At 56.3% G+C, this 56,033-nt stretch carries 59 protein-coding genes (2 of these 59 only partly in view); 47 read left to right on the forward strand and 12 right to left on the reverse strand.

Annotated features, from left to right (window positions below; genetic code table 11):
* Positions 1 to 555 carry the 5' portion of a gamma-glutamyl-gamma-aminobutyrate hydrolase family protein gene (locus ATG98_RS13430; protein ID WP_098423431.1) on the reverse strand. Its footprint begins 177 nt before the window's first position, so the window shows 555 of its 732 coding nt (coding positions 1-555); it begins with the start codon at positions 553 to 555; its stop codon lies beyond the left edge, outside the window.
* Positions 548 to 1,549, reverse strand: a complete 1,002-nt coding sequence (locus ATG98_RS13435) for an amidoligase family protein (protein WP_098423432.1) — start codon at positions 1,547 to 1,549, stop codon at positions 548 to 550. The genes ATG98_RS13430 and ATG98_RS13435 overlap by 8 nt, the downstream gene beginning before the upstream one ends.
* A gap of 202 nt (positions 1,550 to 1,751) precedes the next feature.
* Here ATG98_RS13435 and lexA point away from each other — a divergent pair, with 202 nt between their 5' ends.
* Both lexA and ATG98_RS13445 read left to right on the forward strand, forming a co-directional pair.
* The gene (gene lexA / locus ATG98_RS13440; protein WP_007348730.1) at positions 1,752 to 2,360 is read left to right on the forward strand and encodes a transcriptional repressor LexA; all 609 of its coding nucleotides are present in this window, start codon (positions 1,752 to 1,754) and stop codon (positions 2,358 to 2,360) included.
* Between the two features lie 42 nt (positions 2,361 to 2,402).
* Positions 2,403 to 2,867, forward strand: coding sequence for a cell division inhibitor SulA (locus ATG98_RS13445; protein ID WP_098423433.1), 465 nt, complete (start codon positions 2,403 to 2,405; stop codon positions 2,865 to 2,867).
* A gap of 54 nt (positions 2,868 to 2,921) precedes the next feature.
* Here the strand turns inward: ATG98_RS13445 and ATG98_RS13450 are convergent, their stop codons facing one another.
* Positions 2,922 to 3,194, reverse strand: a complete 273-nt coding sequence (locus ATG98_RS13450; protein WP_098421556.1) for a hypothetical protein — start codon at positions 3,192 to 3,194, stop codon at positions 2,922 to 2,924.
* 48 nt (positions 3,195 to 3,242) lie between these two features.
* The gene (locus ATG98_RS13455; protein ID WP_098421557.1) at positions 3,243 to 3,719 is read right to left on the reverse strand and encodes a DUF6586 family protein; all 477 of its coding nucleotides are present in this window, start codon (positions 3,717 to 3,719) and stop codon (positions 3,243 to 3,245) included.
* Between the two features lie 289 nt (positions 3,720 to 4,008).
* Between ATG98_RS13455 and ATG98_RS13460 the strand changes: the two genes are divergently transcribed.
* The 22 genes from ATG98_RS13460 (at position 4,009) to ATG98_RS13565 (ending at position 26,018) form a co-directional block, all read left to right on the forward strand.
* Complete coding sequence (locus ATG98_RS13460; protein WP_098421558.1) at positions 4,009 to 4,335, forward strand: SOS cell division inhibitor; 327 nt, start codon at positions 4,009 to 4,011, stop codon at positions 4,333 to 4,335.
* Positions 4,336 to 4,489: 154 nt separating this feature from the next.
* A complete protein-coding gene (locus ATG98_RS13465) occupies positions 4,490 to 5,941 on the forward strand; it encodes a sigma-54 dependent transcriptional regulator (protein ID WP_098423434.1) in 1,452 nt (483 codons plus the stop codon).
* 267 nt (positions 5,942 to 6,208) lie between these two features.
* Positions 6,209 to 7,438: a sensor histidine kinase gene (locus ATG98_RS13470; RefSeq protein WP_098421560.1), complete on the forward strand. Its 1,230-nt coding sequence runs from the start codon at positions 6,209 to 6,211 to the stop codon at positions 7,436 to 7,438.
* A gap of 70 nt (positions 7,439 to 7,508) precedes the next feature.
* A complete protein-coding gene (locus ATG98_RS13475; RefSeq protein WP_098421561.1) occupies positions 7,509 to 8,999 on the forward strand; it encodes a sigma-54-dependent transcriptional regulator in 1,491 nt (496 codons plus the stop codon).
* Positions 9,000 to 9,192: 193 nt separating this feature from the next.
* Positions 9,193 to 9,561, forward strand: a complete 369-nt coding sequence (fliE, locus tag ATG98_RS13480) for a flagellar hook-basal body complex protein FliE (RefSeq protein WP_098421562.1) — start codon at positions 9,193 to 9,195, stop codon at positions 9,559 to 9,561.
* A gap of 85 nt (positions 9,562 to 9,646) precedes the next feature.
* Positions 9,647 to 11,356, forward strand: coding sequence for a flagellar basal-body MS-ring/collar protein FliF (gene fliF / locus ATG98_RS13485; protein WP_098421563.1), 1,710 nt, complete (start codon positions 9,647 to 9,649; stop codon positions 11,354 to 11,356).
* Entirely contained in the window at positions 11,349 to 12,392 is a 1,044-nt protein-coding gene (gene fliG / locus ATG98_RS13490) for a flagellar motor switch protein FliG (RefSeq protein ID WP_098424448.1), read from the forward strand. The genes fliF and fliG overlap by 8 nt, the downstream gene beginning before the upstream one ends.
* Complete coding sequence (locus tag ATG98_RS13495) at positions 12,392 to 13,168, forward strand: flagellar assembly protein FliH (protein ID WP_098423435.1); 777 nt, start codon at positions 12,392 to 12,394, stop codon at positions 13,166 to 13,168. The genes fliG and ATG98_RS13495 overlap by 1 nt, the downstream gene beginning before the upstream one ends.
* A complete protein-coding gene (fliI, locus tag ATG98_RS13500) occupies positions 13,149 to 14,588 on the forward strand; it encodes a flagellar protein export ATPase FliI (RefSeq protein ID WP_098421565.1) in 1,440 nt (479 codons plus the stop codon). Before ATG98_RS13495 ends, fliI begins: the two co-directional genes overlap by 20 nt.
* Positions 14,588 to 15,031, forward strand: a complete 444-nt coding sequence (gene fliJ, locus ATG98_RS13505; protein WP_098421566.1) for a flagellar export protein FliJ — start codon at positions 14,588 to 14,590, stop codon at positions 15,029 to 15,031. The genes fliI and fliJ overlap by 1 nt, the downstream gene beginning before the upstream one ends.
* 189 nt (positions 15,032 to 15,220) lie before the next feature.
* Positions 15,221 to 16,471, forward strand: coding sequence for a flagellar hook-length control protein FliK (locus ATG98_RS13510; protein ID WP_098421567.1), 1,251 nt, complete (start codon positions 15,221 to 15,223; stop codon positions 16,469 to 16,471).
* 81 nt (positions 16,472 to 16,552) lie between these two features.
* Positions 16,553 to 17,062, forward strand: coding sequence for a flagellar basal body-associated FliL family protein (locus ATG98_RS13515; RefSeq protein WP_098423436.1), 510 nt, complete (start codon positions 16,553 to 16,555; stop codon positions 17,060 to 17,062).
* Between the two features lie 117 nt (positions 17,063 to 17,179).
* A complete protein-coding gene (gene fliM, locus ATG98_RS13520) occupies positions 17,180 to 18,175 on the forward strand; it encodes a flagellar motor switch protein FliM (RefSeq protein WP_098423437.1) in 996 nt (331 codons plus the stop codon).
* A complete protein-coding gene (gene fliN / locus ATG98_RS13525) occupies positions 18,175 to 18,693 on the forward strand; it encodes a flagellar motor switch protein FliN (RefSeq protein ID WP_098421570.1) in 519 nt (172 codons plus the stop codon). Before fliM ends, fliN begins: the two co-directional genes overlap by 1 nt.
* Before the next feature lies 1 nt (position 18,694).
* Entirely contained in the window at positions 18,695 to 19,201 is a 507-nt protein-coding gene (gene fliO, locus ATG98_RS13530) for a flagellar biosynthetic protein FliO (protein WP_098421571.1), read from the forward strand.
* Complete coding sequence (gene fliP, locus ATG98_RS13535) at positions 19,185 to 19,964, forward strand: flagellar type III secretion system pore protein FliP (protein ID WP_098423438.1); 780 nt, start codon at positions 19,185 to 19,187, stop codon at positions 19,962 to 19,964. Before fliO ends, fliP begins: the two co-directional genes overlap by 17 nt.
* 45 nt (positions 19,965 to 20,009) lie before the next feature.
* Complete coding sequence (gene fliQ, locus ATG98_RS13540) at positions 20,010 to 20,279, forward strand: flagellar biosynthesis protein FliQ (protein WP_098423439.1); 270 nt, start codon at positions 20,010 to 20,012, stop codon at positions 20,277 to 20,279.
* 3 nt (positions 20,280 to 20,282) lie between these two features.
* Positions 20,283 to 21,062 carry a flagellar biosynthetic protein FliR gene (fliR, locus tag ATG98_RS13545; protein ID WP_098421574.1) on the forward strand — a complete coding sequence of 260 codons (780 nt, stop codon included), beginning with the start codon at positions 20,283 to 20,285 and terminating at the stop codon, positions 21,060 to 21,062.
* Positions 21,063 to 21,101: 39 nt separating this feature from the next.
* Positions 21,102 to 22,235, forward strand: coding sequence for a flagellar biosynthesis protein FlhB (gene flhB / locus ATG98_RS13550; protein ID WP_098423440.1), 1,134 nt, complete (start codon positions 21,102 to 21,104; stop codon positions 22,233 to 22,235).
* A gap of 20 nt (positions 22,236 to 22,255) precedes the next feature.
* Positions 22,256 to 23,041 (forward strand): enoyl-CoA hydratase/isomerase family protein, encoded by a 786-nt coding sequence (locus ATG98_RS13555; RefSeq protein ID WP_098423441.1) that lies wholly within the window; start codon positions 22,256 to 22,258, stop codon positions 23,039 to 23,041.
* 2 nt (positions 23,042 to 23,043) lie between these two features.
* Positions 23,044 to 25,188, forward strand: a complete 2,145-nt coding sequence (locus ATG98_RS13560; RefSeq protein ID WP_098423442.1) for an acetate--CoA ligase family protein — start codon at positions 23,044 to 23,046, stop codon at positions 25,186 to 25,188.
* Entirely contained in the window at positions 25,185 to 26,018 is an 834-nt protein-coding gene (locus tag ATG98_RS13565) for an enoyl-CoA hydratase-related protein (protein WP_179888148.1), read from the forward strand. The genes ATG98_RS13560 and ATG98_RS13565 overlap by 4 nt, the downstream gene beginning before the upstream one ends.
* Before the next feature lie 195 nt (positions 26,019 to 26,213).
* On the opposite strand, the gene ATG98_RS13570 is transcribed toward ATG98_RS13565, so the two are convergent.
* The 5 genes from ATG98_RS13570 to upp all read right to left on the reverse strand — a co-directional run bounded on the left by ATG98_RS13570 (position 26,214) and on the right by upp (position 31,271).
* The gene (locus tag ATG98_RS13570; protein ID WP_098423443.1) at positions 26,214 to 26,852 is read right to left on the reverse strand and encodes an SCO family protein; all 639 of its coding nucleotides are present in this window, start codon (positions 26,850 to 26,852) and stop codon (positions 26,214 to 26,216) included.
* 33 nt (positions 26,853 to 26,885) lie between these two features.
* Positions 26,886 to 27,827, reverse strand: a complete 942-nt coding sequence (locus ATG98_RS13575) for a hypothetical protein (RefSeq protein ID WP_228706139.1) — start codon at positions 27,825 to 27,827, stop codon at positions 26,886 to 26,888.
* Between the two features lie 28 nt (positions 27,828 to 27,855).
* Positions 27,856 to 29,028: a copper-containing nitrite reductase gene (gene nirK, locus ATG98_RS13580; RefSeq protein WP_098423445.1), complete on the reverse strand. Its 1,173-nt coding sequence runs from the start codon at positions 29,026 to 29,028 to the stop codon at positions 27,856 to 27,858.
* A 300-nt stretch (positions 29,029 to 29,328) separates the two neighbouring features.
* The gene (locus tag ATG98_RS13585) at positions 29,329 to 30,630 is read right to left on the reverse strand and encodes a uracil-xanthine permease family protein (protein WP_098423447.1); all 1,302 of its coding nucleotides are present in this window, start codon (positions 30,628 to 30,630) and stop codon (positions 29,329 to 29,331) included.
* A 2-nt stretch (positions 30,631 to 30,632) separates the two neighbouring features.
* Positions 30,633 to 31,271 (reverse strand): uracil phosphoribosyltransferase, encoded by a 639-nt coding sequence (gene upp / locus ATG98_RS13590; protein WP_098423449.1) that lies wholly within the window; start codon positions 31,269 to 31,271, stop codon positions 30,633 to 30,635.
* Between the two features lie 238 nt (positions 31,272 to 31,509).
* Here upp and flhA point away from each other — a divergent pair, with 238 nt between their 5' ends.
* The 14 genes from flhA (at position 31,510) to ATG98_RS13660 (ending at position 45,554) form a co-directional block, all read left to right on the forward strand.
* Positions 31,510 to 33,678 (forward strand): flagellar biosynthesis protein FlhA, encoded by a 2,169-nt coding sequence (gene flhA / locus ATG98_RS13595; protein WP_098423451.1) that lies wholly within the window; start codon positions 31,510 to 31,512, stop codon positions 33,676 to 33,678.
* Between the two features lie 57 nt (positions 33,679 to 33,735).
* The gene (gene flhF, locus ATG98_RS13600; protein ID WP_098421584.1) at positions 33,736 to 35,097 is read left to right on the forward strand and encodes a flagellar biosynthesis protein FlhF; all 1,362 of its coding nucleotides are present in this window, start codon (positions 33,736 to 33,738) and stop codon (positions 35,095 to 35,097) included.
* A 101-nt stretch (positions 35,098 to 35,198) separates the two neighbouring features.
* On the forward strand, positions 35,199 to 36,011 hold the full coding sequence (locus ATG98_RS13605) for a MinD/ParA family protein (protein WP_098421858.1): 813 nt from the start codon (positions 35,199 to 35,201) through the stop codon (positions 36,009 to 36,011).
* Between the two features lie 27 nt (positions 36,012 to 36,038).
* Positions 36,039 to 36,779, forward strand: coding sequence for an RNA polymerase sigma factor FliA (locus ATG98_RS13610; protein WP_098423453.1), 741 nt, complete (start codon positions 36,039 to 36,041; stop codon positions 36,777 to 36,779).
* Positions 36,780 to 36,856: 77 nt separating this feature from the next.
* Positions 36,857 to 37,240: a chemotaxis response regulator CheY gene (gene cheY, locus ATG98_RS13615; protein WP_098423455.1), complete on the forward strand. Its 384-nt coding sequence runs from the start codon at positions 36,857 to 36,859 to the stop codon at positions 37,238 to 37,240.
* Positions 37,241 to 37,260: 20 nt separating this feature from the next.
* Complete coding sequence (locus ATG98_RS13620; RefSeq protein WP_098423457.1) at positions 37,261 to 38,046, forward strand: protein phosphatase CheZ; 786 nt, start codon at positions 37,261 to 37,263, stop codon at positions 38,044 to 38,046.
* 16 nt (positions 38,047 to 38,062) lie between these two features.
* Positions 38,063 to 40,108: a chemotaxis protein CheA gene (locus ATG98_RS13625; protein ID WP_098423459.1), complete on the forward strand. Its 2,046-nt coding sequence runs from the start codon at positions 38,063 to 38,065 to the stop codon at positions 40,106 to 40,108.
* Between the two features lie 84 nt (positions 40,109 to 40,192).
* Positions 40,193 to 41,329, forward strand: coding sequence for a protein-glutamate methylesterase/protein-glutamine glutaminase (locus tag ATG98_RS13630; RefSeq protein ID WP_098423461.1), 1,137 nt, complete (start codon positions 40,193 to 40,195; stop codon positions 41,327 to 41,329).
* Entirely contained in the window at positions 41,329 to 42,072 is a 744-nt protein-coding gene (locus ATG98_RS13635) for a flagellar motor protein (RefSeq protein ID WP_098423463.1), read from the forward strand. The genes ATG98_RS13630 and ATG98_RS13635 overlap by 1 nt, the downstream gene beginning before the upstream one ends.
* Before the next feature lie 16 nt (positions 42,073 to 42,088).
* Positions 42,089 to 42,874 (forward strand): flagellar motor protein MotD, encoded by a 786-nt coding sequence (gene motD, locus ATG98_RS13640; RefSeq protein ID WP_098423465.1) that lies wholly within the window; start codon positions 42,089 to 42,091, stop codon positions 42,872 to 42,874.
* 125 nt (positions 42,875 to 42,999) lie between these two features.
* Complete coding sequence (locus ATG98_RS13645) at positions 43,000 to 43,797, forward strand: ParA family protein (RefSeq protein ID WP_098417738.1); 798 nt, start codon at positions 43,000 to 43,002, stop codon at positions 43,795 to 43,797.
* The gene (locus ATG98_RS13650; RefSeq protein WP_098417739.1) at positions 43,790 to 44,458 is read left to right on the forward strand and encodes a chemotaxis protein CheW; all 669 of its coding nucleotides are present in this window, start codon (positions 43,790 to 43,792) and stop codon (positions 44,456 to 44,458) included. The genes ATG98_RS13645 and ATG98_RS13650 overlap by 8 nt, the downstream gene beginning before the upstream one ends.
* A gap of 141 nt (positions 44,459 to 44,599) precedes the next feature.
* Positions 44,600 to 45,088, forward strand: a complete 489-nt coding sequence (locus tag ATG98_RS13655) for a chemotaxis protein CheW (RefSeq protein ID WP_098417740.1) — start codon at positions 44,600 to 44,602, stop codon at positions 45,086 to 45,088.
* Positions 45,089 to 45,149: 61 nt separating this feature from the next.
* Complete coding sequence (locus tag ATG98_RS13660) at positions 45,150 to 45,554, forward strand: DUF2802 domain-containing protein (RefSeq protein WP_098417741.1); 405 nt, start codon at positions 45,150 to 45,152, stop codon at positions 45,552 to 45,554.
* 16 nt (positions 45,555 to 45,570) lie between these two features.
* On the opposite strand, the gene ATG98_RS13665 is transcribed toward ATG98_RS13660, so the two are convergent.
* Positions 45,571 to 45,861: an EscU/YscU/HrcU family type III secretion system export apparatus switch protein gene (locus ATG98_RS13665; protein WP_098417742.1), complete on the reverse strand. Its 291-nt coding sequence runs from the start codon at positions 45,859 to 45,861 to the stop codon at positions 45,571 to 45,573.
* Positions 45,858 to 47,231, reverse strand: coding sequence for a flagellar hook-length control protein FliK (locus ATG98_RS13670; protein WP_228706140.1), 1,374 nt, complete (start codon positions 47,229 to 47,231; stop codon positions 45,858 to 45,860). Before ATG98_RS13670 ends, ATG98_RS13665 begins: the two co-directional genes overlap by 4 nt.
* 119 nt (positions 47,232 to 47,350) lie before the next feature.
* Between ATG98_RS13670 and ccmA the strand changes: the two genes are divergently transcribed.
* The 9 genes from ccmA (at position 47,351) to ccmI (ending at position 54,747) form a co-directional block, all read left to right on the forward strand.
* Positions 47,351 to 47,992, forward strand: a complete 642-nt coding sequence (gene ccmA, locus ATG98_RS13675) for a cytochrome c biogenesis heme-transporting ATPase CcmA (RefSeq protein WP_098417743.1) — start codon at positions 47,351 to 47,353, stop codon at positions 47,990 to 47,992.
* Positions 47,982 to 48,689, forward strand: a complete 708-nt coding sequence (ccmB, locus tag ATG98_RS13680) for a heme exporter protein CcmB (RefSeq protein WP_018402936.1) — start codon at positions 47,982 to 47,984, stop codon at positions 48,687 to 48,689. The genes ccmA and ccmB overlap by 11 nt, the downstream gene beginning before the upstream one ends.
* Positions 48,690 to 48,724: 35 nt before the next feature.
* Entirely contained in the window at positions 48,725 to 49,474 is a 750-nt protein-coding gene (locus tag ATG98_RS13685) for a heme ABC transporter permease (RefSeq protein ID WP_098417744.1), read from the forward strand.
* Positions 49,474 to 49,722, forward strand: a complete 249-nt coding sequence (ccmD, locus tag ATG98_RS13690; RefSeq protein ID WP_098417745.1) for a heme exporter protein CcmD — start codon at positions 49,474 to 49,476, stop codon at positions 49,720 to 49,722. Before ATG98_RS13685 ends, ccmD begins: the two co-directional genes overlap by 1 nt.
* A 14-nt stretch (positions 49,723 to 49,736) precedes the next feature.
* The gene (ccmE, locus tag ATG98_RS13695; RefSeq protein ID WP_098417746.1) at positions 49,737 to 50,207 is read left to right on the forward strand and encodes a cytochrome c maturation protein CcmE; all 471 of its coding nucleotides are present in this window, start codon (positions 49,737 to 49,739) and stop codon (positions 50,205 to 50,207) included.
* Between the two features lie 79 nt (positions 50,208 to 50,286).
* The gene (locus ATG98_RS13700; protein WP_098423467.1) at positions 50,287 to 52,323 is read left to right on the forward strand and encodes a heme lyase CcmF/NrfE family subunit; all 2,037 of its coding nucleotides are present in this window, start codon (positions 50,287 to 50,289) and stop codon (positions 52,321 to 52,323) included.
* Entirely contained in the window at positions 52,323 to 52,859 is a 537-nt protein-coding gene (locus tag ATG98_RS13705; RefSeq protein WP_098417748.1) for a DsbE family thiol:disulfide interchange protein, read from the forward strand. Before ATG98_RS13700 ends, ATG98_RS13705 begins: the two co-directional genes overlap by 1 nt.
* The gene (locus ATG98_RS13710) at positions 52,859 to 53,371 is read left to right on the forward strand and encodes a cytochrome c-type biogenesis protein (protein ID WP_098423469.1); all 513 of its coding nucleotides are present in this window, start codon (positions 52,859 to 52,861) and stop codon (positions 53,369 to 53,371) included. The genes ATG98_RS13705 and ATG98_RS13710 overlap by 1 nt, the downstream gene beginning before the upstream one ends.
* 59 nt (positions 53,372 to 53,430) lie before the next feature.
* Positions 53,431 to 54,747: a c-type cytochrome biogenesis protein CcmI gene (gene ccmI / locus ATG98_RS13715; RefSeq protein ID WP_098423471.1), complete on the forward strand. Its 1,317-nt coding sequence runs from the start codon at positions 53,431 to 53,433 to the stop codon at positions 54,745 to 54,747.
* A 77-nt stretch (positions 54,748 to 54,824) separates the two neighbouring features.
* Here ccmI and ATG98_RS13720 read toward each other — a convergent pair whose 3' ends face one another.
* On the reverse strand, positions 54,825 to 56,033 hold the 3' portion of the coding sequence (locus tag ATG98_RS13720) for a BatD family protein (protein WP_098423473.1). Its footprint extends 270 nt past the window's final position; the window shows 1,209 of its 1,479 coding nt (coding positions 271-1,479); the start codon falls outside the window, past its right edge; its stop codon occupies positions 54,825 to 54,827.

Here is a 56,033-nt window from a genome sequence, read left to right on the forward strand (position 1 = left end):
CACTACGCGCAGGTCTTGCCCCAATTTTTTAATAGCCTGGCTGTGAATACGGTTTGCGCCGATAACCGGCGCCTGCATGATCTGGCTCAGGCGGGTGTTGTCCACTACCTTCACGGTTTGCAGGGGCAACAGCAGCGGGCGATGGCGGGTGTTCTGCCGCAGTGGGGTCACGTTCTGGCACAGCGAGCCGCCGCGATACACATTAATCAACTGTGCGCCGCGGCATATTCCCAGCACCGGCAGGTTCAGGGCTTCCGCTTCTGCCAGCAGGCGCTGATCGGTTTCATCACGGCGTTTATCGTAATTTGCCGTTACCATGGGCTGCTGGCCGTACAATTCCGGTTGCACGTGAGTGCCTCCGGAAAGCACCAGGCCGTCAAGCATGCTAACGTTCACCCGCGTACCGGGGCGTATGTAATGGGTGTGCGCTCCCTGCAGGCGCAGCGCCAGCATGATCAGCCGCTGGGCCGGTCCGCGCCGGCGCGGACCACTGATACCAATGGTCAGCCCGGGCGGAGACTCTTCTTCCATCCGTTCAGATATCGATTCAGACATAGCCTTTGTGTTCAAGCCAGTGGTGAATGGTTTCCGGTTTGCTGTGGGTCAGATTGTGCAGGCTGATGGTGCCGGAGTCGCGAAACTGGGCCCGCAGCTGCGCCAGGTCGTCGTTGTTATTGGCAATGTCGTCCAGTATTACCCAGTCATTCCATACCGAAGAAAAATTCCACTGCGGGTTGTCGATGTCGCAGTCCGGTAGCCGGTAATGCAGGGTGGGCCGTTTTTTGATACGTGGGTCCTGCACATGGCGGGCCAGCAAGGGCGCATCCAGATGGGCAAACAGCGGCAGCAGATCCAGTGCCCGGTTTCGGGTGGGGTTGTGCTGCAGGTAGTCTTCCATCAACTGCTCCAACGATGGCGCGTAGTCATCTTGCATCAGCAGTTCTGTGTAGCGAGGCGCCCAGGGCTCTATGTAGGGTGTAAAACGCCGGCTGACATCCAGTTGATGGCGCTTTTTTAGCCACTCGTACAAGCCGGCAAACGCCTGTAAATAGCGCGTAATGGTGGACGCCTGTAAATCTGGCAGTTCCGGGTTCAGTTGCAGCCCGAAGGCATAATAAATGGACTCGCGGCTGCCCAGAGCGCCAAGGTTACGCAGTTCTTTAACCAGCCGCTCAACCTCTTCCACCTGGGAAAAACCGATAGGCGGCCCAACAATTTCCAGCGGAACAATACGCTCGGCCGCGGCGTCAATCACGTCCATAGCCTGGCCACCCAGCTCGCGCAGGCTTTCTGGAACGTCGGCCCCGGTCAGGTCCAGATCTTTAATGGGGTCAGAATCCAGCTCAATCACAAACTCACCCAGTGGCGTGTCTACTGCAGTTACGTAGCGCGACCGCGGTTGCGGCGCGCCGTCCAGCAGGTTGGCGACCTCGCTCACCAGCGCTTCGTAGCTTAAACCCGAAAGCTCGATTTCAACACCAACCCGGCGCTCTGCTCCGCTGGCAGTGTGGGTTACAGAGGGGATTTTGCAGAAGTTCTTTTGCGTCATTATTACACCCTTGGATCAGTCTTCAGCGCTTCAAGTGCGGCCCGTAACGGTAGAATTATCATAGCATATTAGGTATCTGACGCTGGTAACAGCGCAAGCGGGGGAAATGCTGCAAACAGGGTTTACACTGGATAAAACACTGTATATAGTCAAACCACTGTATAAACAAACAGGGTATGTTATGACACAGCGGATCCCGAATATGAAGCTTACCGCCAGGCAGTCCCAAGTGCTGGATATCGTTCGCCGCTACCTGGATGAAACCGGGTATCCGCCCACCCGTGCCGAAATTGCAGCTGAGCTGGGTTTCCGCTCCGCCAATGCGGCAGAAGAGCATTTGCGGGCATTGGCGCGCAAAGGCGCTATTGAAATGGTGCCCGGCGCCAGCCGCGGTATTCGCCTGCCAGAAAGCGAGCAAGACCTTGGCTTGCCGGTAATTGGCCAAGTGGCAGCCGGTAGCCCGATTCTGGCTCAGGAGCACGTGGAAGACCACTGCACTTTAAAGCCCGGCTTTTTTTCGCCGGCGGCGGATTATCTGCTTCGAGTGCGTGGTATGAGCATGAAGAATATCGGCATTCTAGACGGTGACTTGCTGGCAGTACACAGCACTCAGGACGTTCACAACGGCCAGATTGTGGTGGCCAGGGTAGGTGATGAAGTGACGGTGAAGCGCTTTCGTAAAGAAGGTAATAAAGTGTATCTGGTGGCGGAAAACGACGACTTCGCGCCGATTGAAGTGGATCTGACCGAGCAGGATCTGTTCATTGAAGGGTTGGGCGTTGGCGTTATCCGCCGCTCAGACCTGCACTGATCCGTAGCGACAGAAAACCGACACAAAGAAGGGCGGGGAATCATGGAACAACTGAGCTTTAACGGCAATCTTGCATACCAGCAACAGATCGCAGCGCGAGTGGCAGAGCAGGCGCAGCCTGTGCGAGTTCAGCCACGGCCAGCCCCGGTGTCTGCTGGTAACGTCACCGAAATCATATTGCCCCAGGGCCAGGTGGAAAATTTTCAGCTGTTACTGCCAATGCTGACCCAGCTGAACCAGGAAAAGCGCTGGCTGGCATGGATAGACCCACCTCAGGAGCTGGTCAGCAAATGGCAAAAAATGCACGGTATTGTTGCCGGTGAGCTGCTGGTTTTGCGTTCCAGTGCCGAGCATCCGGCGCGCCAGTTGGCGGAGCGGGCGCTGAGGGTCGGCACATGTCACGCGGTGGTGCTGTGGACCGAAAAGCTGAACAAAGCGTGTTTTGAGGCACTTCAGGCGGCATCCGCCGCGGGTAACAGTCACGGCGTCGTTTTGCGTCAGCGTTAGTAAAGAGATTTGCGCCAGCGTTAGTAAAGAGCCTTGCGCTAGCGCTAATAGAGTTTAATGCAGCGTCGGGCTGTGGGGCGCATCAAACCACTCGACGTCGCTGTCGTTGTCGCTGCTATCCCAGTCTAGGTCCTGGGCGTTATCGCCCGCGGCGTCAATGCCTGCCGCAATCATGGCTTTGGCAACTTGCATCTGGCGGTCATCCATCATGTCTTTGGCTTCTTCGGAAAAACTGATGCGCACCAATGGCGCGCCGTCGTCGTCAACGCGGCGCAACGCGTAATCGCCATTGCTGAGTTGAATAATTTCAAAAAACGATGGTGACATGTTCCGAACCTTTATGTTCGCCAACGGGAAAGCGTGTGCGGGGATTTTTTACCACTCGCTGTGTCTTGCTTCCACATCGGCTGAAAATTGCTTAAATGCGCTTAGGCTGGCTTGAACCGATGCCAGCGAACGGTCTGCGCCTACGGCCGCAGTGATGGCAATAATGTTGTCGTTGCTGACGGTTTTTTTTGCCGCAGGTGGCCGGTTCTGCGCGTCTCCAAGTTGCTCCAGTTGGTTCCACCAACTGTCAGCGCTGGCTTGCAATGCCAGCAGTTGCTGAACTTCCGGCGCATCGGCTCCGATCAGCTCGCCCAGTTGGTCAATGCTTTGGGGTTGCCCTTTGCGTTGCTGATAGCACACTGCCAGGGTATACAGCAGCAGCCTTCGCGATCGCAGCATCAGTTCAATGGCCCCTTGTTTGCAGGCTTCCTGCTGTAAGGGCTGATTGCTGTTAACGGCAAGCCGTAACAATGTCTGCGCCAGTGCCAGTTTACCGGCAAGATGGGAATGCCACGCTGTTGCCATATACCCTCGCGACTGTTGTTGCTGCTATTAATGCTAGTGTGATTGGCGCTGTGAGATTCATGGACACCGGAATCCACTGAAACCTGAAATTAGCCCAACATCATAACAGCTTCAAAGCCGCGGTGCCCGCTGTCTACTTCCGTTTTGAGAAGTTTGCCGGAACCAGGCCGTGTCGATCTACCTCGGCTGCCGTACGTCGTGCTGTGCGCCGCTAAGGTGTAACATGGGTAAATGTAAGTGCATCGGTATTCGCACCCGGTTGCAGATCACTGAACAGGAGCAATGAAAAATGGCCGCAGACCACCCTGCAATGGCACATCTGGAGCAGCTGCTCGAGCACATGCAGCAGGCTTTGAAAGACCAGGACTGGGAGCTGATTAGCCGCCTGAACCCAGAGATAAAGCCCGCTATCGAACCCTTGCTTGAAGCGCTGGAACAGGGGCAACTGCCAGCTGAAACAGTGCGTGATCAACTACAGCGGGTGCAGGAGTTCGTCGACGCCGCTGACAGCTCTGCCCACCAGGCCAAGGCCGCAGCGCAGCTCGAATTGAAAGAAGTCAACCGCAACAGCAGCGCAGCTAAAGCCTACCATAAGGTGTCCTCGTCCCGGCCCTGAGCCAGACGCGGCACTGGCCCGGCGGTCGAATTGCGTAAAGCGCCAGATCGTCGGCGCGTGTGAACGAGATTTTGTAGGGTTTGGCGTCATAAAATTGACTCCGAGCCGGTTAAGGTCTTAAATATCGCACAAATTCTACAAGAGACTGCCTGGAATGTTGAAGCCCAACACAGTGCTGGTGTTCAGTGAAGTTGCTGAGCGCTGCCGCGATATTACGACCATCCTCGAGTTTCTTGGCGAAGAGAGCTGGTTGGCTGGTAGCAAGGCCTGCGATGTGTTGTCAGGTGCCAGCGAAGCAGACGCGCAGGCGGTCTCGGTGGTCATCGTGCAAGGCGACGATGCCAACGCCGAAGCCACGATCAAGGCCTTGTGCAAATGGTCTCCCTGCATCCCCGTTCTGTGCATTGGCGACCCTGATTTTTCCAGTCTGAATGACGAACAGCGCGGGCGAATCATTGCGCGCCTGGAGTGGCCATTTGGCTACACCAAATTTATTGATTCGCTGTACCGTGCCCAAGTGTTCCACGATCATTACAACCGGGCCCGCGAGCGCGGCCAGATTCGCGGCGTGCAGCTGTTCCGCTCATTGGTGGGTACCAGTCGCAAAGTTCAGCAGGTACGCCAGCTGATGGAACAGGTAGCAGACAAAGAAGTCAGTGTGTTGGTGACGGGCGAATCCGGTACCGGCAAAGAAGTGGTCGCACGCAATCTGCATTACCATTCCAGCCGCCGTGATAAACCCTTTGTGCCGGTAAACTGCGGTGCCATTCCTGCGGAACTGCTGGAGAGCGAGCTGTTTGGTCATGAAAAAGGCGCGTTCACCGGCGCGATAACCGCTCGTGTGGGCCGTTTTGAGTTGGCCGAGGGTGGCACCCTGTTTCTGGACGAAATAGGCGACATGCCGTTGAATATGCAGGTAAAGATTCTGCGGGTGTTGCAAGAGCGTACGTTCGAGCGGGTCGGGAGCAACCACACTAAATTTGCCAATGTGCGTATCATCGCCGCTACCCACAAACACCTGGAAGACATGATTCAATGTGGCACCTTCCGCGAAGATCTGTATTACCGACTGAATGTGTTTCCCATTGAGATGCCAGCGCTACGTGAGCGGGTTGAAGATATTCCGCTGCTGATCAACGAACTGGTGGCGCGCATGGAAAAAGAGAAACGCGGATCGCTGCGCCTGAACTCCGCCGCCATTATGAATTTGTGTCGTCATGACTGGCCCGGCAACGTGCGTGAGTTGGCGAACCTGGTAGAACGCCTGGCCATCATGAATCCGTTTGGGGTGATTGGTGTGCAGGAACTGCCGAAAAAATTTCGCTATGTTGACGATTACGATGAAGATCACGTCGATTTTGAGGAGCCTGGCCTGCCATCTCGCGCATCTGGCCTGGTTGGGTTTGATTCGCCTGCGCTATTACCGGTAAACGGGCTTGATTTGAAAGACTATTTGGGTAATCTGGAGCGTGAACTGATTCAACAGGCGCTCGATGAAGCCGGCGGCGTAGTGGCCCGGGCTGCGGAAAAATTGCGTATTCGCCGTACCACTCTGGTGGAAAAAGTCCGCAAGTACGGTCTTCGTGAAGAGGCGGGCGAAGTCTGAGGGCAGCGTACCCCAGAGGCTCGGGCAGCCGGCTGAAAACACCGGATCAGCAATCTTGAAATGGCGTCAACGGTTTGTAACCGCTGGCGCTTTTGTCGTTTTAAAGTGACGGAAACCCGTCATCTGCCTTTTTTTAAAAATCCTTTCCTATTGAAAAACATAAGAAATATTGAGTTGGCACGAAGCTAGCTTGTTAGCCCATAACGAATCACCAGTGAACGGTTTGCGCAGCGGCAACACCGATCACCCTGGGTAAGGGAAAGGGTTATGAATCACGCACAATTTGCAATCGGGCAGACCAGCGCACGGGCTAACGCCGCCGCCGATGTGAATGGCAAGGTAACGGCGCTGTTCCCGCAGCAAAGTGATGACGCGGTAGATTCCGCTTTAGACATGTTCAACCGCATGTCGCGCCAGATTACCGATTCTTACCGCACTCTGGAGTCTCGTGTTAACCAGCTTTCCGGCGAGTTATCGGAAGAGAGTCTGCAGCGCCAGCAAGAGCTGGAGAAAAAAGAACAGCTGGCAGATCAGCTCACTACGCTGTTAAAAGCCTTGCCAGCCGGCGTGGTGGTGCTGGACAGCCAGGGTGTGGTCACCCAAACCAATCCTGCGGCCATTGGCCTTTTAGGAGAACCGCTGGATGGTGAACACTGGATTGACGTGATTCAGCGCTGCTTTGCGCCACGCCAGGACGACGGTCACGAAATTTCCCTGAAAGACGGTCGTCGGGTCAGTATTGAAATTCGCACCATGGAAAACCAGCCCGGCCAGCTAATTTTGCTGACGGATATGACCGAAACCCGACAGTTACAGTCGCAGCTCGCCCATGCCCAGCGCTTGTCCGCCATGGGCAAAATGGTGGCTTCATTGGCGCATCAGATTCGCACGCCCCTGTCGGCGGCGATTCTGTACGGCGGTCACCTGACCGAACCCAATCTGGATGAAGAAATGCGCCAGCGCTGCGCTAATCGACTCATGTCGCGTCTGTCGCATCTGGAACAACAGGTGCGCGACATGCTGATTTTTGCCCGCGGTGAAACCCGCCTTGCGGAAGAGCTGTCGGTAACCACTTTGGCGGGCGCACTGAAGTCTGCGGTAGACGCCATAGCCGAGCGCAGTGGTGCTCAGCTAACGCTGGATGCACTGGGTGCTGAGGGCCAGCTGTTGTGTAACCGTGACGCCCTGGTGGGTGCCTGTACCAATTTGGTTAACAACAGCATTGAAGCTGGAGCAACCAGCGTGCGCCTGAACCTTCGTGGGTGTGACCATGAGCTGGCCATCGAAGTGAGCGACAACGGCCCAGGTTTTGACCCGGCAATGGCTCCGCGATTGCAAGAAGCCTTTTACACTACAAAATCCCACGGCACCGGCCTTGGCCTGGCGGTCGTACAAGCGGTAGTTAACGCACACCAAGGCCGCTTTGCGATGACCTCAAACGGCCAGGGCGGGGCTCAGGCCAGGATTCACCTGCCATTGTTGAGCCGCTCTAACTAACAGCAGCACTTGATTAACTCTGGCGGGCCATACCGGCACGCACTATCGAATACGCAGTGGAGAACAGCACATGACCAAGCCCCGGATTCTGATTGTTGAGGACGACCGTGACCTGCGTGACGCCTTGGTGACAACCCTGGAGCTGGCCAAGTTCCGCGTTTATGAGGCGGCAGACGGTCACGAAGCCCTGCGGCAGCTGTCCCAGGTGCCGGTCGATATGGTGGTTAGCGACGTTAATATGCCGGGGATGTCTGGCCATGAATTGCTGGCTGAAGTGCAGCGCCTGTACCCGGGCCTACCGATGATGCTGATGACCGCTTACGGCCAGATCAGTCACGCGGTGTCGGCTATGCAGGCCGGCGCCATTGATTACCTGGTAAAACCTTTTGAAGGCCATACCCTGGTCGATGCGGTCAGCAAAATTACCGGCGGCAAACGCCAGGCCGGCAGCGATCAACCGGTGGCGGAAGACCCCATCAGCAAGCGCATGTTCCAGCTGGCAGCCAAGGTCGCGAACAGCGACTCAACGGTGATGATTTCAGGTGAGAGCGGCACCGGTAAAGAAGTGCTTGCGCGTTATATTCACCAGCACTCCCCCCGCGCCAACAAGCCGTTTATTGCCATCAACTGCGCGGCCATTCCCGAAAATATGCTCGAAGCCATGCTCTTTGGCCATGAAAAAGGTGCCTTCACCGGGGCCATCGCGTCATCACCAGGCAAGTTCGAACAAGCCAACGGCGGTACGATTTTGCTGGATGAAGTGTCGGAAATGGACCCGGGTCTGCAATCCAAACTGCTGCGAGTGCTGCAGGAGCGGGAAGTAGAGCGGGTAGGCGGGCGCAAAACCATTGCTCTGGATGTGCGGGTGATTGCCACCACCAACCGGGATCTGGCCGAGCACGTGCGCGATAGCCGTTTTCGTGAAGACCTTTACTATCGCCTGACGGTGTTCCCCATGCATTGGCAACCGCTGCGCGAGCGGCCGCTAGACATTCTTCCTCTGGCTAACGCGGTGTTGAAAAATCACAGCCGTAAATTGAAACTCAATGGCGTTAGTTTTGCCGCTGATGCCCGCGAGGCAATGCTGGCTCACCCCTGGCCGGGCAATGTACGCGAATTGGATAACGCCATACAAAGAGCGCTGGTGTTGCACCAGAGCAATGTGATTCATGTTGACGACCTGTGCCTGGACCTGGGCATCAGCGGCCGCGCGGTGGCATCCGTTGCCCCGATAGCGCCGGTGGTATCAGCGGCTGCAAAAATGGAGGCAGAATCAATCGCCTCTGATTCGCACGCGGTTGAGCGGGTTTCGCAGCCGGCAGTGCCCGGCGCAGTTGACACAGCGGGAGCCATGGCAAGCCAGCACGGTTCCCTGGGCACGCTTGAAGGCGATCTGCGCCAGCAGGAATTCCGCCTTATTATCCAGACCCTGCGCCAGGAGCGTGGTCGCCGTAACCGCGCCGCCGAGCAGTTGGGTATCAGCCCCCGCACCTTGCGCTACAAGCTGGCGCAGATCCGTGAGGCCGGTATTGATCTGAACGCAGAAATGGCTTTGGCCTGATTAACGGGCCGCCGGTTTCCGTCAAAACTTCGACGCTTATTCGTTACAACCTTTTGAAGTTAAGGTTTTAGCGCGTTAAGGGAAAGTTATCTACCTGATTAAAAACACTTTAAAAAAGTTGGTCTGGGCTTTGCTATATCTTAGGTAACGAGACAGATAACCCAATTCCATCTGGGTAGCCCGGGAGAAAGTTATGGTTCAGCGCGCCGATATCAACAGTGTTCTTGCCGACATCCGCAACCTGCGTTCGCAAATGACGCAGAACCAGCAGGTAGAGCAGAATCAATCTGTGCGCGGCCGTATTGATGGCCCGCGCCAAGTAGGCGAAACCAACGGAACGGCAAGTTTTAGCTCTATGCTGGGGCAGGCTGTGGGCAATGTGGCGGATGCGCAGAAAACCGCGGGTGATCTGCGCACAGCCTACGACATGGGCGAGCCCAACGTGGATATTACCCGGGTAATGATTGCCGCGCAGAAATCATCGGTGTCGTTTGAGGCGCTGACCCAGGTCCGTAACCGGGTTGTTAAAGCTTACGAAGACATCATGAACATGCCGGTATAACCGGCGCGTCTTACTTAAGAGCGTTTCAGAACGTTTCAGAATTTTGTTAGTCCATCGGGTCAAGGTTTAACCGGAGAGCAGCATCATGGCCAGCGTGCCTGCACAGACCACCCAATCGAATTTGCCGGCGACCTCCGCAGCAGGCAGCAGCGGCGAAAGCCGCAGCCGAGCCTTTATGGGTTTCAATCGACTTGATCTGTTGCGCCAGATTGGCCTGATGGTGGGCCTGGCGGCCAGCGTTGCTTTGGGTGTGGCGGTGGTGCTCTGGGCCCAGGAACCCAATTACCAGCCGGTATTGGGTGACTTGTCATCGTATAACCCGCAGGACGTGACCAGCATTCTGGACAGCAGCGGAATCGACTATAAAATGGACCCGCGCACCGGTGCTCTTCTGGTGGTAGCTGATCAGGTGTACAACGCACGGCTGAGGTTGGCGGCTGAAGGCGTTACCGATCAGAAAACCCTGGGCTTTGAATTGCTGGACCAAGACCGCGGTTTGGGTACTTCCCAATATATGGAAACCATCAGCTATCGCCGCGGCCTGGAAGGCGAGCTGGCGCGTACCATTGCCAGCATGCGCGGCGTGCGCAGCGCCCGAGTGCACCTTGCCATTCCGGAGCGTTCGGTGTTTATCCGCGATGCCCACGAGCCGTCAGCCTCGGTGTTTCTGGAAGTGTTTGCAGGGCGCCACCCGGAGCAGGAGTACATTGCTGCCATTGTTAATCTGGTGGCTGGCAGCGTGCCGATGATGACCAAGTCCGGCGTGACCGTGGTTGATCAGAATGGCAATCTGCTGACCGGCGCCGACGCTGAAACCGACACTGATCGCATGTCTGACCAGTACGACTACACCGACAGGGTGGAAGAACGCCTGAGCCGCCGGGTGTCGTCGCTGATTTCGCCAATTGTAGGGGCAGGCCGCTATCGCACCGAGGTGTCCGCAGATCTGGACTTCTCTTCGGTGGAACGAGCTGAAGAGTTGTTCAACCCGGAACAGCAGGCGGTGCGCAGCGAACGCCAGTTAACCGAAAGGCGCAGCGCTGGTGACGGCCCCATTGGCATTCCCGGAGCTCTGTCGAACCAGCCCCCCGCGAACGCCACTGTGCCGCAACAGGCCAATGCCGGCGATAATGCCGACGGTGCCGAACCTGCACCGGCGCCAGTCAATGTGCGCAGCGAATCCACCCGCAATTACGAAATGGATCGCACCGTTAGCTACGTTCGCCAAGAACTGGGCCGGATAAAGCGCCTGACCGTCGCCCTGGCGGTGGATGACATAAAAGTGGTCAATGCGGACACCGGCGCGGTTACTTACGAGCCCTGGCCGGAGCAGGAACTGCAGCGCCTGAGCATGTTGGTGCGCGACGCAGTGGGCTATTCGGCGGCCCGCGGCGACAGCGTCACAGTGATGAACACCGCGTTTGCCCCGGAACAGGTGCTGGAATATGACGCCCCCGGTTTTTGGCAGCAACCCTGGTTTTGGGACCTGATGAAACAGGTTCTGGCTGGCCTGGTGGTTCTGGTGCTGGTATTGGGCTTGCTGCGGCCCACCCTGAAAAATCTGTCGAGCGGCAATAAAGGCTTGGCTGGTGGTGATAATAAAGGTTACGGCGATCTGGACGGCATCGAAGGCGGCGATTCTCTGCGCCAAGCTATGGCCAATCAGGACGACCTGCTTTTACCCGGTAGCACAGGGGGCTATGATAGGCAGCTGAACGCCCTGAAAGGGCTGATTGCCGAAGATCCGGCACGGGTTGCACAGGTAATGCGCCAATGGGTGAATGTTGATGACTGATCAGGCAAACCAAGACGTCGGCAGCGCGCCGGCGAAACCCGCACGCAAAATTTCGCGGGTAGAGCAGGCGGCCATTCTGTTGATGTCGCTGGGCGAAGCCGACGCCGCGGAAGTGCTAAAGCACATGGGCCCGAAGGAAGTGCAGAAGGTTGGAATGGCGATGGCACAAATGCGCGATATCAGCAAAGACGACGTCAGCGGCGTACTCAACAATTTTATCGACGCCGTGGGCGGCCAAACCGGCCTAGGCGTGGGTAACGACGATTACATTCGGGCCATGCTGACCCAGGCTCTGGGTAACGACAAAGCCGCCAGCCTGATTGACCGTATTCTGATTGGTGGCAATACCACCGGGCTAGACACTCTGAAGTGGATGGAGCCCCGCGCGGTGGGCGATATCATCCGGTACGAACACCCGCAAATTCAGGCCATCGTTATCTCCTATCTTGACCCGGACCAGTCCGCCGAAATCCTGGGTGCTCTGGACCCGAAAGTGCGATTAGATGTGATGGTGCGCGTTGCGACATTGGAAACCATACAGCCCCAGGCGTTGCAGGAACTGAACGACATTCTGGAGAAGCAGTTCTCTGGCAGTTCCTCCACACAAACCAGTCGCATCGGCGGTATAAAGCGTGCCGCTGACATCATGAACTTTATGGATCGCAGTATTGAGTCCAGCCTGCTGGAATCCATCAAGGAAACCGATCCGGATCTGGCAACCACCATCGAAGACCTGATGTTTGTATTCGACAACCTGAAGGAAGTGGACGACCGTGGCATTCAGGCCCTGCTGCGTGAAGTATCGTCTGAAGTTCTGGTGATTGCGCTGAAAGGCGCTGACGAAGAAGTTAAAGACAAAATCTTCAAGAATATGTCCAAGCGTGCCGCTGAACTCTTGCAGGACGATCTGGAAACCAAGGGCCCGGTTAAAGTGAGTGATGTAGAAGGTGCACAAAAAGACATCATAAGCATTGCCCGCCGCATGGCCGAAGCCGGTGAAATCACCCTCGGTGGCGGCAGCGAAGAAATGATGTAATGGCCGACTCCCGCAACGACCGCAGCCGCATCCCGAAAGAACAGCTCACCGCTTACGAGCGTTGGGAGCTGCCGCTGCTTGACGCCCGTGGCAACGAAGTTCCCCGCGAAGAAGAGCGAGATATAAAACCGCTGACCGCCGCGGAGCTTCAGGATATTCACCAGCAGGCGGAAGCGGAAGGCCACGGTGCCGGGCTTGAAAAAGGTCATAAGGAAGGTTTTGCCAAAGGCCGCGAAGAAGGTTTTGCCCAAGGCTTGAAAGCCGGCACTGTGGAAGGCCGCGAGAAAGGCGAGCGCGCGGGACGCGAACACAGCAAGCAGCAGATGCAGGCGTTGGAAAAGCGCCTCGATTCTGTGATGGAGTCGCTGGTGTTACCCATTCGCCAGCAGCAAAACGACCTGGAAGAAGCCCTGGTTCAGCTTGCGACTGCGGTGGCCAAAGCGGTTGTCCAGCGCGAGCTATCCCAGGACTCCAGCCATATTCTGCAGGTGGTGCGCCAGGCTATGGCGGCGCTGCCATCCACCACGGAAACCGTGCGCATCAGCGCCAGTCCCCAGGATATTGAACCGCTGCAAGCGTCTTTGGCGCGGCTTGATGCGTCTACGAAACTGGTGGAGGACGCCACCGTCAGCCCCGGCGGCTGCCGTGTGGAAACCCGTTACTCGCTGGTGGACTTTACCGTTGAAAAACGTTTTCAACAGGTGGTTCACGCCCTGGTAAACGATGCCGGCGCAAACGAATCCGAGGAGCCCGGCGATGACAGCTCCGATCTCTGATGCTCTAGCTGACAGCTCACCTGGCAGCTCATCTGGCACTCTTGCCGAACGCCTGAACCGGCGCAGCCGCAAGGTACAGGCTCAACAAACACCGGAACTGGCTGGCCGCTTGACCCGCATGGTCGGGCTTACGCTGGAATGCGTGGGTGTGCCTATGGTGGTGGGCGACCGCTGCGTGATTCAAAGCCAGGGCCGTGGCGTGGTCGAAGCCGAAGTGGTGGGCTTTGAAGATGAAAAAGTGTATTTGATGCCGCTGACCGCCATAGAAGGCTTGCGCCCGGGCGCATTGGTGGTGCCCTTGTCGACAACCAGCCGGGTGCCGGTGGGCAATCAGCTGCTGGGGCGGGTGGTTGATGGCAGTGGCGAGCCGCTGGATGGTAAAGGCCCGCTGCACGCCGAAGCCCGCGTGTCGCTCAGCGGTGACATCATCAACCCGCTGAATCGAGCGCCGGTGCGCCAACCTATGGACGTGGGCATTCGTGCCATTAACGCGCTGCTTACCGTGGGGCAGGGCCAGCGCCTGGGCCTGTTTGCCGGCAGCGGCGTGGGCAAAAGTGTGCTGCTGGGCATGATGACCCGATTTACCAACGCCGACGTTACCGTGGTTGGGCTGATTGGCGAGCGCGGCCGCGAAGTGAAAGAATTCATTGAAGATATTCTGGGCGAAGAAGGCCTGGCCCGTTCCGTGGTGGTGGCTTCACCTGCCGACGATTCACCCCTGATGCGCCTGCGCGCGGCTATGCTGACCACACGCATTGCCGAATTTTACCGGGATCAGGGCAAGCGTGTGTTGCTGCTGATGGATTCGCTGACCCGCTATGCCCAGGCTCAGCGTGAAATTGCCCTGGCGGTGGGTGAACCACCGGCCACCAAGGGCTATCCGCCATCGGTGTTTGCCAAGTTGCCGCAGTTGGTGGAACGCACCGGCAACGGTCGCCCCGGCGGCGGTTCCATTACCGCTTTTTACACCGTACTGACCGAAGGCGACGACCAGCAAGACCCGATTGCCGACGCCGCCCGCGCCATTCTGGACGGCCATATTGTGTTGTCGCGGCGGCTGGCGGAAGAAGGCCACTATCCGGCTATCGACGTTGAAGCGTCCATCAGCCGGGTTATGCCCCAGGTGACTGATCCTGAACACTTCGCCCGGGCACAGCGCTTTAAACAGGTGTACTCGCGCTACCAGCAGGCGCGGGATCTGATCAGCGTGGGCGCTTATGTCAAGGGCAGCGACCCGGAAACCGATTTTGCCGTTGCCCACATTGCCAATATGAGACAGTTCCTGAAACAGGGGCTGTGTGAAAAAACCTCGCTGACCGACAGCGTTGAGCAACTGCTTGCGGTGGTGCCGGAGCGTCGCTCACCGGAGCGCACGCCAGGGGCCATACCCAATTCTTCCGCCAGCGGGAGTAATCCGTAATGCAGCGCTCGCAACGCCTTGGGGTGGTGCTGGCGGTAGAGCAGCGCAAAGAGCAACAGGCGCTGGAACGCATGGGCGCGGCGCGTACCCTGATGGCTCAGCGGGAACAGCAAATTCAGGAACTTCAGCGCTATCATCAGGAATATCGTCAGCAAATCCGTGACGGCCAGCAGGGCGTGATTGCGGTTAGCCGTTTGCAGGCCTGGCAAGCGTTTATGGGCCAGCTTGACCAGCTGATCGGGCAGCAGCAGGTTCAGCTTGAGCAGGCAAACCAGGTGTTTGAAGTTCGTCGCAACGAATGGCTGAAAGCCTGGGAAAAACGCCGTGGCATGGAGAATTTCATCGCAACCTGTCGCCAGCAAGAACAGCGCGAGCAAGATTCCCGCGAACAGAAACAGGCTGACGAAGCCGCAGGCCGGGCATTTACACGCCGCCCACGCTGATGCGCTCTGGCATCGATCTTGCTGTACTTCTTTTAGTTTTGTTACTTACGCGGAATAACGGCCATTGAACGCCGTTTTCCGGTTTTCAGGTTACTTTCAAACTACTTTCAAACTACTTTCAAACTACTTTCAAACTACTTTCAAACTACTTTCAAACTACTACGCGGCCATACGCGGCAAGAGGTTGCCATGTCCCAAATGCTTCTCCCCCAAGGCTCTGCCAGCGCGATCAGTGAACAGGCGGCCAGTCGCCCGGCAAAAAGTCGTGACGGCGGTTACGCCGACAGTGGTAACGGTGGCAACAGCCGTTACCAGGACGTATTTCGTGAACACACGCAAACCCTGGCACGTCAGGATCAGGCGAAGAACCGTTCTGCCGCTCAGCAGGCGGCTGCAAAAGATGCAAAAGCCGACGCTCAAAAGGCCGATGCAGCGGATACCGCCAAAAAACCTGCGGATGCTGACCTTAGCAGCCAGGCCAAAGCGGATGACGCGGGCAAGGTCAATGAACCCCGCAGCGACAACACCGAGCCTGGGGCTATAACCAACCCGCAGAACAACTCTGCCGAAAATGCCGACACCGCAGACCTGCCCGACCCGGAACCGGTGGCGCTCACCTTTATGGAATTGCAGGCCATGCTAGCGCCGATGGCGTCGGCCCCCGGAGCCGCAGGCGGCGCTGCGGGTATTAACAGCGCCGGCGCCATGCCGGCAGCGGGCATTCCAGGGCAATCGCTGAATCCGCTGGCGGCGCCTGGTGTTATTAAAGCAGGCACCGAGGGCACAGGCACGGGCTTGAGTGCCAGCCAGGCCGCAGGCTTGGCCCTTACTGACACATTGCGCAACGGGGAAAGCCTGCGCCCGGTGGACGGTGCCAATCTGGTGGCCGACAGCCGTCTGCAAGGCAGCGCCGACAGTCTGTTGCAGCAGCCCAACAGCGCCGCTCGGGTGCAGACCGATCCGGCACTGGCTCTGCGCGGTTACACAACGTCTGTAGACGTGCCGGTGGGCCAGGCCGATTGGGGCGACAAAGTGATGGGCAAACTCAGCTGGCTTACCGCGCGCAACATGTCGGTGGCCGAAATCCATCTGTCCCCGGCAGACCTGGGCCCGATGGAAGTAAAGGTGCGCATGCACAACGATCAGGCCAGCATAACGGTGCACGCGGCCAACCCGATGGTGCGTGACCAGCTAGAGCAGCATTCCCATCGCTTGCGTGAGATGCTGAGTGAGCAGGGCGTTTCGCTGGAGCGATTTGATGTGTCTGATCAGTCCCGCCAGCAATCCGGCGAGCAGGGCAATGCTGAAGCCGGCAGTAGCGGTGGTCAGGGCAACCGCGGTGGCAATGGCCTGGCGTCTGAGCTTGGTGGTCAGGACGCCATTTTAGCGGGTGGCCAGCTGGATTTGAGCTGGCGTGGTGAGGTTGACGTGTTTGCCTAGGTAAACTGTTTTGCCCAAGGCTGGGCTTGAACGGTAAACTGCGCGCAATGGCTTATTTGGGCTTCAAAGGACCGATGACTTATGGCAGAGAACACCAGCGCTGATGAACCCGTCGCAAAAAAAAGCAGACTCAAGCCCTTTGTACTGCTGGGTTTTTTGATTTTACTGGCCATTGGTCTGGCTGTGGCCGGTGCGTTCTGGTTTATGAATGGCAGCCTGCCGGGTATGGGTGGTGACGAAACTGCTGAAGAACAGGCAAAAGAACCGAAATTTTTACCCAGCGTTTATCTGGATCTGGAAAAACCCCTGCTGACCACCGTGCAAGCTGACGGCCGCCAGCGTTACGCTCAGGTGCATGTGTCACTGGAAGCAGAAAGCCAGGCGGTGCTGGATGCCGCCCAAGTGCATTTGCCATTGCTGCGCAGCCAGCTGATTCAGCTAATGGGCAGCCGCAGCTTTGATAGTTTGCGTGCCCCGGAGGGCCGGCAGGAGCTGGCACAGGCGATGACTGAAAAGGTCAATGAGCTGTTGGCCAACGAAAACGCAGCCGCTATTCGCCAGGTATTGTTCAGCAACTTTGTTGTTCAGTAGCTTTGTTATTAAGTACTGTCTTTTTCAAAACCGGGCTGCTCAATAATTTTGTGGCTCAGTAAGGTAAGCGTTTGATATAGCCGCCATGCGGCCGGAATCTACACAGCGGAATCGACTATGCAGGACTTGCTGTCTCAGGACGAAATCGATGCGCTCCTTCACGGAGTAGACGACGGTGACATCGACACCGACGACGACACCGACGAAGGCGGCGTAAAAAACTACGATTTGGCCAGCCAGGACCGCATCGTTCGTGGCCGCATGCCAACACTGGAAATGATTAACGAGCGTTTTGCCCGCTATACCCGCATCAGCCTGTTCAGCCTGCTGCGGCGCACCGCCGATGTGTCAACCGGCGGCGTTAAGATCATGAAGTTCGGCGAATACGTGCACACCCTTTATGTACCAACCAGTTTGAACCTGTGCAAAATTCGTCCGTTGCGCGGCACCTCGCTGTTTGTACTGGATGCCAAACTGGTGTTCAAACTGGTGGACAACTTTTTCGGTGGCCAGGGCCGCCACGCTAAAATTGAAGGCCGCGAATTCACGCCTACCGAAAACCGCATTGTGCAGATGATGCTGAATCAGGTGTTCCACGACATGCAGGAAGCCTGGCAGTCGGTGTTGAAAGTGGATTTCGAGTACCTGAGTTCCGAAGTAAACCCGTCTATGGCCAACATTGTCAGCCCCAGTGAAGTGGTGGTGGTAAGCACCTTTCAGATAGAGCTGGACGGCGGTGGCGGCGAACTGCATTTTGCGCTGCCATACTCGATGATTGAGCCCATTCGCGATGTGTTAGACGCTGGCGTGCAAAGCGACATCGACGACACCGACGAACGTTGGGTAAGCGCGCTTCAGGAAGACATCAAGGCAGTGAGTGTGGCGGTGAACTCTACAATCTGCCGGCGCCACATTTCACTGCGCGAAGTGGCCAAGTTTAAAGCCGGTGACATCATACCCATTGAAATGGCAGACCATTTAACCGTCACCGCTAACGGTATTCCGATATATACCGCAACGTTGGGCACCCGCGATGATAAATTGGCACTGAGAATTCACGGACGGGCGACGTTGCCCAAGGTCAAGAAACAACTGAAGGTAGGGCGTACCTAATGGCTGACGATGATAAAACAGACGACCAGACTATGAGCGAAGACGAAAAGCTGGCGGCGGAGTGGGAAGCCGCGATGGGTGAGTCTGGTGGAGATTCCGGTGTAGGGCCTGACCGCACCGAAGATAACTGGGACGAGGCGATGGCCGAGGCGGCTGGCGCTAAGAATAGTGATAAAGAAAACGACAAAAAAAACAACGTGCGCGCAGCGCCCATGGAAGAGTTTGGTTCAGACAGCGTTGACACCTCAAAAGGCTCGCCAGATCTCGACGTGATCATGGACATACCGGTGACCATCTCGATGGAAGTCGGCAATACCATGATTCCCATCCGTAATCTGCTGCAGCTGAACCAGGGTTCGGTGATCGAGCTTGACCGTCTGGCCGGCGAGCCGCTGGACGTGCTGGTGAATGGCACCTTGATTGCCCACGGCGAGGTGGTCATGGTTAACGATAAATTTGGCATTCGCCTGACTGACGTCATGAGCCCGGGCGAGCGCATCAAGCGCTTGCAGAAATAGTATGACGTCAAAACTCTGGCAAGCGGCCCCCGTATTCTGGCTGATGGCGACGTTTCCAGCCATGGCAGAACCTGCTGCGTCGCAGGCGCAAGCGCAAACGCAACTAAGTGGAGCGACGCGCACGCCGGATACCCTGTCTACTCTGGTGAGCCTGGGATTGGGCCTGCTGGCGGTGATTGCCATTATTTACGGCTGTGCCTGGCTGATCCGCCGCATGACAGGCATGACCGGCATGAACAACAGCGCCATTAAAGTGGTATCGGTGATGGCCCTGGGCGCCCGCGAACGCATTGCGGTGGTGGATGTGGCGGGCCAGCAGTTGCTGCTGGGTATTACCCCCAGCACCATTCGCACTCTGCACGTGTTCGATGAGCCGGTGGTGAGTGTAGGCGGCAGCGCGCCCAGCGGTGAATTTGCCCGCAAACTCCAGTCCCTGATGAATAAAACCCAGGTCCCGAATGCCGCGGCCGACAGTTCTGGCAGATCGACCGATGACCGCAAGATTTGAACCTGCGCGCCTTCTAAAGGCGCTATTGCCGTTACTGGCCGTCATCGCTGCCATGGTCTGGGCGCCTCTGGCCCAGGCAGACCTGCCCGGCATACCCGCGTTCACCGTAGAGCCCGGTGCTGGCGAGGGCCAGCAGGAATACTCGGTGACCCTGCAGATTCTGGCGCTGATGACTGCGCTGACGTTTTTGCCGGCGATGCTGATGATGATGACGTCGTTCACCCGCATCATTATCGTATTTTCGATACTGCGCCAGGCCCTGGGCCTGCAATCGGCGCCGTCCAACCAGATTTTGCTGGGGCTGGCGTTGTTTATGACCATATTCATTATGAAACCGGTACTGGAAGAAGCCAATCGGGTAGGGCTACAACCCTATCTGCAGGAAGAAATGACCTCGCTGGAAGCTGTGGAAGCCGCGTCGGAGCCGTTCAAACAGTTCATGCTGGCACAAACCCGTGAGAGTGACCTGGGCCTGTTCATGCGCATGGCTGACGAGCAGTTTGCCGGCCCCGAAGACGTCACATTCTGGGTGTTGCTACCGGCGTTTGTCACCAGCGAGCTGAAAACTGCGTTTCAGATCGGTTTTATATTGTTCATACCTTTTCTGATTATCGACATGGTGGTGGCCAGCGTGCTGATGGCCATGGGTATGATGATGCTGTCGCCGATTATTATCTCGCTACCGTTCAAGATCATGCTGTTTGTGCTGGTAGACGGTTGGGCGTTGATAATGGGCACCCTGGCGGCCAGTTATGGCCTTTAGTGCGCGCGGTGCCGAATGCGATGAAGAGCTAAATGGAGGCCACCTATGACCCCGGAAACCGTCATCGATATTCTGCGCGAAGCGCTGTGGATGATTGTGCTACTGGCCACAGTGATCATTACCCCGGGCCTGGTGATTGGTTTGGTGGTGAGTACCTTTCAGGCTGCCACCCAAATCAACGAACAAACCCTGAGCTTTCTGCCGCGCCTGCTGATTACCCTGATCGTTATTATTGTGATGGGGCCGTGGATGCTGACACAACTGCTGGACCACGCTAACGCGCTCTTCTCCAGCATTCCCTTTTTGATCGGCTGACCCATGCTGCCTACCGAACTCGGTGCCGATCTGATAGGCCAATGGGTTGGCCAGCATTTATGGCCGCTGTTCCGCATTGCCAGCTTTCTGATGGTGATTCCCATTTTTGGTACCCAACTGGTGCCCGCCCGAATACGCCTGGGTCTGGCCTTGTTGATGACCATTATTGTGGTGCCGATGATCCCACCGGTGCCTCAGGTAGAAGCTCTAAGCGCCGATGCGGTGGTGATTACCCTTCAGCAGATATTGATTGGTGTGGGGTTGGGCTTCGCGTTAACCGCTCTGTGGCAGCTGTTCGTGATTGCCGGCCAGATGATTGCCATGCAAATGGGCCTGGGCTTTGCGTCTATGGTGGACCCCGCCAACGGCGTGAACGTGGCGGTGCTGGCGCAAATTTATACCATCACTATCACTCTGCTGTTTCTGGCAATGAATGGCCACCTGGTGGCGTTTGAAGTGTTTATCGAGAGTTTCCGCACCTTGCCCATTGGCCTTGAAGGTTTAGGGCAGGCCGGTGTGTGGCAGTTGGCGCACCGCATCAGCTGGATGTTTGTATCGGCTATGCTGATGGCGCTGCCTGCGGTAACGGCGGTGTTGATTGTCAGTATTTCTTTTGGGGTGATGACCCGCGCCGCGCCGCAGATGAATATTTTCGCCCTTGGCTTCCCCATTGGCTTGATTTTTGGATTGTTTGCTATCTGGGTGTTGCACGCCAATTTTCTGCCGCATTTCGAGGTATACACCCGGCAGACGTTCGATTTCATGCGCGAGTTGCAGCAGTAGTCATAACAGCACCAGCACCAGCACCAGGGTATTTCGATAATGGCCGACGACGACAACAGTCAGGAGAAAACCGAAGAGGCCACCCCCCGAAGGCTGGAAAAAGCCAAGGAGGATGGCGAGACTGCGCGCTCCAAAGAGCTGGCAACGACGGCTGTGTTGATGGCCGGTGCTGGCGGCCTACTGATTTTTGGTAGCCATCTTGGCGCTGCCCTGGAAGCCATCATGCGCGACGCCTTTACCATCGAGCGCAGTGCCATTTTTGATATGCGTCATATGAGCGTGCAGCTGATTGCTTCCGCCAAAGCCGCGGCCTGGGCCTTATCGCCCATTCTGGCTATGCTGCTGGTGGCAGCCATAGCCGGTTCCATCGGCATTGGTGGCTTGCTGTTCAGTGGCAAATCCATTGCGCCCAAGCCTAGTCGTATGAACCCTATAAAGGGTCTTGGTCGCATGTTCTCTGCACGCTCGCTAATTGAGCTGTTTAAAGCCATTGCCAAAGTCGGGCTGGTACTCACTATTGCCATTCTTATTCTGCAAGTACGAACGGTAGACTTGCTGAGTATCTCCGCAGAACCGGCGGTGCCGGCTATGGAGCATGTGCTCTGGACCCTGGGCTGGAGTTTTTTTCTGCTGTCCTGTGCCACCATCATTATTGCTGTGATCGATGTGCCTTTCCAGATTTACGACCACCAGAAAAAGCTCAAAATGACCATGCAGGAAGTAAAAGACGAGCACAAAGACAGCGAAGGCAAACCCGAAGTGAAAGGCCGTATTCGCCAGCTGCAGCGAGAGATGTCGCAGAGACGGATGATGCAGGACGTTCCCACCGCTGACGTGGTCATCACCAACCCGACCCATTACGCGGTGGCGCTGAAGTACGACCAGAACAGCATGGGCGCGCCTATGGTGGTGGCCAAGGGCGGCGACGAACTGGCCTTCAAGATTATGGAAATTGCCCGCGAAAACAAGGTAGAAATTTTGCGCACACCGCCGCTGGCGCGGGCGGTGTATCACAACAGTGATATTGGTCAGGAAATACCAGACGGCCTGTATATGGCCATCGCCCAGGTGCTGGCCTATGTATTCCAGCTGCGCCAGTTCCGCAAAGGCCACGCCGACAAACCCACCATGCCAAACTTCCCGATACCGTCGGATTTGCGACGTGACACCTGATGAGATAGAGGAAATTTATTGTGTCATTTGAAACCCTGATTTTTACCATTAAAGATGGCTACGCCGAGATTCGCTTCAATCGTCCCCATCGTTTAAACGCCGTGGTTGAGCCGTTTTACAAAGATTTACTGGTTGCGTTGAGCCAGGCAGAGGCCGACCCTGAGGTCAGAGCCGTTTTATTGACGGGTGAAGGGCGCGCCTTTTGTGTTGGCGCCGATATGAAAGAGCACGGTTCCGGCGAGCGCAGCCAGTATCAGCGCCGGCAATATCTGCAGTTGGGTAATGATGTTTGCGAGGCGATGTTTCGACTGAGTAAGCCGGTGGTTGCGGCCATTAATGGTTACGCACTGGGTGCGGGGGCCGAAATGGCCTGCTCCTGTGACTTCATATTTATGAGCGAAACGGCAAAAATCGGCTTTCCCGAAGTCAGCATTGGTACCTGTGTCGGCGGCGGTGTGACCAGTTTTCTGCCGCGTTTGGTCGGGTTGGCGAAAGCTCGTGAGCTGATCTTCACCGGCGTTAAAATTGACGGCCCCGAGGCTGAGCGCATTGGCCTGGCAACTCGTTCCGTGGCTGATGAAGCACTGCTTGATGAGGCAGAAGCGTTTATCAAACAGTTGGCCACCAAGGCTCCCATTTCCATGTCGCTGGTTAAAAAACTATTGAACAACGCCTCCCATGCAGATCTGGACGCGCAGCTTCAGCACGAACTGGACGGCGTGTTCATGTGCACGACAACCCAGGACTGGCAGGAAGGTGTGGATGCCTTCGCTCAAAAACGCTCACCAGTCTTCAAGGGCTGTTGATTATGAAAAGTTCACTGCACGATTTCCTGGCACCCGATTCAATCGCGATTCTGGGCGCCTCATCCGACCCCACCAAGCGCGGTTACAAGGCGATGGTTGGGCTCATTAACGACGGCTATGAAGGCGCGATCTACCCGATCAACCCTAAAGCCGATACGATTCTGGGTTATAAAGCCTACCCGTCGATGGAATTGCTGCCGGGTTCGGCGGCTTTGGCGCTGATCTGTACGCCCGCGAAGACCATTCCTGACCTGCTGGCCCAATGTGGCCGCAATGGCACAAAAGGGGCGATTATCCTGGCCAGCGGTTTTGGCGAGGTGGACGAAGCCGGCGCAAAGCTTGGGCAGGAGGTATTGGAAGCCGCTCAGAAAGCGAACGTGCGTATTGTAGGCCCCAACACGTCCGGGGTGTTCAACCTCCACAAAAAAGTAAACCTGCTGGCGCTCGACAACGTTAAGCCCGGCGATATCGGCATTATCTCCCAGTCAGGCAATATGCTGCTGGCCCTGGCGCTCGAGGCGGAAAGTAACGGGCATGTGGGTTTTAGCACCTATGTGGGCCCGGGAAACCAAATTGATTTGGGCTTTGCCGACTACCTTCAGTACCTGGGCGAAGACGAACACACCCGTGTAGCGACCCTTTATGTGGAGGGCTTCAAAGACGGCCGTGTGTTTTTGAACGTTGCCAAAGAAATTGCAAAAACCAAGCCAGTGGTGGTTTATAAGTCCGGGTCAACCGAGGCCGGCCAGAAAGCCGCCAAATCGCACACCGGAGCTTTAGCCGGCAGCTATGCGATGACGGTAGACCTGCTTCGGCAGGTGGGCGTAACCGTGGTCAGCCAGTCTGACGAAATTCTGCCGGTTGCCGAAGGCTTGGGTCTTTTGCAGCAGGCGAATGGCAACCGGGTTGCGATTTTGGCTGACGGTGGTGGCCAGGCAACGATTGCGTCTGATCGCTTGTGTGAAGCAGGGTTGGAACTGGCCGAGCTGTCTGATGCAACGCGATCAGCGCTGCGGGATATCCTTTTTCCACAGGCATCGTTGGTCAACCCCGTCGATGTGGCGGGCAGTACCGACGCGAATCCGAAGTTGTTGGCCGATTGCATGAGTATCCTGATTAAGGATGCGAACGTCGACATGGTGTTCCTGGTGGGCATGTTTGGAGGCTACGGTATTCGCTTTGCGGAAGAGCTCAAGGCGGAAGAGCTTCAAACGGCCGATGCGATCGCCGAGCTGTCTGGCCAGACCGACAAGCCGTTGGTGGTTTACAGTCTTTACAGCCATGTTCGGCCTGAGCCGCTGGTTAGGCTGCGTGAAGCAGGGGTGCCTGTTTACAATTCGATCGAGCACGCAGTTCAGGTGTTGAAAGCGCTGAACGAACGGGGTGCCTATATCGCGCGTAGTCAGCGGGCGGAGCTGGCGCAGCCACTAAGCCCCGATGCCGGCGTTGTGGCAACCTTTAAGCAGGCCCAGAGCAGTGGTCGGGATCTGTTTGAGTTCGAGGCAAAGTCACTGCTGCGCACTTACGGCGTAGACGTGCCGAAAGAGTTGATTGTACGGAACGAAGCCGGGTTTTCAGAGGCGGTTGCCGAGTTCGGTGACACGCCGTTGGCGATGAAAGTTGTGTCCAAAGACATTCTGCATAAATCCGATGCCGGCGGCGTCAAGCTCAACCTCAGTGGCGAGGCAGATTTGCGCCGCGGCCATGCTGAAATTCTGGCCTCTTGCAAGCTCTACAAGGCCGACGCCGAGATAGAGGGTGTTCTGTTAGCGCCCATGGCTCGTAAGGGCACCGAGGTTATCATCGGGGTCAGCCGTGACCCGGTATTCGGGCCGGTGCTGATGTTTGGACTGGGCGGTATTTTTGTGGAAGTTCTGGAAGACGTGGCTTTCCGCGCCATCCCCCTGAGCCGCGATGACGCCCACTCTATGGTAAACCAGATCAAAGCTCGCAAGATATTGGAAGGGGCCCGTGGCGAACCGGCGGTGAGTAAAGACGCGCTGGTCGAGCTGCTGTTGAAAGTGTCCAGTATTGTTGATGCACATTCGGAGATCCTTGAACTGGATCTTAACCCCGTTATTGCCTATGACGACGGTTACGCGGTGGTTGATGCCCGGGTGATCGTTTCTCAGGAGACACCGTTATGAGCCAATTAAATACGAGCCAGCCAAATATAAGCAATCTGCCACAGCTAGTTGATGCACTACTTACTCTTGAGAACCGTGTTGCGACCTTAACCCTCAACCGCCACGACTTACGCAACGCCCTTACCGGGTCTCATCTGATCGACGATATTGTTACCACGGCCGAATGGGTCAATGGCTGCAGCGACGTATCGGTGCTGGTTATTACCGGTGCCGGTTCAGCTTTTAGTGCGGGCGGCAACGTTCGCGACATGGCCGAGCGCGGTGGTGATTTTGCCGGTGATGCAGCGGAATGCGCCGAACGCTATCGCAAGGGCATTCAGCGTATTCCGCTGGTTATGCAGGCTGTCGAAGTGCCAATTATCGCCGCTGTGAATGGTCCGGCCATCGGTGCCGGTTTTGATCTGGCGAACATGGCGGATATCCGCATAGCGTCAGAAAAAGCCAAGTTTGGCGAAACTTTTCTTAACCTTGGAATCATTCCGGGGGACGGCGGCGCCTGGTTGATGCAGCGCCTGATCGGCTATCAGCGGGCTTTCGAGTTAACCTTGTCTGGCCGGATTGTGGATGCGACTGAAGCTAAAGAGCTGGGCATTGTTCTGGACGTGGTGCCGGCAGACGAGCTGATGCCGACGGCCATGAAGTTAGCCGAGCGAATGGCCAGCCAGCCGCCTAAGGCGACTCGAATGACAAAGCGCTTGATGAAAATGGCACAGCGCATGGAGCTGAAAGATTTTCTCGATCTTTGCGCCTGTTTCCAGGGCATGTGCCACAACGAGCCGGAGCACCTGGATGCGGTGAACCGGATGCTGGAGTCGATGGCGCGCAAGTGATCTTGCGTCCCGCAAGCGTCAGACCGACTAGCCAGGGATGGCAAACGGTTTTCTTTCGTTTAGGGCCGGCTCGTTACTTTGACATCCAGGCTGATGGTTTCACCGTTGTCGAACGTCAAGGTAAGCGGCAACGTGCTGCCTTCGACGGGTACGTCCAGAGCCAGGTTTTTGATGTGGCAGTTAACGAGACGAGTATCAGAGCAAGCTTATGACTTGGTCTTTCATATCATCAATCGGCGTGCCCACGTAAAAGAAACCCCGCACACGGCTTTTCGTATCGATAACAAATATTTTTGCGCTGTGGGAGTAAAGGTATCCTTCCTGCTCTTGTTCTTCGCTATCTACGGAAAGCTTTTTAAACTCTGTTGTTACTTTCTCATTGGCAAGCTTGCTGTATTCAGCATGATAAATCTTTGCAACGTGATCAATTTTTTCTTTTTCATCCACCAGGCCAATAAAGCTTGGGTCAAAGTAACTCAGGTATTTGTTCAGGTGTTCCGGCGTGTCGTAGTCCGTGTCTATGCTGATAAAAAGAACTTGCACTCTTTTCCGCTGCTCTGGAGTGAGCCGCTTGATCATCTGACTGATATGGGCAATCGTTGTGGGGCAGATATCAGGGCAATTGGTATAGCCAAAAAATAACATGACCACTTTGTCTTGATAGTCTGACAGGCTGACCTCAACCCCTTTGCTACTATTCAACGTAAAATCGCCGCCTATACCTTTAAGAACCGGCATCTGCGCCATGGCGACGTTGCTGAAAAAGATCATCATCAGGCACAGAATTGCCGATGATATTCCTTTGCCCAGAATAAATCGTGTATTGTTTGTCATAGTTAACTCCTGATAATGCAATGGCCGAGCGCCTTAGCAGCGAACTTCTGCCCCTAGGTCCGTTTTTGGCGCAAGATATTGCTCCGTATAAACGTGCACTGATACTTTGCCGTCTACGACGCTTAAACGCAGGGAGACGCCAATGTCCGCGATTTCAGTTTCACCGTCGCCGTTGATCGCGCTCCATTGATACTCAAATTCAACCTGGTATTGCTGTTCGTCTAACGGGCTTATTTTCAGATTTCTTATCACTCGACGGCTTTGGGTTAACCCTTGCGCCTGCATATGGGCCTGATAGTCAATTATATCCGCTACCTGCGTTTCAGCCAGGTTCACCTGGGCGTCACTCGTGAGCCACTGTGTTAGCGATGCTGAGTCAGGCTCATCCAGCCCTTGAGTCCAGCTATAAAGAAACGCGCGAATTAAATTTGTATCGGCGCTGGCAATGTAGCGAGATTCAAAATCATCGCGCTCATTCATTTCGGTTTCTACCTTGAGCACTTGCTGGTAATCAAGGCTGAAGGTGATCAATTGCTGCATATACTGGCCGGTTACGTGATCGGAGTCCGCAACAGCAGGGTAGAACTCTAAGGTTATGCGTACTTGATGGCTGGCAGGTGGGTTATTTGAAGCTGAATCTTCAGATACGGGCGCTATATCCAGAATCTGGTGTGCGCCTTGGGTCCAACTGCTTTGTGGGTATTCTGCAAAATCGAGCGTGACCTGGGGATGGTTTTGACGCCAGTTTTCGTTGCTGTCCAGTTCGCCGTACCATTGGTATACGCTGGCGTATACTAGATAATCCTTTGCGTTTTCATCGGCTTGTTGGGCTGTGGCGGTTTGGTAAACCATAGCCAGTAACAAAATACCTATTACCCTGAGCATGGCATCTCCCTTCGCATCTGGGTTGCCTCGAATTCGTGGCTTAGAAATGCTATTCCTGAGCCACGAATTCGCGCAATTTCTTTGAGCCATTCTTTAATTAAACAGCTTAAAAAAGCTTCTAAGACCTGATGATTGAAGGCTTGCTAACCTGGGTCATTAAATCATCATTCCATTCGCCGTCCACCTTGATATGGCCGGCAGCACCTTTCATGATGGCTTCAATCAAATTGTGATTTACATAAACATACAGACCAGGTTGCATGAAGGTATATAAAGCTGCTCCAGCACTGCCACCGGCAACGTGCCAGGTTTCTAAATCCCGAGCAGGCCTGTCACCGAACGAACCTGAGTTCCAGACATAATCGCCGTGACCACCAATAATATGTGGACGGGTATCACGGTTAGCCTGGGAGTGTATAAACAGCACGGTTTCGCCAAGCTTGGCGGTCATCGAGTTCTCACCTGTTAATGCCCCAACAGCGCCGTTAAAGACGATATGGGATGGGGTGAGTGTTTTCATCACGTCTAAGGTTTCATTCATGCTGCCTATAACCGTGTCATAAGCTCTGTATTGTCCGGACTCGTCTTGAGGAACGTAGAAGTCTTGCTCGCCAATATAATAGGCTTTGTCGTAGGTCAAGCTGTTACCGTCGCCATCACTCAAGCCTTCACGTGGCAATACCATAATGGCGCCATTCATGCCCATGACGACGTGCCAGGGAGTCATTATGCCGCCCGGAGCGCAGTGATATATAAAAGTGCCTATTTTAGTGGCCTTAAATCTGAAGGTGACCTCTTCACCTGGAGACACCAGTGTTAACTCGCCGCCGCCCAAGGCGCCCGTTGAGGCGTGCAGGTCTATGTTATGGGCTAACGAGTTGGTGTCAGGGTTAACCAGGGTCAATTCAATATAGTCGTGCTGGTGGCAAACAATTAATGGCCCGGGAACACTGCCATTAAAAGCGGATACCCAAGCCTTAGTACCATTTTCCAGTTCTATCTGTTTCTCTTCTACGTCAAGGCGCACTTCAATAACTTTAGGCTTACCTTTAGCAACCTGGTCATGCGCAGGCACCATAGGCGGGACTACTAGTACTTGCTTGACTCGCTCTAGCTGATCAGCGGTATAGCTAGCCATACGGTCCACTTTTTTACCGCTTTGAGCTTGAGCTAATGTTGGCACTAACCCTGCTGCAATGCCCGCGCCCAAAACGCCAGCACTGATTGAGCCACTGATAAAGTTACGACGCTGTTCATTAACTGGTGATGATTTTGAGGTTTTGCCTTCCATATCTAGCTCCATGATTCAGTAGCATTTTTCTGCGTGTTGACAGCACAAAATGATCGAGTGAGCCATCGGAATCTGAGCATAGATAAGACGACAAAATTACAATTGACTGAAATCAAATCGATATAATTAGCTTTACCCTAATTGACTGAGATCAAATAAATAAACATTTTGTTAAAAATTGCAGTAGAGAATAGCGGGCTGAATGTGATCCAAAATAGCGTTAGCCGGCGTCGTCGAGCCGTTAAATTGACGCCGCGACGCTTAAGTTGGCCGACCCCCGGGGCGGGGGCCGGGTGCTGATCAGTCTTTCTTTTCGTAAATGGCCTTGCCCCAGGCCTCCCGTGAGCCCGGCAGAATCAGGTTCAGGGCGATGGCCACAATCGCACAAAGCGCGATGCCTGCCAGATGGCCCAGCACCATGCCGCCAATCCCGAATACCAGGGTGACACCTACAATTACCAGGTTGCGCGGCAAGTTCAGGTCTACCTGGTGGCGTATCAGCGTGCTCATGCCCACCACCGCAATAGAACCGAACAGCAGGCACAGAATGCCGCCCATGACCGGTACCGGAATGGTTTGCAGCACCGCACCGAACTTACCCACAAAGGCCAGTACAATGGCAATAACTGCCGCCCACCACATGGTTTTTGGATTGAAGTTGCGAGTCAGCATGACGGCGCCGGTCACTTCCGAATAGGTGGTGTTGGGCGGGCCACCTAGCAGCGAGGCGGCGCTGGTGGCCAGGCCGTCGCCCAGCAGGGTGCGGTGCAGGCCGGGTTTGTCCAAGTAGTTTTTACGGGTGACGTTGCCAATGGCCAGCACGTCACCAATGTGCTCTATAGCCGGAGCGATAGCCACCGGAATCATGAACAGAATGGCTCCCCAGCTAAACTGCGGTGCGGTAAAGTTTGGAATGGCCAGCCAAGGTGCTTGTTGCACCGGCGTCGTATCGACCAGGCCCATTATGGCTGCCAGGCCATAGCCCACCAGTACGCCAAACATGATTGGGATCAGGCGGAAAATACCTTTTGCCCACACCGAAGCGCCTACGGTGCACACCAACGAAATCATCGCAATCCACAGCGCGGTGTTTTCCGCAATCAGCTGAACGCTGCCGTCACCGGTGCGGCCAGACGCCATGTGCACCGCTACCGGTGCCAGCCCCAAGCCAATCACCATAATTACCGGGCCAATCACCACCGGTGGCAGCAGGCGGGTAATAAAGCCGGTACCGCGGACTTTTACCAGGGCGCTCAGAATAATGTACAAAATACCCGCCGCCATCAGGCCGCCCATGGTTTCTTCCATGCCAAATTTGCCTTTGGAGGCAATTACCGGGGCAATAAAGGCAAATGACGACGCCAGAAAAATCGGAATCTGACCACCGGTCACAATGTGAAAAATAATGGTGCCAAGGCCTGCAGTGAAGAGCGCGACATTCGGGTCCATGCCTGTGATCAGTGGCATCAGCACCAGTGCGCCGAAGGCCACCAACAACATCTGGGAGCCAGCTAACGCTTGCTTCCACACTGGCTCATGAAAAGATTCGTCGACAGGCTGGTTGTTAGCGTCGTTAACATGCTTGTTAGCGTGCTGGGACATGTTTAAACGTCCTTCTGCTTAGTGCCGAAAATCTTGTCGCCGGCGTCGCCCAAGCCAGGCAGGATATAGCCTTTTTCATTCAGGCCGTCGTCGATGGAGGCGGTGTAGATAGACACATCCGGATGCGCAGCCAGAACCCGTTTCACGCCTTCAGGGGCGGCCACCAGAATCAGCGCGCGAATGTCGGTGCTGCCGGCTTTTTTCAGCAAATCAATCGTCGAGATAATTGAGCCACCGGTGGCCAGCATGGGGTCGATAATCAGCGCCATGCGTTGGTCCAGTTCACCCACCAGTTTTTCCATGTAGGTGGTGGCTTCCAGGGTTTCTTCGTTGCGGATCTGGCCTACCACGCTCACCCGTGCCGCGGGCAAGAGCGCCAGTACGCCGTCCAGCATGCCAATGCCGGCGCGCAGAATCGGTACGATGGTCACTTTTTTACCCTGAATCTGTTCAATGGTGACCGGCCCGGCCCACCCGTCAATTTGCTGTTTTTTCAGGGTCATGTCTTTGGTGGCCTCGTAGGTCAGCAGCGTACCCAGTTCCTGCGCCAGTTCACGAAAATTCTTGGTGCTGATATTGGCACGGCGCATCAGGCCAATTTTGTGCTGTATCAGAGGGTGTTTTACTTCGTGGATGGGCATGGCGGTCACCTGTTTGTCGTGATAATTGAGGGCGCGGGGTCGTTCACAAAGGCAACGACACAAAATGGCGAAAGGATACCGTATCTGGTGGTTTTCGTCAGGCTGCCGGCAGTAGAAAGTTGTAGGGGATTTCCTAAGGATTGGTATGGTTTTTGCGGTGTAACTGTTCAAACGCGCAAAAGCGCCAGAAATCAGGTCAGATCAGACCGATTTAGATCAATCTAGAGAGAAATCCGGCATGGATCGAGCTTTAGTCTTTAATAACGTCAAATCCCTGGCGAAGGGGAACCTCGGGGTTCCACTGATGCTGATGGGCCTGCTGGGCATGATGATTCTGCCTGTGCCGGCGTTTTTGCTGGACGTGTTTTTTACCTTCAACATAACCCTGTCCATCGTGATTCTGTTGGTGTGCGTGTACGCCCTGCGGCCGATGGATTTTGCTGCGTTCCCCACGGTTTTGCTGCTGGCGACCTTGCTGCGCCTGGCGCTTAACGTCGCATCTACCCGTATTGTGCTGCTCGAAGGCCATAATGGCGGAGATGCGGCCGGTAAAGTCATTGAGTCTTTCGGTGCGGTGCTGATTGGTGGTAACTACGCGGTTGGCCTGGTGGTGTTTGCCATCCTGATGATCATTAACTTTCTGGTGGTCACCAAAGGTGCCGGCCGGGTGTCGGAGGTGAGCGCCCGATTTACCCTGGACGCTATGCCCGGCAAGCAAATGGCCATCGACGCCGACTTGAACGCCGGTTTGATCAACCAGGAAGACGCCAAATTCCGCCGTAGAGAAGTGGCCGAGGAGGCCGATTTCTACGGTTCTATGGACGGTGCTTCGAAATTTGTGAAAGGCGACGCGGTCGCGGGCCTGCTTATTCTGGCCATTAACATCATTGGCGGGATTGCCATTGGTATGGCTCAGCACGGGCTGGATTTCGGCCTGGCGGTGGAGCGTTACGCGCTGCTGACCATCGGTGATGGCCTTGTGGCCCAAATTCCGTCGCTGCTGTTGTCTACGTCGGCGGCGATTATGGTCACCCGTACCACCTCCAGCCAGGATATGGGCAGCCAGATTCTGCAACAAATGTTCGATGTGCCCAAAGCTCTGGCTATTGCTGCCGGTATTCTGATTTTGCTGGGCCTGATTCCTGGTATGCCTCACGTAGCATTTCTGGGGCTGGGTTCGATGGCGGCGGCGGCGGCCTGGTTTACCTGGAAGAAAAATCAACAAACGGTAGAAGAGGATGGCAACTTTCCGGCACGTGGCGGTGCAAGTACTGGCGGCCGTGCCAGCGGTGGTGAATTGGTCAGCGGCGACAACGGTAGCGATTCTCTACCGGCACCGGCAGAGAATCGCGAGCTGGGCTGGGACGACGTCGCCACCGTAGACATTGTTGGCCTGGAAGTCGGTTACCGGCTTATTCCGTTGGTGGATAAAAGCCAGGGCGGGCAGCTGCTTAGCCGTATTAAAGGCGTGCGTAAAAAGTTGTCCCAGGATCTGGGTTTTTTGATGCCCTCGGTGCATATCCGCGACAACCTGGACTTAATGCCCAACGTTTACTGCATCACCCTGATGGGCGTCACCATTGCCGAAGCGGAGATTCACCCGGAGCGTGAGCTGGCCATCGACCCCGGCCAGGTGTTTGGCAAAGTGGAGGGTATAGAGGGCAAAGATCCGGCTTTTGGCCTTGATGCCATCTGGATAGAACCAGAGAAAAAAGACCAGGCCCAAAGTCTGGGCTACACCGTGGTAGACGCCAGCACCGTGGTGGCTACTCACCTGAATCAGGTTCTGCAGACCCACGCCTACGAGTTGCTGGGCCATGAAGAAGTGCAGAAGTGGCTGGACCAACTGGAAAAAGTATCGCCGAAACTGGCGGAAGAGCTGGTGCCCTCAGCGGTAAACATCAGCGTGTTGCTGCGAGTGCTGCAGAATCTGCTGAAAGAAGAGGTGCCAATTCGCGATATGCGCTCTATCGCCGAATCCATAGTGAACCTGCACCCACGCAGTCAGGATCCGAAAGCTTTGACCACAGTAACCCGCCAGGCCCTGCGGCGGATGATTGTGCAGAGCATCGTTGGTAACGAATCCGAAATACCGGTGATTACCCTGGATCCAGATCTGGAACAGTTATTGCTTAAGTCTGTGCAGCAGAGTCAACAATCCGGCGCCCAGGACGATATCGGGCTAGTGCTAGAGCCGAACATGGTGGAAAAACTCCAGCGTTCATTGCAAGACAGCGTGCAACGCCAGGAAGTGCTCGGTAAACCAGCGATTCTGCTGGTGTCCGGCCCGCTGAGGCCGGTGCTGGCAAAGTTCGCCAGTTACGGCATAGAACGCCTGCACGTACTGTCTTATCAGGAAGTGCCGGATAACAAACAGATTACCATCGTAGCGTCGGTAGGCCAGTAAAGGCGCAGACGACACACGGATAACGCCAGCCGCGTTCCCGGCAAAGGATGAACAAGTATGAAAGTAAAACGTTTTTTTGCACCCACAATGGCCGCAGCCCTGAAACAGGTCAGCGAACACATGGGGCCGGATGCGATGATACTTTCCAACCGCCGGGTAGACGGCGGCGTTGAAATTGTGACGGCCCTCGATTACGACGAAAACATGGCGCGCCAACGCTTAGGTGACAAAGCGATGGCAGCCACCAGCGGCACCCATCTGGCCGAGCTGCAGGCAGACCAGCAGCGCCACCTGGAAGACGAGCTTGGCCGCTCCCGTGATCGCATCCGCGGTGTGCGCGAGCAGCGCGCCGGAAGCGAGGCCGGTTACGGCTCCATTGCTGAAACTGTTAATGGCTTTGCCGATATGACCAGCGCAGATCCGTTTGCAGAGGGCGGCAGAACCTTGCCGGCCGGCGCTGACGGGCGTAGTGAAAACGCCGCAGCGCAAAGCGCTCAGCCTGCGGGTTATGCCGGGGAACTGGCGGCCATGCGTTCTGAAATAAGCAGTCTGCGCGAGCTGATGAGCGGTCAGGCTGCGCCTGCCGCGGTAAAAGACACCAGTGCCGGCGCCAATATTACAGCTCTTCAGCAGCGCTTGGCAGAACGCCTGGGTGAGTTTGGCTTAAGCCGCAAGTTGTCCGACAATCTCGCCCGCCGTCACCAGTCCGGGCGCCTGGAAGATGGCTGGAAGCAGTCTCTCAAAATGCTGGTTAACGGCGTGCGTACCTCGCGCCAGGAATGGCTGGATGAAGGCGGCGTATTTGCCCTTGTGGGACCTACCGGAGCGGGTAAAACCACTACCATCGGCAAACTTGCGGCTCGCTACGTGCTGCGCCACGGCGCCGACTCCCTAGCGTTGATTACCACCGATCGTTATCGGGTTGCGGCGCACGAACAATTGTTTGTGTTTGGCCGTATTCTTAGCGTTCCGGTACGGGTGGTTGATGAAAGCCACCCGCTGGATGAAATTCTGGATGAGTTGTCTGACCGTCGCCTGGTGTTGATTGATACCGCCGGGCTGACCAGCACCGATCGGGGCTATCAGGAGCAATTAGCCGAGCTGGTCCGCAGTCATCACAAAATCCGTACACATTTGGTGGTGTCTGCCACCAGCCAGCCGCGGATTATGAAATCCGTATGGCATTGCTATAAGATGGCAAACCTTGCCGGTTGTGTGATTACCAAGATCGATGAGGCTTTGACTCTGGGCGAAGTGCTGGGATTTGTTATGGAAACCAGTCTGCCGGTGGCTTGGTACACCGACGGCCAGAAAATACCCCAAGACTTGCACCCGGCGAAAGCGCTTGCTCTGGTGCAACTCGGTGTAGAACGTATGAAGGGTTTGCGGCAGGAGGAAGCCGTTGCCAGCGGGTCTTGAACACGCCGATTGTAAAAGCAGCAAAGCAAGCGGGCGGTACAGAACAGTGGGCAGCGGCAACGTCCGTTCCCGGTCAAACATGGCAAGAGGCCATCATCAATATGAGTAAAGCACATCCGGTTCAGGTAATTGCGGTCACTGGCGGTAAAGGTGGCGTTGGCAAAAGTAATGTGTCGGTCAACCTGAGCATTGCTCTGGCACAAAAGGGCCGTCGAGTGGTGCTGTTAGACGCCGACCTGGGGCTTGCCAATATCGATGTGCTGCTAGGCTTGAAAGTCAAACGCAATCTGCAAGACGTACTCAATGGCGACTGCGATTTGCGTGACGTGTTGGTAGATGGCCCCGGCGGCATCAAGATTGTGCCAGCCTCATCAGGTACCCAGCGCATGACCCAGCTCAGTGCCATGGAGCACGCCGGGCTGATTCACGCCTTCAGTGACATTGCCGACCAGATCGACGTACTGATTGTGGATACGGCCGCAGGCATCTCCGAATCGGTGGTCAGCTTTTTGCGGGCATCCCAGGAGCTGCTGTTGGTGGTGTGCGACGAGCCTACGTCGATTACCGACGCCTACGCCTTAATAAAGCTGATGAACCGCGATTACCGCACCAACCGCTTCCGGATTCTGGCCAATCAGGTAAACACCGAACAAGAAGGCCGGCTTTTGTATGAAAAACTGACCCGGGTTACAGAACGTTTCCTGGATGTGGCGTTACAATATGTAGGTATAGTGCCTTTCGACGAGGCCGTTAAAAAAGCGGTGCGGCGCCAGAAAGCGGTGTTGGAAGCTTACCCGCAAGCAAAGGCCTCGTTGGCTATTAGGGCTTTGGCTGAAAAAGTGGACAGTTGGCCGCTGCCATCATCGCCGCGGGGCCATCTCGAATTCTTTATAGAGCGGCTGGTCGAAGTTTAAAACACATCCCGTACAAAAAGCGGATTTATGACATTGGCGAAAGATCTCGGAGTCTACAAACGGTCGGGTGTTTCAGGCGCGTCCCGGCTGATTGAAGAGCACGCGTCCCTGGTCAAGAAAATTGCCCTCCACCTGCTGGCGCGATTGCCCGCCAGCGTTCAGCTGGAAGATCTGATGCAGGCTGGCATGATTGGCTTGCTTGAGGCGTCGCAGCGCTACGCCACGGGCAAAGGTGCGACCTTTGAAACCTACGCAGGTATTCGAATCCGTGGTGCCATGGTGGACGAAATCCGCAAAGGCGACTGGGTGCCGCGTTCGGTGCATAGAAATTCCCGGCGCATTTCCAAAGCTATCAAGGCTGTAGAGGACCGCGAGGGCCGCGAAGCCCAGGATGCCGAAGTGGCTGCCGAGCTGGATATGACGCTTTCGGAATATCACAGTTCCCTGGCTGATTCCAACAGCGGCCGGCTTTTTAGTCTGGATGAGCTCAATGAATCCGGCGAGCTGCCGATAGAACATTCAGAGACGGATGATAATCCGCTGCACGGGGTGTCAGAGTCGGCGTTTCGTAACAGTTTGGCGGCGGCCATTGAAACCCTGCCAGAACGTGAAAAACTGGTGCTGAGCCTGTATTACCAGGAAGAGTTGAACCTGAGGGAAATCGGTGCTGTGCTGGACGTCAGCGAAAGCCGGGTCAGCCAGATTCACAGCCAGGCTGCCTTGCGCTTACGTAGCCGGTTAGCCGACTGGAAAACGGACCCTACATAATTCTAGCGCCTGCAACCCGCGAGTTGCAGGCAGTGATGCAACGAGATTCGACTAGATTCCACCGATTGGAGGTCCTCTTGGACAAAAATATGAAAATTCTCATTGTGGACGACTTTTCCACGATGCGGCGCATTATCAAAAACCTGCTGCGTGACTTGGGCTTCACCAACACCGACGAAGCCGACGATGGCAATACGGCAATGCCGATGCTGAAAACCGGCAAGTACGACTTCCTGGTGACCGACTGGAACATGCCCGGCATGTCCGGTTTTGACCTGCTCAAGATTGTTCGCGCCGACGATCAGCTGAAAACCCTGCCGATCCTGATGGTGACGGCCGAAGCCAAGCGCGACCAGATTGTCGCTGCAGCGCAGGCCGGTGTGAACGGCTACATTATAAAGCCGTTCACTGCCGCCGTTCTCAAAGAAAAAATCGAAAAAATCTTTGAGCGAATTCAGTAACCGGAGAGTGGATACAAACCATGAGCAATTCAACAGGCGAGCGCCATGCCCTGGAACCAGAGCTGACGGAAAAATTAAAGCAACAGTCTGAACAGCTGGTTGAGAGCGTGCGCGCGGGCGATTATTCCCGCGCTATGGCGATGATCAGCGAGCTTGCAGAAGTGCGAGATCAGGGCTTGTACCACGAAGTAGGGCGGCTAACCCGCAGCCTGCATGAAGCCATGCGTAATTTTCAGATTGATCCGCGCAACCCCGAACAGCAAGAAGCTCTGTCAAAAATGACCGACGCCTCCGATCGTCTGGAATACGTGGTGAAAATGACGGGTCAGGCGGCGAATCGCACCATGGATCTGGTAGAAGAAAGCATGCCGGTCGCCCGTCATTTTCAAGACGAAGCCCAAGATCTGCACCAGCAGTGGCAGCGCCTTCGGCGGCGGGATATGGCACCGACCGAATTCCGCGAGTTGCACGCTCGCATGGACCAGTTTTTGGCGGCGTTGAACACCGACGCCGGCAAGCTGTACGGTAACCTCTCAGAAATTTTGTTGGCTCAGGATTATCAAGACCTGACAGGCCAGGTTATTCAAAATGTGGTCACCCTGGTGCGTGAAGTGGAAGACAACCTGGTGAGCCTGGTGGTGATGGCAGGCCACGTAGACCAGTTGACCGGTACAGTGCACCAGATTGAGGACAAACAGCCCTCGGCTGAACAGGGTGTGGGTCCGCAAATGCAGCCTGAACAACGCAAAGATGTGTTGTCGGGTCAGGATGACGTGGATGACCTGTTGTCCAGTCTTGGTTTCTGAGCAATGAGGAACAAACATGTCGTTTGATGGCGATGAAGAAATCCTGCAGGACTTTCTGGTTGAAGCCGGTGAGATTCTTGAACTGTTGTCTGAGCAGCTGGTGGATCTGGAGCAGAATCCTGACGACAGCAATTTGCTGAATGCCATCTTCCGTGGTTTTCACACGGTCAAAGGCGGCGCTGGTTTTTTGCAGTTGGATGCCCTGGTGAACTGCTGTCACTCGGCGGAAAACGTATTCGATACCCTGCGCAATCACAAGCGCAAAGTAACCTCTGAACTGATGGACGTCGTGCTGGAAACTCTGGACAACGTGAATGCCATGTTCGAAGAGGTGCGCCAGAGCGAAGCGCTCACACCGGCGCCGCAGGAACTGATTGATCGGCTGGATCAGCTGGCTTTGCCCGAAGGCGAGGTTGCTGTCCATTCAGCTGTGCCCGACACAGCACCGACCAGCGCCGACCAGGGTGACATTACCGATGACGAATTCGAGCAGCTGCTCGACGCCCTGAACGGCGACGAACCAGCACCAGCGGCTGCCAGCGAAACCAGTGCGGACAGCCCGGTTGCAAGCGGCAATGGCGACATCAACGACGACGAATTCGAAGCACTACTAGACCAGCTTCACGGTAAAGGTAAGTTCGCCGGCGCCCCGGCAGCCGCCAAAGAAACTGCTGCTGAGGCCAGCAGTGCCCAGCCAGCCAATATCTCTGACGACGAATTCGAAGCACTGCTGGACCAGCTTCATGGCAAGGGTGGCCGTCCGACAGCGGCCGCTGCGGCTGCGTCCGCAGCGCCAGCGTCTGTTAAAAAACCGGAAGCGGCCAAGGTTTCAGCAGCGGCCAAAGCTTCAGCCGAGCCGGCACCCGCCAAAGCGCCGCCCCGCGATGCGGCCCCGGCCGCTCCAGAAACCAGCGTGCGGGTAGACACCAAGCGCCTGGACGACATTATGAATATGGTGGGCGAGCTGGTGCTGGTGCGAAACCGCCTGCAACGCCTGAGTGACCAAAGCGAAGACGAACAGATGCACAAAGCAGTGGCCAATCTGGATGTGGTCACCACTGACCTGCAGGCTGCCGTTATGCAAACCCGCATGCAGCCCATCAAGAAAGTGTTTGGCCGTTTCCCGCGGGTGGTACGTGACCTTGCCCGCAGCCTGAAAAAAGAAATCAATCTGGTGATGCACGGCGAAGACACCGATCTTGACAAGAATCTGGTGGAAGCACTGTCAGATCCGTTGGTGCACCTGGTGCGCAACTCGGTGGACCACGGAATTGAAAGCCCGGAAGAGCGGGAGCGGGCCGGCAAGCCCAGAACCGGCACCATTACCCTTTCGGCCGAGCAAGAGGGTGATCACATCCTGCTGTTGATCACCGACGACGGCGCCGGCATGAACGCCGAGGTGTTGCGCCGCAAAGCAGTCGAAAAGGGCATGTATGACCAGGATGGCGCAGACCGGCTGACCGATCAGGAATGCTACAACCTGATATTTGCCGCCGGCTTTTCCACCAAAGACCAGATTTCCGATGTGTCTGGCCGTGGTGTGGGTATGGACGTGGTGAAAACCAAAATCAGCCAGCTCAACGGCCAGCTTAGCGTGGTGTCAAAGCTGGGCGAAGGCTCAAGCATTGTGATCAAAGTGCCACTGACCCTGGCCATCATGCCTACGCTGATGATTATGCTTGCTGATCAGTCGTTCGCACTGCCGTTGGTTAACGTGGTGGAAATTTTCCACCTTAATTTGAGCAAGACCAACGTGGTAGATGGCCGCGAGTGTGTTGTTGTACGCGACAAGGTATTTCCCCTGTTCCACATCAAGCGTTGGCTCATTCGTGGCGGTGCTGGAAACGTTGAGCCGGAAAACGGCCACGTGGTGATTGTGTCTATGGGTACCCGCCAGGTCGGGTTCGTGGTTGACCAGCTGGTAGGCCAGGAAGAAGTGGTGATTAAACCTCTTGGCCGCGGGCTTCTGGGTACGCCGGGTATGGCTGGCGCCACCATTACCGGCGATGGCCGGATCGCGCTGATTATCGATGTGCCCAGTTTGCTGCAGCATTACAGCTAACACCGATTTGTTGTTGATTAGCCGACGCTTAATCGTCGGAATGCCGCCGGCCTGGCGGATGGCTGGCATCGCCCGGAGAAGTAAATGACGGTTTCTGTGCTGATTGTTGATGATTCCAGTTTCTTTCGCAAACGCCTGAGTGAAATTCTTGGCGCGTCTGGCCAGATTACCGTGGTTGGTACCGCCAGCAACGGCCGCGAAGCCGTAGAGCAAGCGGAAAAACTGCGTCCTGACGTGATTACCATGGATTACGAAATGCCGGTCATGGACGGGATTACGGCCGTGCGGGAAATACTGCGCAAACATCCGATACCGGTGCTGATGTTTTCGTCGCTTACTTATGAAGGTGCGCGGATAACCCTGGATGCGCTGGAAGCTGGAGCCGTGGATTTCCTACCCAAGAATTTCGAGGAAATTGCCGGTAACAGCAGTCAATTACAAAAAATTCTGGTGGAACGTGTTGTTAGTATCGCCCGTAGCCGTCCTGGCAGCGCTGCGAGTATTCGCGCTCGTGGGCCACACGTGTCAACCATTGAAACTGCGGCTGATCGCGCAGTGGCTCCAACGCTACAGCGGCGCCCATTAGTTGATCGCCCCGCCGCAGCAGCGGTTGCAAGCCCGGAGCGCTATCAGCGGCGTACGCCACCCAGGCACTACACAGTGGTGGCGATCGGCACCTCGACCGGTGGCCCGGTGGCTCTGCAAAATGTACTCATCGGCCTACCCGCCAGCTTTCCCGCGCCGCTGATTCTGGTGCAGCACATGCCCGCCAGTTTCACCCAAGCTTTTGCCGAGCGCCTGAACCGGTCTTGCCAAATACAGGTGCGCCAGGCAGAAGACGGCGATCTGTTGCGCCCCGGCCTGGCTTTGCTGGCACCCGGCGGCAAACAGATGATGGTGGAAAACCGCGGTGGCCAAAGTCGGATACGCATATTACCCGGCGATGACCGGCTCAATTATAAACCTTCGGTGGATGTCACCTTTGGTTCGCTGGCGCGCAGCTTTCCCGGTAAAACCTTGGGCATTGTTTTAACGGGCATGGGCGCAGATGGCCGGGAAGGCTGCCGCATGATGAAACAGAGCGGCTCGATTGTGTGGTCGCAGGATGAAAAAAGCTCGGTGATTTACGGCATGCCCATGGCGGTGGCCAAAGCCGGATTGAGTGACGAAATCCTGGCGCTGAACGACGTTTGCCAGCGGCTTAAAGATGGAGTCAGCTGATGGATGTGCTTAGCCTTCTTGGCGTTATCCTGGCGTTTGTCGCGATTTTGGGGGGCAATCTGCTTGAAGGCGGTGCACTGGCTTCCCTGTTCAACGCGCCGGCGGCGCTGATTGTTATTGGCGGTACCCTGGCGGCCACCATACTGCAAACCTCCTGGCCGGTTCTGAAACATGCGTTCAGCCAGTCCCGCTGGGTGTTTGTGCCGCCGTTTGTCAGCCTGGAAGACGGCCTTGATAAAGTTGTGAACTGGAGCGTTATCGCCCGCAAAAAAGGCCTTCTGGGGCTTGAGGGGCTAGCAGAAAGCGAGCCGGAGCGGTTTGTGCAAAAAGGCTTGCTGCTGTTGGTCGACGGCGCCGAAAGCAACACCATTCGCAGCATCATGGAAGTAGAGCTGGACACCCGGGAGCAGCGGGATCTGGATTCGGCGCGGGTGTTTGAAGCCATGGGTGGCTATTCGCCCACCATCGGCATTATTGGTGCGGTGATGGGGCTGATTCAGGTAATGACCAACCTGGAAGACCCGCAGTCACTGGGCAGTGGCATAGCCACCGCTTTTGTTGCCACCATCTACGGGGTGGCGTTGGCTAACCTGCTGTTTTTCCCGGTGGCCAATAAACTGCGCGGGCTGGTGCGCGAGCGCACCCGCTACGAAGACATGATAATCGAAGGCCTTATTGCCATCGCTGAAGGTGAAAACCCGAAATCCATTGAAATCCGCTTGCGTGGATTTCTTCCCTGGTAGCGAGTGTTAATGGCTTATGCGACGCCGCAAACCGCCCCAAGACGATTTTCACAACAAAGAGCGTTGGCTCATTTCCTACGCCGACTTCATTACCTTGCTGTTCGCGTTTTTTGTGGTGATGTATTCGGTGTCTTCGGTTAACGAAGGCAAATACAAGGTGCTGTCGAATACTTTGACCGGTGTTTTCAACGCCCCGGAGCGCTCGGTTGTGCCAATTACCGTTGGCGAACAGCAGGTTGTTGGTGGGCGCACTGAAAGCGATGCCGTCATCGCGCCTGTGGTTACCGAGGCACCTGTCAGTTCGTCAGCGCCGGACAGCGCCGGCCGGTCGCGTGGGCTTCAGGAGCTGGCCGGCCAGCTCGGGTTGGAGTTTAGTGAACTGATTGAGACGGGCGTGATATCTCTGAACACAGATGATGAGTGGTTGCAGCTGAATTTGCCCAACAGCCTGTTGTTTGGCAGCGGCGACGCTGAACCCCATTACGACTCCTTCGCAGTGATGGAAAAAATTGCGGGCGTGCTGCGCGACACCGACAACGCCATTCGCATTGAAGGTTTTACCGATAACTTGCCCATTCGCAGTGGTCGCTTTCCGTCAAATTGGGAGCTGTCGGCTGCCCGCGCGTCGGTTTTGGTGCGCATGCTGGTGATGGAGGGTATCGACCCGGCGCGGCTGGCGGCGGTGGGGTATGGCGAACATCAGCCGGTGGCGCGCAACGATACCGACGAAGGCCGTCGCCGTAATCGCCGCGTGGTGCTGCTGATTTCCCGCGATGCCAACATTCGCGGTGCTATACGATGAACCTGGCACGATTTCTGTAGTCTTTCTTTTAAAGAAGAGTGAACAGCGCTTTTTCAGTAGCGAACCACAACACAACGGCAATGTATTGCCGTGTGAAATGCCGGGGGCAGGCAGGAGAATCAAACGTGCGAATTTGGGCAGTGGCTAATCAGAAAGGCGGGGTGGGTAAAACCACCACCGTGGTTGCCTTGGGCGACCTGTTGGTAAGCCGTGGTAAGCGTGTGCTGATGCTGGATATGGATCCGCACGGTTCGCTCACCAGCTGGTTTGGTTATGACCCAGACCGCCTCAAGCACAGCCTGTTTGATCTGTTTCAGCACCAGGGAAAAGTACCCGAAGGCCTGCCTTCACAGCTGATTACCGACACCGGCGTGCCTAATCTTACGTTACTGCCGGCCAGCACTGCCCTGGCAACCCTGGAAAGGCGGATGATCGGTGCTGAAGGCATGGGTCTGGTGGTTTCCCGCGCGCTGGCGCAGCTGTGGGATGATTTTGACTATGTGCTGGTGGATAACACCCCAACATTGGGCATGCTGATGGTTAACGGCCTAGCGGCGGCAAGCCATTTGATTATTCCGGTGCAAACCGAGTTTTTGGCCATTAAGGGTCTTGAGCGCATGTTGCACACCCTGCACATGATTAGCCGTTCGCAGAAAAATCCCCTGAGCTATACCATTGTGCCCACTCTGTTTGACCGCCGAACCCAAGCCTCGAATAAAAGCCTGAATATGCTGCGTGATACCTATCCGCATCAGCTTTGGCGTTTTGCCATACCGGTAGACACAAAGTTCCGGGATGCCAGCCAGGCTGGGTTGGTGCCCTCAGCGGTAGACACCAACACCCATGGAGTGCGCGCTTATCGCCGCCTGCTTGACGATTTAATGGCGCAAACCGGTACCTGGCGGGAGCCGTCTGGTGGCTGACAAAAAAATGACACAGCTGGCGGATCCGCAAGCCGCCATCGCCAGTTATCTGGACGACCTGCTGCATACCGCCACCGACCAGGCGCTTCAGCAGGATACGCAGGCGCAAGTCGTTGTTGCCAGACCGACGGTGGTAATAACGCCACGGCCGCTGCCGGTTAAGCCAGAACCGGTGATTGCTGAGCCGCAGGCAAGGCCGGAGTGGGCCGAAAAGCCATTTGAATGTCTGATTTTTACCGTGGCAGGCTTGCAGCTGGCGGTACCCTTGGTGTTGCTAGGCGCCATTCACCGCATTGAAGACGACATAATGCCGATGCCCGGAAGTCCGTCCTGGTATATGGGCATTCGCCCGGCCCGGGACAAAAACCTGCGGGTGGTCGACAGTGCCGAGTGGATTATGGCGGGTCGGGCGCCGGCAAACGCACGCGCTAATTATCGGTTTGTGATACACCTTAACAACAGTAACTGGGGACTGGCTTGTGATAATGTAGCTCAATCCTTTACTTTGAGCCCTCAGCAGGTGCGCTGGCGCACGTCGCGTAGCAAGCGGCCATGGCTGGCAGGCACAGTGATTGAGCAGATGTGCGCGCTGCTAGACGTTCAGAGCATGGCGCATCTGCTGGTTCGTGCCGAGCGCGAACAGCACCTGGATTTAAGCTGAACAGGCCCGGCGAGTGTTCAGTGCTAACAAAGTTTAGTGCTGGCACGATTCATGCCCCTTAAATAGCGTATAGGGGCGCTAATGATGATTTTTTGACGGTCAGGCTGCCTGCACGGCAGCCGCATATGGAGATTTAACACAATGGCAGCCCCAAGCGGACAGCAAAATCAGACCAAGGATGACCAGGTACTGCAGTATGTGACCTTTCGTCTGGATGATGAAACTTACGGCATCAACGTAATGCAGATTCAGGAAGTGCTGCGTTACAGCGAGATTGCACCGGTACCGGGTTCACCGGACTACGTTCTGGGCATCATTAACCTGCGCGGCAACGTGGTAACGGTGATTGATACCCGTCGGCGTTTTGGCTTGAACGATGCCGACATCACCGACTCAAGCCGTATTGTGGTGATGGAGTCTGCCGATCAGGTGATGGGTATTCTGGTAGATTCGGTGGCCGAGGTGGTTTACCTCAAGTCCAGTGAAATTGAAACCGCGCCCAATGTGGGCAGCGAAGAAAGTGCCCGCTTTATTCAGGGCGTGTGTAACAAAAATGGCGAACTGATCATTCTGGTCGAGTTCGACAAGATGCTGACAGATCACGAATGGGCGGATATCTCGACGCTGTAAGGGTCTTGGGCCGGCAGTGAACGCAGATCGACGCCCTGACGCACACCAAGGAGACGTTGCTATGTTTGCTGATGTATTTGCCGAGATTCCCCAATGGGTGCCCTGGATTCTGGTCGCTACAGCTCTGTCTTTGCTGGTGGCTCAAATTGTCTTGCAAGGGCGGCAGTTGCGGGGGTTGCAGGCGGCGCTAAAAAGCCGATGTGACATTCTTGGCCGCGAACTGCACGCCACTGCCAGCACCGGAATGGGGGTTGGCCAGCGCTTGGTAGCCTGCGAGCGCCAACTGCACGAACTGCGAACCACCATCGAAGAAATGCGCCAGAACGATCCGTTGCGGGTGTCTTACGACGAAGCCGCACGGCTGGTTGATCTTGGCGCCGATATCGACGACCTGATGAACACCTGCGGCATTTCCCGGCCCGAGGCAGAACTGGTGTCTGCCCTGAAGAAACGCCAGGCAGCCTGACCCCCGGTTTCTGGCGTTATTGACCGGCGTCTTCCGGTGTCAGACCCCGTATGTGAAAGGCGAAGGCCAGAATTTCTGCCACCAGCTGGTACAGCTGTTCGGGAATTTCCTCATTCAGGGACAGCCGCGCCAGGGTGCTGGCCAGCTCGGCGTTTTCGTATAAGGGCACCCCGTGTTCACGGGCAATGCGGATAATCTCATCCGCAAGTTCGTGATTGCCAACAGCGCTGATGGTGGGGGCCCGCTCACCGTCGTATTTTAACGCGACGGCCGCTGATGCCTGTTGCGGCTCGTTATTTTTGCTCATGCTTTGGTATCCACCAGTCGATGTTGCAGCTTTGTCGCTACCGGACCCGGGTTGCCCTGGCGACACTCCAGATCCGCCACTTCGAGCCCCAGCTCCGTCAGGCTGCTGCGCAGCAGCGGCAGTTGTTGGTGCACCTGGCGCAGGGTGGCCAGTTTCTCTGCCCACACCAGAGCGCTCACCGCCTGTTGGCGCAGGCTCACTTCGAATTGCAACGGGCCGGCCTGGTCCAGATCCATCGCCAGCACCAGGCGCCACTCGCCAACGCTCGTTCGTGATGGCCCGCGGCCGTCTTTGCCCGGATGCTGCTCAATCCGCAGCTGCGCCAGCTTGGGTTGCTGCTGCGGGTTCATCCAGGGCAGTTCCAGCAACAGGGTGTTAGTGGGCGCGCCGGCATCTGTGCTACCGCGAGCGTTCAACACCTGAGTGTGCAGCTGGTTTACGGTTATGCGGTTGAGCATACCGGCCAGAATTCGCAGCAATTGCCCCACGTTGGGCGGTTCTTCTCTAGCGCTGCTACCGGTGCTTGCCTGAGCCATGGCGAACGCGCCGGGGAACTGTAACGGCGCCTGAATCAGCGCTGGGCTTGCCAGCGGTGTTAGCCGGTTGAACTGCTCTGGCCCGTGGCCCTGCTGTGCCAGAAGCGCGGTGATTACCCGGCCAATGGCCAGTTTCAGATCGGGTAGGGTTGCCGACGGTGTTGCTGCCAGTCGCGCCTCTGCAAACAGCCCACTTTCGCTCAGCCATTGCTGTACCTGTTGCACCGCCGCGGTCTGCTGGCCGGCCCCTGGCGCAAGCTGGTTGCTGGCGGGTAAACGCGCAAATAATTGTTCCAGAGCCTGGCGCGCGGCTTGTGGCAGAGGCTGCGCGGCGGCGCCCGAGACAGCCTGCGAGGGCAGTTGGCCGAGTGGTGTGTCGGCTTTCACACCTTGCTGTAAGCCTGCCATCAGTCGTGCCAGCCCGCTGTCCAGGCTTTGCTGCCAAGGCAGGCGTTGCACCAGCGCCTGTGCCAGGCTGACTTCCGGGGCAGCTGCCAGTTTGCCCATCAGCTGCAATTCGTTGCCTGCACGCAGCACTTTTATCCAGTCGCCGGCCTGAAGTTTGGTTTCGCCAATACTGGCCTGAACTTGAAGCGGTTTGCCGCGGATGTCCAACAGCAGCTCGGCGCCACCATCCCGGCGTTGAATGACCTCGGTAACCCGTGCCAGCAGATTTTCGTTACGGCCCATCTGCAATTGGTCCAGTACCCGCTGGGCGCTTAGCGCGGTCGATGTAAGCGGGGCTGGGGCAGGCGCGTTAGCGCTGCCCTGCGGCGGCCGGCTGTCGGCGCTGGCGGTTGGTGGAGATTGGGGCGGGTTGGTGGGAAGTTTCATCGCTACCAAATTGACCTGGAAATGGGTAATCACTGGCTGCTTTCGCTATAATGTGCCGCGCCAATATTGAATACACACGATGCCAGCCTGCGCTGCATCGATACGGAACCGGGGCCCGGATGTCTGAACCGCTGCTACAGGCGATCAATTTACAGTGTGAACGCGACGGGCGGGAACTGTTCCGTGATTTATCGTTTTCCATACTGCCCGCAACCGTGACCCGTGTCGAGGGTGCCAACGGCTCTGGTAAAACCACCCTGCTACGTATATTGGCAGGCCTTAGCGATGCCTGGGCTGGCCAGTTGTTGTGGTGCGGCGAGCCGCGTTCCCGCGTGCGCGAGTCGTTTCTACGCAATGTGCTATATCTGGGCCACCGGCCGGGCATAAAGCCGTTGCTGTCGCCGCTGGAAAACTTGCGAGCGCTGATGGCCGGTCGCCGCCCGATGGGCGACAAAGCCCTGTTGCAGGCGCTTGCCAGGACCGGTCTGGCGGGCTACGAGCAGGTGCCGTGCCGGCACTTGTCAGCCGGTCAGCAGCGGCGGGTGGCGCTGGCGCGCCTGTTGGTTGCGGACGAACCCCTGTGGCTACTAGACGAGGTATTCACCGCCATTGATGCCAGTGGCGTGGCGGCTATCGAAAACCTGCTGCAAGAGCGCGCCGCTGAGGGCGGAGCCGTGGTGTTTACCACCCATCACAACGTACAGATTGCCGGTACGAAGCGACTGGTACTCACACCGGGGGCTGTTGGTTATGATGATTAAACCTCTGGATCAGGCCGTTGGTTCCATTGATGCCATGAAAGCGGTGTTCGCTCGCGATATGAAAGTGGCTTTTCGCCAGCGTCAGGATTTGCTCAACCCCTTGTTGTTTTTCATGATGGTGGTCACCCTGTTTCCGCTGGGCGTGAGCCCGGAAATCTCATTTTTGCAGGAAGCCGGGGCCGGCATTCTGTGGGTGGCGGCACTGTTGTCGGTGCTCTTGTCACTGGATCATCTGTTTCGTCACGATTTTGACGACGGCACACTGGAGCAGTTGGTGCTGCAGCCACAGCCGCTGTTCTTGCTGGTGTTGGCCAAAACCATGGCGCACTGGGTGCTAACCGGATTGCCGCTGGTGTTGTTAACGCCGGTTTTGGGTGTAATGGTGCATCTGGACGGGAACTCTATCGCTATTTTGTGTCTAACGCTGCTAATCGGAACACCTGTTCTTAGTTTGATCGGTGCGATTGGTGCGGCGTTAACTCTGGGTTTGCGATCAGCGGGTGTACTCTTGTCCCTGTTGATTATTCCTTTGTACATTCCGGTGCTGATTTTCGGTACCGGCACTGTTGCCGCCGCCGCCGAAGGTGCCCCGGTTGGCGCCTATCTGGCGTTGCTGGGCGCGTTTCTGGTGCTGGCTTTGACTCTGGCGCCTTTTGCCAGCGCAGCGGCGCTGAAAGTCAGCCTGTCAAACAGCTGACAAATCGATTCAAACAGAGGCAAGGTATTTAACTGATGTGGCAATTTTTTCACAAGCTGGGATCACCAAAATGGTTTTACGGGATTGCCACCCGGCTAATGCCCTGGTTGCTGGTATTTGGATTGCTGTGTCTCGGCGCTGGTTTGGTGTGGGGCCTGGCGTTTGCGCCTAAGGACTACCTGCAGGGCAACAGCTATCGCATTATTTTTATTCATGTGCCGTCGGCGTTTTTGGCCCAGTCGGTTTACATCATAATGGCCTCGGCCGCGGTGGTTACACTGGTGTGGCGCATGAAGCTGGCCGATGTGTTTGTCAAAGCCGCAGCGCCGGTGGGCCTGGTGCTCACCTTTATATCGCTTTTTACTGGCGCGGTTTGGGGCAAGCCCACTTGGGGCACCTGGTGGATCTGGGATGCGCGGCTGACATCGATGCTGATCCTGTTGTTTCTGTATGGTGGGGTGATCGCTCTTGACCGCGCCATTAATGATGAAAAATCGGCCGCCCGCGCCGTGGCCATATTGGTGCTGGTGGGCGTGGTGAACATTCCGATTATCAAATATTCTGTGGATTGGTGGAATACTCTGCATCAGCCGGCCACCTTCAAGCTGACAGAGAAACCCAGCATGCCGGCGGAAATGTGGGTGCCGCTGCTGTTGTCGGTCATTGGCCTGTATCTATTGTTTGGCTGGCTGGCGTGTCTGCGTATGCAGACGGAAATTCTGATACGTGAACAGCGCACCCGCTGGGTACAGGATCTGTTTCATGTGAATGGAGGTGTCAGATAATGGCGTTTGACTCCTTCGGTGCATTTTTGACAATGGAAGGCCATGGCCCCTATGTATGGGCTAGTTACGGTGTATTTTTTGTGTTGATGGCGGTGCTGATGGTGGGTTCTTATCGGCGCCGCAATGCGGTACTGAAAAGCTGCCGTCAGCACGCCGGTTCCCGCTCGTCGCGGGCGCCAAAACCAGATTCGGACACGGCGCCGGCGGCAGCGGCCAGCTTCACCCGTGTTGATGTTTCCCAAGACTGAGTGGCTGAAAAACCATGCACCCGATCCGTAAAAAACGTTTGACCATTGTGCTGTTCCTGCTGGCCGGCCTTGCCGTGGCGGTAGGCTTGACCACCTACGCCCTGCGCCAGAATATCAATCTGTTTTATGATCCTACCCAGATCGCCGCGGGAGAAGCACCGGCGGATGTGCGCATTCGCGCCGGTGGCATGGTGGAAGAAGGTTCTGTGCTGCGCGATACGGAAAGCCTGAAAGTGGCATTCAAGGTGACTGACTTTACTGAATCCGTCACCGTTGAGTACGTGGGTATCCTGCCCGACCTGTTTGCCGAAGGGCAGGGTATTGTGGCCATGGGTAGATTAAACAGCGAAGGCGTGTTTGTGGCCGACCAGGTACTGGCCAAACACGATGAAAACTACATGCCACCGGAAGTGGCTGACGCTCTGGCAAAAGCCTCCGAAAGCCGCGACATCGCGTCTGAAGCTACCAAAACCCTGACCAACTGATGCCCGTTAAACGCCCGATACGCAGGGGTGTGTGGCAAGTGTGTGGTGTATGGCAAATATGTGGAGTATGGAAAATATGATGTATCCGGAACTCGGACAGTTTGCACTCATTCTGGCGCTGCTGTTGGCGATTTTGCTGTCAGTGGTGCCCTTGGTGGGTTCGGTCACCGGCCGCGATAGCTTGCAGGCGTTTGCCCGGCCGCTAACGGCAGGCATGTTTGTATTTGTCGCCGTGGCCTTTGGTATTCTGACCTACGCTTTTATGATAGATGACTTCTCGGTGGCTTATGTCGCCAACAACAGCAATAGTCTGTTGCCCTGGTATTACAAATTCAGTGCGGTTTGGGGCGGCCACGAAGGTTCTCTTCTGCTGTGGATTCTGATGCTGGCGGGTTGGACCCTGGCGGTAGCGGTATTTTCCCAGCGCCTGCCCACGGTGATGGTGTCCCAGGTGTTGTCTGTGCTGGGTATGGTGTGCGTGGGTTTTTTACTGTTCATCGTTATGACCTCAAATCCGTTTGAGCGAATACTGCCCAACATTCCCGCAGATGGCGCCGACCTGAACCCTTTGTTGCAGGATTTTGGCCTGATTATTCACCCGCCTATGCTGTACATGGGCTATGTGGGCTTTTCAGTGGCTTTTGCCTTTGCCATTGCGGCACTGATTAACGGTCGCTTGGACGCCGCCTGGGCGCGTTGGTCGCGGCCCTGGACCACTGTTGCCTGGGCTTTCCTGACCATCGGCATTGCTTTGGGCAGTTGGTGGGCCTATTACGAGCTTGGCTGGGGCGGCTGGTGGTTCTGGGATCCGGTCGAGAACGCGTCGCTGCTACCCTGGTTGTCGGGTACTGCACTGATTCACTCGCTGGCGGTGACGGAAAAACGCGGAGTGTTCAAAAGCTGGACCGTTTTGCTGGCCATTGTGACCTTTGCCTTGAGCCTGCTTGGCACCTTCCTGGTGCGGTCTGGAGTACTGACCTCGGTGCATGCTTTCGCCTCGGACCCCGAGCGCGGCACCTTCCTGCTGGTTTTGTTGGCCATCACGGTGATTGGCAGCCTGATTCTGTACGCGGTTCGTGCACCCACTGTGCACGTGCGCGCCCGTTACGGTTCCATGTCGCGGGAAATTTTCCTGCTGCTGAATAACGTCATGCTGGTGTCGGCTACCTTGCTGGTGGCGGTGGGCACGCTTTATCCGCTGGTGCTGGACTCACTGGATATGGGCAAGTTGTCTATTGGCGAGCCGTTTTTCAATTTGACCTTTGCTCCGCTGGCCATCGCCGCCGGGCTGTTAATGGGTGTTGGTGTTTTTTCGCGCTGGAAGAAAACCGACGCTGGTTGGTTGGCACGCAAACTGCTGTGGCCGCTGGCCCTCAGCATTCTGATCAGCGCTGCGGCGATTGTCGGTTACGGCGAGTTCAAGATTATGGCTTTTCTTGGCATTTTCACCGCGGTGTGGGTGGCTGTGGCCACGTGCTGGGACCTGTGGGACAAGTCGAACTCACGTAAGGGCCGGATGCATGGGCTCAAGCGGCAGTCGCGCAGCTATTACGGTATGGTGCTGGGGCATCTGGGCCTGGCGATGATCATCGCAGGCGCAACGGTGGTATCTAATTACGGCATTGAGCGCGACGTTCGTATGGAGCTGGGCGATGTTGCCACCGTGGGTGACTATCAGTTTGTGTTTACCGACATTGGCCAGCGCCAGGATGCGAACTTTACCGCCCAGTACGGAGGTTTTGACGTGTTGTTGGACGGCCGTAAAGTGGCTGAATTGCACCCGGAAAAACGCCAGTATTCGGTGGGCATGAGCGTGATGACCGAAGCAGACATAGATGCGGGCTTTACCCGCGACATTTTTGTCGCTATTGGTGAGCGCATCTCAGACAACGCCTGGGCCATTCGCCTGCAGTACAAACCTCTGATTCGCTGGTTGTGGCTGGGGGCTTTCATAACGGCGCTTGGCGGCTTCCTGGCGGTTAGTGACAAGCGCTATCGCATTCGAGAGCGGGTAACCGAGCCAAAAGCCAAACCTGCCGACAGTGGCTCCCTTGTCGCGAACCCGGCGATGACCTCTGTTACAAAATCGGCAATGACGTCGGAGGCTCGGTCTTGATGAAACGGGTTCTGTTGTTTTTGCCGTTGCTGGTGGCTCTGGTTTTAGGTGTGTTGCTGTTTTCCGGCATCGGTAAAGACCCGACAAAGCTGGAATCGGCCCTGGTGGGTAAAACCATGCCGGAGTTCGCTCTTGAAGACCTGCACCGGCCAGAGGTGCAAGTCAGCCAGCAGGTGTTCCAGGGTGAGCCCAGTCTGTTAAATGTGTGGGGTACCTGGTGCCCGGCGTGTCGTGACGAGCATGCTGATTTGATGTGGCTGGCCAAGAATGAAGGCGTGCCCATTGTGGGGCTGAACTACAAAGACCAGCGTGCCGAGGCCAAAGCATGGCTAGAGCGCCTGGGCGACCCCTACAGCACCAGTATTTATGACCCCAAAGGCAGCCTGGGTTTTGATCTGGGCGTGTACGGCGCTCCGGAAACCTTTGTAATTGGTGCTGACGGCACGGTGCTGCATCGCCACGTGGGCGTGGTGAACAAGCAGGTGTGGGAAGAGACACTAAGGCCCATTTTGAACCAGGCGGGAGGCCAGTACTGATGGCGATTTCCAGGCTATTCAGCCGCTTTGCACCGGCGTGGTTGGCAGCCCTGCTGATTGTTCTGGCGCTGCCGGCACAGGCGGTGGTGCGCGACGTTTATAGTTTTGACACTGAGGAAAAACAGCAACGTTACCAGACCATGATCGCCGAGCTGCGCTGCCCCAAGTGCCAGAACCAGAATATTGCCGACTCCAACTCGCCAATTTCCGAAGACATGCGTGACGAAGTCTTTCGGATGATGACAGACGGCTCCAGCGACGTAGAAATCATGGATTCGCTGGTGGGACGGTTTGGCGAGTTTATCCGCTACAAGCCCTTGGTAGAAAAGCGCACCCTGTTGTTGTGGGCGACACCGGCCATTTCAGTGCTTGGCGGCCTTTTGATTGTAGGCGGTATTGTTTTGCGTTCGCGCCGCAACAACCAGATTGACAGCGAACTGAGCGCCGAGGAACGCGCGCGAGTGGAGAAGATTATGGACGGGCACAGCGGCAAATCGGACTCACAGGTGTAACGCCCAGAACAAACCGCAATCACATTTAACGATTTTCTCTCATCGGTAACGGGATTTTCATGAGCAATATGTTTTGGATTGCCGCAGCTTTATTAATTGTGCTGGCATTGGCCTTTGTGCTGTATCCGGTTTTGTTTCACCGCTCCGGCCGGAGCCAACAGGTAAACCAGCGTAATCAGAATCTGCTGGCTTACCGTTCGCGCATGCAGGAGCTAGACGCCGAATACGAGGCCGGCGTGCTTGATCAAGACAACTACCAACAGCTAAAAACCGAGCTTGGCGGTTCCATGCTCGATGACATTCCTGAAAACGAAACGCCTGCCGCCTCAACCCCTGGCCGCAAAACCGGCATGGCGGTGGCGCTGGTGTCCATTCTGGCGATTCCCGCTTTGACCCTTATGCTGTATGAGCGCTGGGGTGCTATGGATCAGGTAGAGCAGTTCATCACCATGGAACAGCTGGGCGGCGGCGATGACGCCGATCGGGAGCAACAGATGGCGTCGCTGGCGGCGCAGTTGCAGGCCAAGCTAGAAGCCAGCCCGGACAACCCCGACGGCTGGGCCATGCTGGGGCAGACCTATATGCGCATGGAAAAATACCCTCAGGCGGCACAGGTGTTTCAGCGGTTGGAGCAAAGCGTAGAACGTGCCGGCGGTGACGACCCGTCCCGCGCCATGGCTTTGGGCCTGGCAGGCCAGGCGATGTTTTTTCAATACCAGGGTGCCATGAACGCAGAAGTGCAGCAGGTGATTTCCAGCGCGTTGGAGCTTGACCCAAACGAGGTTAATGCCCTTGGCCTGCTGGGCATCAGCGCCTTTGGCCAGGAAAACTACCGCGAAGCGATTGGCTTCTGGCAGCGTATTGTTCAGGTAGCGCCAGACCACCCGCAGCGCGATTCTATTGAGGGTGGCATTACCGAAGCCTATAACCGCTTGGGCGAAACACCACCTGAGAGTTTCCTGGCATCAACTCAGGCTCCTGTTCAGCAATCGGCTCAGGCCGTGGCGAGTGATGGCCCAGGTGTCACCGTAAGCGTTAGCCTGGACGAAGCTTTCTGGAACGACGTGCCTGCGGATACCACGCTGTTCGTGTTTGCCCGCCAGGCCAACGTCAACAGCGGGGCACCGCTGGCGGTTGCGCGCTTCACAGCTGCTGACATGCCGCTGGAAATCCGCCTGGACGACTCCATGGCCATGTCTCCGCAGAATACGATTTCCTCGGTTGAAACAGTGATGGTCACGGCGCGCCTCAGTCCCAGTAGCAGTGTTATGGCCAGCGCCGGCGACTGGCAGGGCAGTTTGGCAACTCCGGCCACGGTAGCTTCTGGAGAGCATTCGCCTCTGACGCTGGTGATTGATAGTCTATTGATTGAATGAACATGGCCTTGCCGCGGTAGCGCCGCATACGCTTTCGCTACCGCGGTGGCTTGCAAATGGCCTATATCTGAACGGCGCTACTGCTGCGATGCGTCAATGGCAGGCGGGTACAGTGGCGATAGACCACTGGTTACCGTTTGGCCGGCAGGCCTGCGAATTAGCTCACGAATTGCCTGTTGCAGCTGCGCCGGGTTATTCGACACCTCGTCTTCCAACGGTTGCTCTATGCTATAACGCCTTTGTTCAAGCTTGGCCAGAGCGTCAGTGAGGGGCGGCAAGTGACAGAATTCCGCCACCTGACGCCAGCTCTGAAATCCCTTGTCCGGATACTGAAGATTCATCCAGCGTAGCAACAGCCGCGGTGTATCCGGGTTGTTGTTGCCGGCAGCGGCCAGCAGTTCCCTATAAAGCTCTGAATCGCCTTCGCCGGCGTTGCTTTCGGTTGCCTTGTTAGCCGGATAACGCGATCGCCTTGCGCGCCAGAAAAAACCCGCCGTAATACTCCAGCCAACAGCCATAAACAACGCCAGCCAGGGCCAGAAAGCACCGCCGCCGGTGGTGTTCTGACTGCTTGTATCCGATCCTGGATCTGGATCGCTAGCGGCGTTATTCAGATTTTCATCGATGGCGGCGACCGCCGGAGCTTGGGCCTGAGTATTAATGCCTGCACCAGGCGCAACCACCAATACGCGCTCGGGAATAATCGCGACTTTTTCTGAATCGCTTGCGGTATCCCACCAGGGAACGCGCACCTCGGGCAGGCGCAGCTCGCCGGCTTGCACCGGCACCAGAGCGCTGGCCTGTTGCAGCATAGACATCAGGCCGTCGGCGCTGATGTCGGTGGCGCGTTTGGCAGGCTCTGGATAACTGCGCAGCCCGGGCACTGTCTGAGCCGGAAAGGGCGGCAGCGTGGCACCTGGCAAGCCGTTGGCGCGCAGGGTTAGCTGGCGGGTCAGATTTGCACCTCTGGTGACGCGGTTATCGCTGGGCAGCCCACTTTCTTCCAGTGTTAGCCCCGTTGCGGGCAGCCAGACGCTGCCACTGAATTGCGGCGGTATGTCTTTCACCGGCAGGTCAAACAGTTGTTCGCTGCTGCGCAGGATCTGCAAGCGGCCGTTGGCGCCGCGAAAGCTGCCTTCAAATTCGACAGGCGCCAAACTGAGCCGGCCAGGGGTTTGTGGGTAAACCGCGTAACGGCGCTCAATCATACGGTAGCGTTGATCGCCCCGCACCCGTGCGTATTCCTGTTGTGGGCCCAAGGATTCAATCACCGCGTTATTGCTGAC

It is taken from the genome of Marinobacter sp. LV10R520-4 (assembly GCF_002563815.1).
In the GTDB taxonomy this organism is placed as follows: Bacteria; Pseudomonadota; Gammaproteobacteria; order Pseudomonadales; family Oleiphilaceae; genus Marinobacter.

Excerpts from the sequence above, each read along its gene's own strand:
- ATG98_RS13435 (WP_098423432.1), bottom strand. The coding sequence starts at position 1,549 with ATGACGCAAAAGAACTTCTGCAAAATCCCCTCTGTAACCCACACTGCC.
- lexA (WP_007348730.1), top strand. The coding sequence starts at position 1,752 with ATGAAGCTTACCGCCAGGCAGTCCCAAGTGCTGGATATCGTTCGCCGC.
- ATG98_RS13445 (WP_098423433.1), top strand. The coding sequence starts at position 2,403 with ATGGAACAACTGAGCTTTAACGGCAATCTTGCATACCAGCAACAGATC.
- ATG98_RS13450 (WP_098421556.1), bottom strand. The coding sequence starts at position 3,194 with ATGTCACCATCGTTTTTTGAAATTATTCAACTCAGCAATGGCGATTAC.
- ATG98_RS13455 (WP_098421557.1), bottom strand. The coding sequence starts at position 3,719 with ATGGCAACAGCGTGGCATTCCCATCTTGCCGGTAAACTGGCACTGGCG.
- ATG98_RS13460 (WP_098421558.1), top strand. The coding sequence starts at position 4,009 with ATGGCCGCAGACCACCCTGCAATGGCACATCTGGAGCAGCTGCTCGAG.
- ATG98_RS13465 (WP_098423434.1), top strand. The coding sequence starts at position 4,490 with ATGTTGAAGCCCAACACAGTGCTGGTGTTCAGTGAAGTTGCTGAGCGC.
- ATG98_RS13470 (WP_098421560.1), top strand. The coding sequence starts at position 6,209 with ATGAATCACGCACAATTTGCAATCGGGCAGACCAGCGCACGGGCTAAC.
- ATG98_RS13475 (WP_098421561.1), top strand. The coding sequence starts at position 7,509 with ATGACCAAGCCCCGGATTCTGATTGTTGAGGACGACCGTGACCTGCGT.
- fliE (WP_098421562.1), top strand. The coding sequence starts at position 9,193 with ATGGTTCAGCGCGCCGATATCAACAGTGTTCTTGCCGACATCCGCAAC.
- fliF (WP_098421563.1), top strand. The coding sequence starts at position 9,647 with ATGGCCAGCGTGCCTGCACAGACCACCCAATCGAATTTGCCGGCGACC.
- fliG (WP_098424448.1), top strand. The coding sequence starts at position 11,349 with ATGACTGATCAGGCAAACCAAGACGTCGGCAGCGCGCCGGCGAAACCC.
- ATG98_RS13495 (WP_098423435.1), top strand. The coding sequence starts at position 12,392 with ATGGCCGACTCCCGCAACGACCGCAGCCGCATCCCGAAAGAACAGCTC.
- fliI (WP_098421565.1), top strand. The coding sequence starts at position 13,149 with ATGACAGCTCCGATCTCTGATGCTCTAGCTGACAGCTCACCTGGCAGC.
- fliJ (WP_098421566.1), top strand. The coding sequence starts at position 14,588 with ATGCAGCGCTCGCAACGCCTTGGGGTGGTGCTGGCGGTAGAGCAGCGC.
- ATG98_RS13510 (WP_098421567.1), top strand. The coding sequence starts at position 15,221 with ATGTCCCAAATGCTTCTCCCCCAAGGCTCTGCCAGCGCGATCAGTGAA.
- ATG98_RS13515 (WP_098423436.1), top strand. The coding sequence starts at position 16,553 with ATGGCAGAGAACACCAGCGCTGATGAACCCGTCGCAAAAAAAAGCAGA.
- fliM (WP_098423437.1), top strand. The coding sequence starts at position 17,180 with ATGCAGGACTTGCTGTCTCAGGACGAAATCGATGCGCTCCTTCACGGA.
- fliN (WP_098421570.1), top strand. The coding sequence starts at position 18,175 with ATGGCTGACGATGATAAAACAGACGACCAGACTATGAGCGAAGACGAA.
- fliO (WP_098421571.1), top strand. The coding sequence starts at position 18,695 with ATGACGTCAAAACTCTGGCAAGCGGCCCCCGTATTCTGGCTGATGGCG.
- fliP (WP_098423438.1), top strand. The coding sequence starts at position 19,185 with ATGACCGCAAGATTTGAACCTGCGCGCCTTCTAAAGGCGCTATTGCCG.
- fliQ (WP_098423439.1), top strand. The coding sequence starts at position 20,010 with ATGACCCCGGAAACCGTCATCGATATTCTGCGCGAAGCGCTGTGGATG.
- fliR (WP_098421574.1), top strand. The coding sequence starts at position 20,283 with ATGCTGCCTACCGAACTCGGTGCCGATCTGATAGGCCAATGGGTTGGC.
- flhB (WP_098423440.1), top strand. The coding sequence starts at position 21,102 with ATGGCCGACGACGACAACAGTCAGGAGAAAACCGAAGAGGCCACCCCC.
- ATG98_RS13560 (WP_098423442.1), top strand. The coding sequence starts at position 23,044 with ATGAAAAGTTCACTGCACGATTTCCTGGCACCCGATTCAATCGCGATT.
- ATG98_RS13565 (WP_179888148.1), top strand. The coding sequence starts at position 25,185 with ATGAGCCAATTAAATACGAGCCAGCCAAATATAAGCAATCTGCCACAG.
- ATG98_RS13570 (WP_098423443.1), bottom strand. The coding sequence starts at position 26,852 with ATGACAAACAATACACGATTTATTCTGGGCAAAGGAATATCATCGGCA.
- ATG98_RS13575 (WP_228706139.1), bottom strand. The coding sequence starts at position 27,827 with ATGGCTCAAAGAAATTGCGCGAATTCGTGGCTCAGGAATAGCATTTCT.
- nirK (WP_098423445.1), bottom strand. The coding sequence starts at position 29,028 with ATGGAAGGCAAAACCTCAAAATCATCACCAGTTAATGAACAGCGTCGT.
- ATG98_RS13585 (WP_098423447.1), bottom strand. The coding sequence starts at position 30,630 with ATGTCCCAGCACGCTAACAAGCATGTTAACGACGCTAACAACCAGCCT.
- upp (WP_098423449.1), bottom strand. The coding sequence starts at position 31,271 with ATGCCCATCCACGAAGTAAAACACCCTCTGATACAGCACAAAATTGGC.
- flhA (WP_098423451.1), top strand. The coding sequence starts at position 31,510 with ATGGATCGAGCTTTAGTCTTTAATAACGTCAAATCCCTGGCGAAGGGG.
- flhF (WP_098421584.1), top strand. The coding sequence starts at position 33,736 with ATGAAAGTAAAACGTTTTTTTGCACCCACAATGGCCGCAGCCCTGAAA.
- ATG98_RS13605 (WP_098421858.1), top strand. The coding sequence starts at position 35,199 with ATGAGTAAAGCACATCCGGTTCAGGTAATTGCGGTCACTGGCGGTAAA.
- ATG98_RS13610 (WP_098423453.1), top strand. The coding sequence starts at position 36,039 with ATGACATTGGCGAAAGATCTCGGAGTCTACAAACGGTCGGGTGTTTCA.
- ATG98_RS13620 (WP_098423457.1), top strand. The coding sequence starts at position 37,261 with ATGAGCAATTCAACAGGCGAGCGCCATGCCCTGGAACCAGAGCTGACG.
- ATG98_RS13625 (WP_098423459.1), top strand. The coding sequence starts at position 38,063 with ATGTCGTTTGATGGCGATGAAGAAATCCTGCAGGACTTTCTGGTTGAA.
- ATG98_RS13630 (WP_098423461.1), top strand. The coding sequence starts at position 40,193 with ATGACGGTTTCTGTGCTGATTGTTGATGATTCCAGTTTCTTTCGCAAA.
- ATG98_RS13635 (WP_098423463.1), top strand. The coding sequence starts at position 41,329 with ATGGATGTGCTTAGCCTTCTTGGCGTTATCCTGGCGTTTGTCGCGATT.
- motD (WP_098423465.1), top strand. The coding sequence starts at position 42,089 with ATGCGACGCCGCAAACCGCCCCAAGACGATTTTCACAACAAAGAGCGT.
- ATG98_RS13655 (WP_098417740.1), top strand. The coding sequence starts at position 44,600 with ATGGCAGCCCCAAGCGGACAGCAAAATCAGACCAAGGATGACCAGGTA.
- ATG98_RS13660 (WP_098417741.1), top strand. The coding sequence starts at position 45,150 with ATGTTTGCTGATGTATTTGCCGAGATTCCCCAATGGGTGCCCTGGATT.
- ATG98_RS13665 (WP_098417742.1), bottom strand. The coding sequence starts at position 45,861 with ATGAGCAAAAATAACGAGCCGCAACAGGCATCAGCGGCCGTCGCGTTA.
- ATG98_RS13670 (WP_228706140.1), bottom strand. The coding sequence starts at position 47,231 with ATGAAACTTCCCACCAACCCGCCCCAATCTCCACCAACCGCCAGCGCC.
- ccmA (WP_098417743.1), top strand. The coding sequence starts at position 47,351 with ATGTCTGAACCGCTGCTACAGGCGATCAATTTACAGTGTGAACGCGAC.
- ccmB (WP_018402936.1), top strand. The coding sequence starts at position 47,982 with ATGATGATTAAACCTCTGGATCAGGCCGTTGGTTCCATTGATGCCATG.
- ATG98_RS13685 (WP_098417744.1), top strand. The coding sequence starts at position 48,725 with ATGTGGCAATTTTTTCACAAGCTGGGATCACCAAAATGGTTTTACGGG.
- ccmD (WP_098417745.1), top strand. The coding sequence starts at position 49,474 with ATGGCGTTTGACTCCTTCGGTGCATTTTTGACAATGGAAGGCCATGGC.
- ccmE (WP_098417746.1), top strand. The coding sequence starts at position 49,737 with ATGCACCCGATCCGTAAAAAACGTTTGACCATTGTGCTGTTCCTGCTG.
- ATG98_RS13700 (WP_098423467.1), top strand. The coding sequence starts at position 50,287 with ATGTATCCGGAACTCGGACAGTTTGCACTCATTCTGGCGCTGCTGTTG.
- ATG98_RS13705 (WP_098417748.1), top strand. The coding sequence starts at position 52,323 with ATGAAACGGGTTCTGTTGTTTTTGCCGTTGCTGGTGGCTCTGGTTTTA.
- ATG98_RS13710 (WP_098423469.1), top strand. The coding sequence starts at position 52,859 with ATGGCGATTTCCAGGCTATTCAGCCGCTTTGCACCGGCGTGGTTGGCA.
- ccmI (WP_098423471.1), top strand. The coding sequence starts at position 53,431 with ATGAGCAATATGTTTTGGATTGCCGCAGCTTTATTAATTGTGCTGGCA.